This window comes from Pseudomonas sp. Au-Pse12 (assembly GCF_021341665.1).
Lineage (GTDB): Bacteria > Pseudomonadota > Gammaproteobacteria > Pseudomonadales > Pseudomonadaceae > Aquipseudomonas.
This window is the reverse complement of record NZ_JAJTTH010000011.1, coordinates 1-54,638: the sequence shown is the minus strand read 5'-3', so window position 1 is coordinate 54,638 and position 54,638 is coordinate 1. Positions and strand designations below refer to the sequence as shown.

54 protein-coding genes, 1 tRNA gene and 4 pseudogenes (1 of these 59 running past the window's edge) are annotated in these 54,638 nt (G+C 64.3%); 38 read left to right on the top strand and 21 right to left on the bottom strand.

What is annotated here, in order from left to right; translation table 11 throughout:
- Window positions 1-224, bottom strand: partial view of a TonB-dependent receptor domain-containing protein gene (locus LXM55_RS26220; RefSeq protein WP_233323065.1) — the 5' portion only. It extends 1,831 nt beyond the left edge of the window; 224 of the gene's 2,055 nt are visible here — the first part of the coding sequence; the start codon lies at window positions 222-224; its stop codon lies off the left edge, out of view.
- A gap of 202 nt (window positions 225-426) precedes the next feature.
- Window positions 427-1,614, bottom strand: a complete 1,188-nt coding sequence (gene pobA / locus LXM55_RS26215; RefSeq protein ID WP_233323064.1) for a 4-hydroxybenzoate 3-monooxygenase — start codon at window positions 1,612-1,614, stop codon at window positions 427-429.
- Between the two features lie 191 nt (window positions 1,615-1,805).
- On the opposite strand from pobA, the gene LXM55_RS26210 reads away from it, so the two are divergent.
- Both LXM55_RS26210 and LXM55_RS26205 read left to right on the top strand, forming a co-directional pair.
- The gene (locus LXM55_RS26210; protein WP_233323063.1) at window positions 1,806-2,696 is read left to right on the top strand and encodes a helix-turn-helix domain-containing protein; all 891 of its coding nucleotides are present in this window, start codon (window positions 1,806-1,808) and stop codon (window positions 2,694-2,696) included.
- Window positions 2,697-2,915: 219 nt separating this feature from the next.
- Complete coding sequence (locus LXM55_RS26205) at window positions 2,916-3,851, top strand: SphA family protein (protein WP_233323062.1); 936 nt, start codon at window positions 2,916-2,918, stop codon at window positions 3,849-3,851.
- Window positions 3,852-3,930: 79 nt separating this feature from the next.
- Here the strand turns inward: LXM55_RS26205 and LXM55_RS26200 are convergent, their stop codons facing one another.
- Window positions 3,931-5,766, bottom strand: coding sequence for a sigma-54-dependent Fis family transcriptional regulator (locus LXM55_RS26200; protein WP_233323061.1), 1,836 nt, complete (start codon window positions 5,764-5,766; stop codon window positions 3,931-3,933).
- Window positions 5,767-6,278: 512 nt separating this feature from the next.
- On the opposite strand from LXM55_RS26200, the gene LXM55_RS26195 reads away from it, so the two are divergent.
- The 5 genes from LXM55_RS26195 to LXM55_RS26175 are packed head-to-tail and all read left to right on the top strand — an operon-like array spanning window position 6,279 to window position 10,851.
- Window positions 6,279-7,754: an aldehyde dehydrogenase family protein gene (locus tag LXM55_RS26195; protein WP_233323060.1), complete on the top strand. Its 1,476-nt coding sequence runs from the start codon at window positions 6,279-6,281 to the stop codon at window positions 7,752-7,754.
- 48 nt (window positions 7,755-7,802) lie between these two features.
- Window positions 7,803-8,138: a c-type cytochrome gene (locus LXM55_RS26190; RefSeq protein WP_233323059.1), complete on the top strand. Its 336-nt coding sequence runs from the start codon at window positions 7,803-7,805 to the stop codon at window positions 8,136-8,138.
- Between the two features lie 10 nt (window positions 8,139-8,148).
- Window positions 8,149-8,838, top strand: coding sequence for a hypothetical protein (locus LXM55_RS26185; RefSeq protein WP_233323058.1), 690 nt, complete (start codon window positions 8,149-8,151; stop codon window positions 8,836-8,838).
- Between the two features lie 13 nt (window positions 8,839-8,851).
- Window positions 8,852-10,420, top strand: coding sequence for an FAD-binding oxidoreductase (locus LXM55_RS26180; RefSeq protein WP_233323057.1), 1,569 nt, complete (start codon window positions 8,852-8,854; stop codon window positions 10,418-10,420).
- Between the two features lie 59 nt (window positions 10,421-10,479).
- On the top strand, window positions 10,480-10,851 hold the full coding sequence (locus LXM55_RS26175) for a c-type cytochrome (protein WP_233323056.1): 372 nt from the start codon (window positions 10,480-10,482) through the stop codon (window positions 10,849-10,851).
- Between the two features lie 96 nt (window positions 10,852-10,947).
- Here the strand turns inward: LXM55_RS26175 and LXM55_RS26170 are convergent, their stop codons facing one another.
- Window positions 10,948-12,165 carry an MFS transporter gene (locus LXM55_RS26170; RefSeq protein ID WP_233323055.1) on the bottom strand — a complete coding sequence of 406 codons (1,218 nt, stop codon included), beginning with the start codon at window positions 12,163-12,165 and terminating at the stop codon, window positions 10,948-10,950.
- Between the two features lie 87 nt (window positions 12,166-12,252).
- Window positions 12,253-13,161, bottom strand: a complete 909-nt coding sequence (locus tag LXM55_RS26165; RefSeq protein ID WP_233323054.1) for a LysR substrate-binding domain-containing protein — start codon at window positions 13,159-13,161, stop codon at window positions 12,253-12,255.
- A gap of 226 nt (window positions 13,162-13,387) precedes the next feature.
- On the opposite strand from LXM55_RS26165, the gene LXM55_RS26160 reads away from it, so the two are divergent.
- The 7 genes from LXM55_RS26160 to LXM55_RS26130 all read left to right on the top strand — a co-directional run bounded on the left by LXM55_RS26160 (window position 13,388) and on the right by LXM55_RS26130 (window position 20,018).
- Window positions 13,388-14,506, top strand: a complete 1,119-nt coding sequence (locus LXM55_RS26160; RefSeq protein ID WP_233323053.1) for an ABC transporter ATP-binding protein — start codon at window positions 13,388-13,390, stop codon at window positions 14,504-14,506.
- A gap of 15 nt (window positions 14,507-14,521) precedes the next feature.
- On the top strand, window positions 14,522-15,442 hold the full coding sequence (locus LXM55_RS26155; protein ID WP_233323052.1) for an ABC transporter permease: 921 nt from the start codon (window positions 14,522-14,524) through the stop codon (window positions 15,440-15,442).
- Window positions 15,442-16,248, top strand: a complete 807-nt coding sequence (locus LXM55_RS26150; protein WP_442799789.1) for an ABC transporter permease — start codon at window positions 15,442-15,444, stop codon at window positions 16,246-16,248. Before LXM55_RS26155 ends, LXM55_RS26150 begins: the two co-directional genes overlap by 1 nt.
- Before the next feature lie 27 nt (window positions 16,249-16,275).
- Window positions 16,276-17,310: an ABC transporter substrate-binding protein gene (locus LXM55_RS26145; RefSeq protein ID WP_233323050.1), complete on the top strand. Its 1,035-nt coding sequence runs from the start codon at window positions 16,276-16,278 to the stop codon at window positions 17,308-17,310.
- A 70-nt stretch (window positions 17,311-17,380) separates the two neighbouring features.
- Window positions 17,381-18,844 carry an amidase gene (locus tag LXM55_RS26140; RefSeq protein WP_233323049.1) on the top strand — a complete coding sequence of 488 codons (1,464 nt, stop codon included), beginning with the start codon at window positions 17,381-17,383 and terminating at the stop codon, window positions 18,842-18,844.
- A 77-nt stretch (window positions 18,845-18,921) separates the two neighbouring features.
- A tRNA-Met gene (locus LXM55_RS26135) sits at window positions 18,922-18,998 on the top strand.
- A 180-nt stretch (window positions 18,999-19,178) separates the two neighbouring features.
- Window positions 19,179-20,018, top strand: a complete 840-nt coding sequence (locus LXM55_RS26130; protein ID WP_233323048.1) for a 5'-nucleotidase, lipoprotein e(P4) family — start codon at window positions 19,179-19,181, stop codon at window positions 20,016-20,018.
- 60 nt (window positions 20,019-20,078) lie between these two features.
- Here LXM55_RS26130 and LXM55_RS26125 read toward each other — a convergent pair whose 3' ends face one another.
- The 4 genes from LXM55_RS26125 to LXM55_RS26110 all read right to left on the bottom strand — a co-directional run bounded on the left by LXM55_RS26125 (window position 20,079) and on the right by LXM55_RS26110 (window position 25,272).
- The gene (locus LXM55_RS26125) at window positions 20,079-22,559 is read right to left on the bottom strand and encodes a TonB-dependent siderophore receptor (RefSeq protein WP_233323047.1); all 2,481 of its coding nucleotides are present in this window, start codon (window positions 22,557-22,559) and stop codon (window positions 20,079-20,081) included.
- A gap of 119 nt (window positions 22,560-22,678) precedes the next feature.
- Window positions 22,679-23,620 carry a FecR domain-containing protein gene (locus LXM55_RS26120; RefSeq protein WP_233323046.1) on the bottom strand — a complete coding sequence of 314 codons (942 nt, stop codon included), beginning with the start codon at window positions 23,618-23,620 and terminating at the stop codon, window positions 22,679-22,681.
- 2 nt (window positions 23,621-23,622) lie between these two features.
- Window positions 23,623-24,135: a sigma-70 family RNA polymerase sigma factor gene (locus LXM55_RS26115; RefSeq protein ID WP_233323045.1), complete on the bottom strand. Its 513-nt coding sequence runs from the start codon at window positions 24,133-24,135 to the stop codon at window positions 23,623-23,625.
- A gap of 144 nt (window positions 24,136-24,279) precedes the next feature.
- Entirely contained in the window at window positions 24,280-25,272 is a 993-nt protein-coding gene (locus tag LXM55_RS26110; protein WP_233323044.1) for a cytochrome-c peroxidase, read from the bottom strand.
- Between the two features lie 212 nt (window positions 25,273-25,484).
- Between LXM55_RS26110 and ggt the strand changes: the two genes are divergently transcribed.
- The 10 genes from ggt to LXM55_RS26060 all read left to right on the top strand — a co-directional run bounded on the left by ggt (window position 25,485) and on the right by LXM55_RS26060 (window position 32,747).
- Complete coding sequence (gene ggt / locus LXM55_RS26105) at window positions 25,485-27,320, top strand: gamma-glutamyltransferase (RefSeq protein WP_233323043.1); 1,836 nt, start codon at window positions 25,485-25,487, stop codon at window positions 27,318-27,320.
- Window positions 27,321-27,474: 154 nt separating this feature from the next.
- Complete coding sequence (locus tag LXM55_RS26100) at window positions 27,475-27,969, top strand: GNAT family N-acetyltransferase (RefSeq protein WP_233323042.1); 495 nt, start codon at window positions 27,475-27,477, stop codon at window positions 27,967-27,969.
- A gap of 228 nt (window positions 27,970-28,197) precedes the next feature.
- A complete protein-coding gene (locus LXM55_RS26095; protein ID WP_177435205.1) occupies window positions 28,198-28,518 on the top strand; it encodes a transcriptional regulator in 321 nt (106 codons plus the stop codon).
- Window positions 28,505-28,822 (top strand): helix-turn-helix domain-containing protein, encoded by a 318-nt coding sequence (locus LXM55_RS26090; RefSeq protein WP_233323041.1) that lies wholly within the window; start codon window positions 28,505-28,507, stop codon window positions 28,820-28,822. The genes LXM55_RS26095 and LXM55_RS26090 overlap by 14 nt, the downstream gene beginning before the upstream one ends.
- A 465-nt stretch (window positions 28,823-29,287) precedes the next feature.
- A complete protein-coding gene (locus LXM55_RS26085; RefSeq protein WP_233323040.1) occupies window positions 29,288-29,554 on the top strand; it encodes a DUF3077 domain-containing protein in 267 nt (88 codons plus the stop codon).
- Between the two features lie 115 nt (window positions 29,555-29,669).
- Window positions 29,670-29,972, top strand: coding sequence for a type II toxin-antitoxin system HigB family toxin (locus tag LXM55_RS26080; protein WP_233323039.1), 303 nt, complete (start codon window positions 29,670-29,672; stop codon window positions 29,970-29,972).
- A gap of 5 nt (window positions 29,973-29,977) precedes the next feature.
- Window positions 29,978-30,349, top strand: a complete 372-nt coding sequence (locus LXM55_RS26075; RefSeq protein WP_233323038.1) for a helix-turn-helix domain-containing protein — start codon at window positions 29,978-29,980, stop codon at window positions 30,347-30,349.
- Window positions 30,350-30,427: 78 nt separating this feature from the next.
- A complete protein-coding gene (locus tag LXM55_RS26070; RefSeq protein ID WP_233323037.1) occupies window positions 30,428-31,240 on the top strand; it encodes a MerR family transcriptional regulator in 813 nt (270 codons plus the stop codon).
- A gap of 133 nt (window positions 31,241-31,373) precedes the next feature.
- The gene (locus tag LXM55_RS26065; RefSeq protein WP_233323036.1) at window positions 31,374-32,099 is read left to right on the top strand and encodes a polyphenol oxidase family protein; all 726 of its coding nucleotides are present in this window, start codon (window positions 31,374-31,376) and stop codon (window positions 32,097-32,099) included.
- A 66-nt stretch (window positions 32,100-32,165) separates the two neighbouring features.
- Complete coding sequence (locus tag LXM55_RS26060; protein ID WP_233323035.1) at window positions 32,166-32,747, top strand: hypothetical protein; 582 nt, start codon at window positions 32,166-32,168, stop codon at window positions 32,745-32,747.
- Between the two features lie 9 nt (window positions 32,748-32,756).
- Here LXM55_RS26060 and LXM55_RS26055 read toward each other — a convergent pair whose 3' ends face one another.
- From LXM55_RS26055 to LXM55_RS26045, 3 genes are read right to left on the bottom strand one after another with little or no spacing between them, the layout of a single operon-like run.
- The gene (locus LXM55_RS26055; protein ID WP_233323034.1) at window positions 32,757-33,110 is read right to left on the bottom strand and encodes a gamma-glutamylcyclotransferase family protein; all 354 of its coding nucleotides are present in this window, start codon (window positions 33,108-33,110) and stop codon (window positions 32,757-32,759) included.
- A gap of 30 nt (window positions 33,111-33,140) precedes the next feature.
- On the bottom strand, window positions 33,141-34,235 hold the full coding sequence (gene ddlA, locus LXM55_RS26050) for a D-alanine--D-alanine ligase (RefSeq protein ID WP_233323033.1): 1,095 nt from the start codon (window positions 34,233-34,235) through the stop codon (window positions 33,141-33,143).
- 39 nt (window positions 34,236-34,274) lie between these two features.
- A complete protein-coding gene (locus tag LXM55_RS26045) occupies window positions 34,275-34,754 on the bottom strand; it encodes a GNAT family N-acetyltransferase (protein ID WP_233323032.1) in 480 nt (159 codons plus the stop codon).
- Window positions 34,755-35,000: 246 nt separating this feature from the next.
- Here LXM55_RS26045 and LXM55_RS26040 point away from each other — a divergent pair, with 246 nt between their 5' ends.
- The 5 genes from LXM55_RS26040 (at window position 35,001) to LXM55_RS26020 (ending at window position 39,799) form a co-directional block, all read left to right on the top strand.
- Window positions 35,001-35,339: a DUF190 domain-containing protein gene (locus LXM55_RS26040; RefSeq protein WP_233323031.1), complete on the top strand. Its 339-nt coding sequence runs from the start codon at window positions 35,001-35,003 to the stop codon at window positions 35,337-35,339.
- A gap of 73 nt (window positions 35,340-35,412) precedes the next feature.
- Entirely contained in the window at window positions 35,413-36,222 is an 810-nt protein-coding gene (locus tag LXM55_RS26035; RefSeq protein WP_233323030.1) for an AraC family transcriptional regulator, read from the top strand.
- 80 nt (window positions 36,223-36,302) lie between these two features.
- Complete coding sequence (locus tag LXM55_RS26030; RefSeq protein WP_233323029.1) at window positions 36,303-36,689, top strand: cupin domain-containing protein; 387 nt, start codon at window positions 36,303-36,305, stop codon at window positions 36,687-36,689.
- A 258-nt stretch (window positions 36,690-36,947) separates the two neighbouring features.
- A complete protein-coding gene (locus LXM55_RS26025; RefSeq protein ID WP_233323028.1) occupies window positions 36,948-37,562 on the top strand; it encodes a biliverdin-producing heme oxygenase in 615 nt (204 codons plus the stop codon).
- The gene (locus tag LXM55_RS26020) at window positions 37,559-39,799 is read left to right on the top strand and encodes an ATP-binding protein (RefSeq protein WP_233323027.1); all 2,241 of its coding nucleotides are present in this window, start codon (window positions 37,559-37,561) and stop codon (window positions 39,797-39,799) included. The genes LXM55_RS26025 and LXM55_RS26020 overlap by 4 nt, the downstream gene beginning before the upstream one ends.
- A gap of 34 nt (window positions 39,800-39,833) precedes the next feature.
- Here the strand turns inward: LXM55_RS26020 and LXM55_RS26015 are convergent, their stop codons facing one another.
- Complete coding sequence (locus LXM55_RS26015) at window positions 39,834-40,733, bottom strand: LysR substrate-binding domain-containing protein (RefSeq protein WP_233323026.1); 900 nt, start codon at window positions 40,731-40,733, stop codon at window positions 39,834-39,836.
- 102 nt (window positions 40,734-40,835) lie between these two features.
- Between LXM55_RS26015 and LXM55_RS26010 the strand changes: the two genes are divergently transcribed.
- Window positions 40,836-41,765, top strand: coding sequence for a DMT family transporter (locus LXM55_RS26010; protein WP_233323025.1), 930 nt, complete (start codon window positions 40,836-40,838; stop codon window positions 41,763-41,765).
- A 7-nt stretch (window positions 41,766-41,772) separates the two neighbouring features.
- On the opposite strand, the gene LXM55_RS26005 is transcribed toward LXM55_RS26010, so the two are convergent.
- Window positions 41,773-43,176 (bottom strand): MFS transporter, encoded by a 1,404-nt coding sequence (locus LXM55_RS26005; RefSeq protein ID WP_233323024.1) that lies wholly within the window; start codon window positions 43,174-43,176, stop codon window positions 41,773-41,775.
- 97 nt (window positions 43,177-43,273) lie between these two features.
- Between LXM55_RS26005 and LXM55_RS26000 the strand changes: the two genes are divergently transcribed.
- Window positions 43,274-44,158: a LysR family transcriptional regulator gene (locus LXM55_RS26000; protein WP_233323023.1), complete on the top strand. Its 885-nt coding sequence runs from the start codon at window positions 43,274-43,276 to the stop codon at window positions 44,156-44,158.
- A gap of 6 nt (window positions 44,159-44,164) precedes the next feature.
- Here the strand turns inward: LXM55_RS26000 and LXM55_RS25995 are convergent, their stop codons facing one another.
- A complete protein-coding gene (locus LXM55_RS25995) occupies window positions 44,165-44,671 on the bottom strand; it encodes a YbaK/prolyl-tRNA synthetase associated domain-containing protein (protein ID WP_233323022.1) in 507 nt (168 codons plus the stop codon).
- Window positions 44,672-44,705: 34 nt separating this feature from the next.
- Window positions 44,706-45,311 carry a flavin reductase family protein gene (locus tag LXM55_RS25990; protein ID WP_233323021.1) on the bottom strand — a complete coding sequence of 202 codons (606 nt, stop codon included), beginning with the start codon at window positions 45,309-45,311 and terminating at the stop codon, window positions 44,706-44,708.
- A 164-nt stretch (window positions 45,312-45,475) separates the two neighbouring features.
- Here LXM55_RS25990 and LXM55_RS25985 point away from each other — a divergent pair, with 164 nt between their 5' ends.
- From LXM55_RS25985 to LXM55_RS25975, 3 genes are all read left to right on the top strand, one after another.
- Complete coding sequence (locus LXM55_RS25985) at window positions 45,476-46,249, top strand: SDR family oxidoreductase (protein ID WP_233323020.1); 774 nt, start codon at window positions 45,476-45,478, stop codon at window positions 46,247-46,249.
- A gap of 110 nt (window positions 46,250-46,359) precedes the next feature.
- On the top strand, window positions 46,360-47,268 hold the full coding sequence (locus LXM55_RS25980; RefSeq protein ID WP_233323019.1) for a LysR family transcriptional regulator: 909 nt from the start codon (window positions 46,360-46,362) through the stop codon (window positions 47,266-47,268).
- 53 nt (window positions 47,269-47,321) lie between these two features.
- Complete coding sequence (locus tag LXM55_RS25975) at window positions 47,322-47,849, top strand: GNAT family N-acetyltransferase (RefSeq protein WP_233323018.1); 528 nt, start codon at window positions 47,322-47,324, stop codon at window positions 47,847-47,849.
- 25 nt (window positions 47,850-47,874) lie between these two features.
- On the opposite strand, the pseudogene LXM55_RS32805 reads toward LXM55_RS25975, so the two are convergent.
- From LXM55_RS32805 to LXM55_RS32790, 4 pseudogenes are all read right to left on the bottom strand, one after another.
- Window positions 47,875-48,309: pseudogene (locus LXM55_RS32805) on the bottom strand (methyl-accepting chemotaxis protein); the annotation flags it as partial.
- 108 nt (window positions 48,310-48,417) lie between these two features.
- Window positions 48,418-49,155: pseudogene (locus LXM55_RS32800) on the bottom strand (PAS domain-containing protein); the annotation flags it as partial.
- A 227-nt stretch (window positions 49,156-49,382) separates the two neighbouring features.
- A pseudogene (locus tag LXM55_RS32795) lies at window positions 49,383-49,817 on the bottom strand (methyl-accepting chemotaxis protein); the annotation flags it as partial.
- A gap of 111 nt (window positions 49,818-49,928) precedes the next feature.
- Window positions 49,929-50,699: pseudogene (locus LXM55_RS32790) on the bottom strand (PAS domain-containing protein); the annotation flags it as partial.
- A 215-nt stretch (window positions 50,700-50,914) separates the two neighbouring features.
- On the opposite strand from LXM55_RS32790, the gene LXM55_RS25960 reads away from it, so the two are divergent.
- On the top strand, window positions 50,915-51,409 hold the full coding sequence (locus LXM55_RS25960) for a RidA family protein (protein ID WP_233323015.1): 495 nt from the start codon (window positions 50,915-50,917) through the stop codon (window positions 51,407-51,409).
- A gap of 34 nt (window positions 51,410-51,443) precedes the next feature.
- On the opposite strand, the gene LXM55_RS25955 is transcribed toward LXM55_RS25960, so the two are convergent.
- The gene (locus tag LXM55_RS25955; RefSeq protein WP_233323014.1) at window positions 51,444-51,776 is read right to left on the bottom strand and encodes a DUF2790 domain-containing protein; all 333 of its coding nucleotides are present in this window, start codon (window positions 51,774-51,776) and stop codon (window positions 51,444-51,446) included.
- Between the two features lie 321 nt (window positions 51,777-52,097).
- Between LXM55_RS25955 and LXM55_RS25950 the strand changes: the two genes are divergently transcribed.
- The 3 genes from LXM55_RS25950 to LXM55_RS25940 all read left to right on the top strand — a co-directional run bounded on the left by LXM55_RS25950 (window position 52,098) and on the right by LXM55_RS25940 (window position 54,612).
- A complete protein-coding gene (locus LXM55_RS25950) occupies window positions 52,098-53,426 on the top strand; it encodes an OprD family porin (protein WP_233323013.1) in 1,329 nt (442 codons plus the stop codon).
- 178 nt (window positions 53,427-53,604) lie between these two features.
- Complete coding sequence (locus tag LXM55_RS25945) at window positions 53,605-53,826, top strand: hypothetical protein (RefSeq protein ID WP_233323012.1); 222 nt, start codon at window positions 53,605-53,607, stop codon at window positions 53,824-53,826.
- Window positions 53,827-54,168: 342 nt separating this feature from the next.
- A complete protein-coding gene (locus LXM55_RS25940) occupies window positions 54,169-54,612 on the top strand; it encodes an REP-associated tyrosine transposase (protein ID WP_233323011.1) in 444 nt (147 codons plus the stop codon).
- The last annotated feature ends 26 nt before the right edge of the window (window positions 54,613-54,638 follow it).

Genomic DNA, 54,638 nt, shown 5'->3' with positions numbered 1-54,638 from the left:
TAGACCGGCTGGCGCTCGATTTCCTCACGGGTAATGACGCTGACGCTGGCCGGGGCATCCTTGAGATCCGTAGCGCCACCGGAGGCGGTAACGAAGGCTGTGTCCAGTGCCAGCGGCGCCGACGTGGCCTCTTCAGCAGTCTCGCCAGCCTGCGCCAGCGGAGCCAACAGACCGACACCGGCGCTGAGCAGAAGCGAATTGAACAGGCAGGAGCTGACTTTCATGACAAACGATCCTTGTCGATTCAATGCACCTTGGTGGTGCATCAAGGGAGAGGGGATCGAAGTGTAATGCTAATAAATATCATTTAGAAATAGGAATGTTTCTCGACCGATACATTTCGGCCCGTGCCCATGTGCAAACACGGCCCCGCCACCACCCCCGTTCGCGAGCGGTTCCAAGGCCGATGCTGACAACGCCGAAGGCTCAGCAGACGTCTTCGTAAGGCAGGCCCACATAGTTCTCGGCAATGTTCACCAGGCCCGCGTGGGAATTGAGGAAATACTCACGATCGGCCTGCTGCATCTTGTGGTCCCAGGCGTCCTGGTGCTCGCCGAAATCGTGCAGCAGGTTGGTCATGAACCAGCTGAAACGCTCGCCCTTCCAGACCCGACGCAAGGCCAGCTCGGAGTACTTGTCCAGCAGTTCGGTACGCCCCTCGCGGTACACCTTGACCAGGATCCGGTACAGGTAGCACACGTCGGAAGCCGCCAGGTTCAGGCCCTTGGCGCCAGTGGGCGGGACGATGTGCGCAGCGTCGCCGACCAGGAACAGCTTGCCGTACTGCATCGGCTCCACCACGTAGCTGCGCAGCGGCGCGATGCTTTTCTCCAGTGCTGGCCCGGTCACCAGATCCGCCGCCACGTCCGCCGGCAGACGGGCCTTGAGCTCATTCCAGAAGCGCTCGTCGGACCAGTCTTCGACCTGGTCGCTCAGTGGCACTTGCAGGTAGTAGCGGCTGCGAGTCAGGGAGCGCTGGCTGCACAGCACAAAGCCGCGCTCATGCTGGCCATAGATCAGCTCATGGTTGACCGGCGGGGTATCGGACAACAGCCCCAGCCAGCCGAAGGGGTACTCGCGCTCGTAGTGAGTCAGCACCTGCTCCGGAATGCTCTTGCGTGCCACGCCATGAAAACCGTCGCAGCCGGCGATGTAGTCGCAGTCGATGCGGTGTTGCTGGCCGTCCTTTTCATAGGTGAGGTAGGGCTGTGCGCCCTTCATATCGTGGGGCTGCACCTTGTCCGCCGAGTAGATGATCGGCGCCCCGCTGGCCGCGCGGGCCTCCATCAGGTCACGGGTGACTTCGGTCTGGCCGTAGACCATCACCGTCTTGCCACCGGTCAGGGCCTTGAGGTCGATGCGCACGCGCTTGCCGCCCATCAACAGTTCCACCCCTTCGTGAACCAGGCCTTCGGCGTCCATGCGCTGGGCCACACCGGCCTCGCGCAGCATGTCCACGGTGCCCTGTTCGAGCACCCCGGCGCGGATGCGGCCGAGCACGTAATCCGGGGTCTGGCGCTCGACAATCACCGTGTCGATGCCGGCCTTGTGCAGCAGTTGGCCCAGCAGAAGGCCGGAAGGTCCGGCGCCGATAATCGCAACCTGAGTTTTCATTGTTGTCGTCTCATAAGGGCATTCCAGTCACCGTGCAGGCGAAATCCGGAATTTATGGTTATTGTTGTACCCCTGCATTTTTGCCGACAAAAACCGCAATAAATGGTGATTAACCGTCATAAAAATGCACTTTTGAAAACAGCGTTCGATTATCGAGCGCTCCAGCCAACCACTGCCCAAGGTCGCCTCCGATGAAAGCCAGCCGCTCCAGCATCCCGGTGTTCAAGCTCTATGGAGAGAACCAGGCCTGGCCGACCCCGGACCTGCTGCACTGCGAATCCATCCCCAAGCGCAGCAGCCTGCACCATTGGGAGATCAAGCCGCACCGTCACGCCGATCTCTACCAGTTGCTCTATGTGCAGCGCGGCCAGGCCCTGGTGGAAGTCGAAGGACGGCGCCAGGACGTGCGCGAAGCATCGATCCAGGTGGTGCCGCCGCTGATGGTCCACGGCTTTCAGTTCTCGGAAAACATCCAGGGGTACGTGCTGACCCTAGGCGCGCCTCTAGTGGCCCAGTTGGAAGCGCAACTGGGGGCGCCCCTGTCCGTGCTCGCGTCTTGCGCCTGCTACCCGGTGGGCCGTGACCGCCACAGCCTCAACACCCTGTTCAAGGCGCTGATGGATGAATACGAAGGCAGCGCCGCGGCCCGCGATCTGTTGCTGCATTCGCTGGTCAACGTGCTGGTGGTGTGGATCAGTCGGCGTGGCCAGCAGAACACCCCGCCGAGCAACCGCGGCGAGCGCAATCAGCACCTGCTGGGGCACTTCATCAAGCTGGTGGAGCGGCACTATCAGGAACACCCCACGGTGGAATCCCTGGCCCATCGCATCGGCCTGTCCAGCGTCCACCTCAATACCCTGTGCCGGCAACTGGCCGGGCAGAGCGCGCTGCAGATCCTCCACCAGCGCCTGATGCTGGAAGCCAAGCGCGGGCTGATCTACACCAACATCAGCATCAGCCAGCTGTCGGATAACCTGGGGTTCAGTGACCCGACCTACTTCTCACGCTTCTTCAAGCGCCTCAGCGGGCAGACGCCCAATGCCTTCCGCCAGAGTGCAGGGCAAGACCCCAGCGGTCGCTGAGCCGGCGCGAGTTTTGTGCAGCTCGCCGATTTCTCTTAACAAATCTCGCCACACGCCGCCGATGGCGGTCGCCAACCCTGTCGCAAAAACAACTTATCTTATTGATTTAAAACGATAAATTAAAAAACAACGGATTGGCACGCTAGTTGAGACGCTCTGTCGGCGCGTCAGGAGCCCTCCTCCTGCCAGCGCTCCCATAACAATAAGGCAGACCTTCTCATGCATCAGACCTCCTCGCGCCTGCGCGCCCTTGCACTCACCTCCAGCCTGCTGTTTGGCGCCCACACTTCATGGGTGCAAGCCAGCGAAGGCGGCGTGTCCTCCTGGCCCATGGGCATCGAACTCTACGGCATGGGCATCCTGCCGCCGCCCGGCACCTATGCCCAGGTCTTCGTCGGCAACTACCTGGCCGACAGCCTGCGGGACAACGCGGGCCACCGCGCGGCCAGCATCGACTTGCGCGTCACCAGCGTGGTGCCACGTTTTGTCTGGGTCACCGAGCAAGAGGTGCTGGGGGGCAATCTCGGTTTCCACGCCCTGCTGCCCCTCAACGACATGCGCCTGAACATCAAGAACGGCCCCCACGATCACAAGCGCGGGATAGGCGACGCCCACCTCGGCCCGGTGCTGGGCTTTCATCACAGCGACAAGTTCCACAGTGCCCTGGGGGTCGATTTCGTGCTGCCCAGCGGGGGCGAATACGACAAGGACGACCTGATCAATCTGGGCAACCACTACTACACCGTGCAAGCGGTGTATGCCATGACCTACACCGACCCGCAGGGCTTCAACGCCGATGTGCGCCTGATGCACGACTACAACTTCGAAAACCGCGCCACCCACTATCAGTCCGGACGCGAGCTGCACGCCGACTACAGCCTCGGCTGGGGGCTGGGCAATGGCTGGGTGATCGGCGTCGGCGGGCACGCCTATCAGCAGATCAGCGACGACAAGTGCAGCGTCGCCGATTGCGCCGCCGCGGCCCAGGTGCAAGCCAGTGATGGCAATCGCGGACGCTCGTTCTCCATCGGCCCGGCGGTGCAATTTCAGAGCAAGAGCGGCTGGTCGCTGAGCGCCAAATGGCAGGACGAATCGGCGGTACGCAACCGCGCCGAGGGCCAGACCTACTGGCTGAAATTCACCACCGCGCTCTGAGTCAACACCCTCTGAATCAGCGCACCCTGAACCGCCGAACGCCGCGCCCCCTGCTGCCGAAACGCAGCAGAGGGCCGGTTCAACGGCCCTTGAGGCGATAGCTGACCTGAGCCCGGCTCATGCCAAGCATCTGCGCCGCCGCGGTGATGTTGCCCCCGGAGCGCTCCAGGGCCAGATGCACCAGGCGCAATTCGATCTCTTCCAGCGACGTGCTCAAGGCCGGCGCCCGGCCGGAAAGAAACGCCTGCAGGCTGGCCAGCTCCGGCTCCTCGAGCGGCGCCTCAGCGGCCCTGGCCGCCGCTGAAGAGGGCGCAGGCTCACGCACCGTCGGTGGCGCCAGGCGCCCGTCGGCATTCAAGCCAATGGCAACGCCCGCCAGGGGCGTCCCCGCCTCGCTCAGGTGCACCACATCGATGATTTCACCGTCGCCGGCGGCAATCACGCCCCGCTCGATGAGGTTCTGCAACTCGCGGATATTGCCGGGGAAGCGGTAAGTCAGCAGCGCATTCACCAAGCGCGTGCTGCAGCCCGCCAGCTGACGCCCGTGGCGCTGGCTGAAGCGGTGCAGGAAGTAGCTCATCAGCAGGGGAATGTCTTCGCGGCGCTCGCGCAGAGGCGGCAGATGAATGGGAAACACGTTCAGGCGGTAGAACAGGTCCTCACGAAAGCGCCCGGCCTCCACTTCGCGCCGCAGGTCGAGGTTGGTCGCCGCGATCACTCGCACATCCACCCGCAGCGGTTCGGTGCCCCCCACCCGCTCGATCTCGCCTTCCTGCAAGGCCCGCAGGATCTTGCTCTGGGCCGAAAGGCTGAGGGTGGCGATCTCATCGAGAAACAAGGTGCCGCCATGAGCCCGCTCGAAGCGCCCCGGCCGCGAACGGTCGGCGCCGGTAAAGGCCCCCCGCTCCACGCCGAACAACTCGGCCTCCACCAGGTTTTCCGGCAGGGTCGCGCAGTTCAGCGCCACCAGGGGCTGCTGCCGACGGCTGCTGGCCTGATGCAGATTGCGCGCGAACAACTCCTTGCCCACCCCCGATTCCCCGGTCAGCAGCACCGTGGCCTGGGTCGGCGCCACCCGCTGCAACAGCTGGCTGGCGGCCACAAAGGCCGCCGAGATGCCGACCAATTGCTGTTCGCCGGGCGATACCGGTAGCTCGGCGACCTGCGTCTGCACCCCCGAGGCATAGGCGCTGCGGCTGAGAAAATCCCCCGGGTCGAGGTACATCAGGTCGACATCGATGTCTTCCCACAGCTGCGCCGGCTTGCCGACAATCCGACAGGCCGGCTGCCCCATCGAGCGGCATTCCAACTCGCGAAACACCACCAGCCGCCCCAGCAGCGACGAGGCGTAGCCGCTGGCATAGCCGATCTCCATCCAGCACGCCGGCTCGCCGCCCAGGCCATAGGCGGCGATGTGCTCGTCGTCTTCCAAGGAGTTGTGCCAGCGAAACTCCGAATAGAAATGGCCGATGCTGGAGTCGATCTCGAAGCGCACCACCTCAACATTGACCATGCCTTCGAGCATGTGCAGGCGCGGCCCGGCGCTGTAGAGGCTGGCGTGATCGCCGTCCGGCCACTGCTCGCTGACCTGGGCCGCGTCCCGGGCCCCGGCCTGCCAGCCGATGCGCGTGATCAGGCCACGGGCCTTGTCGAAGCCCAGGGCCTCGATCAATTCACGACGGATGGAGCCGAACGCCGAACCCTGCATCAGCATCATCCGCTGCCCGCACAGCCAGATGCTGCCGTCCTGGGGGGCAAAGGCCACGGTCTCGGCCAGTTGCTCGGCCGAAGGCAGGCCGCTGGCCTCGAAATGACTGGTGCGATCGACGATCAAGCGCTTTTGCCGCCCCAGCATCTGCTTGAGGAAGTCTTCATCCGCAGGACGGCCGGGCTGGCTGGAAGGAGAACGAGTCATGGGCAATCAACAGGCAGCTCAGGGGCCTTGCAGTATGCCCCGGCGCTTTGCCGGGTCAATCGCCGTCCCTCCTGGCCGCAGGCGATGCGCAGATTCTGGCCGGTAACCGCACAGTTTTCACAAACGCCCCGGGAGTGCCGAGCTTTCGACGCCCTTGCGACTTCTCTGCATAAATTTCCGCAATGCGCCCCGCACGACGAGGTTTATGGAAAACAGGAAGTTCAATTAACGCATTGATTTAAAAGATAATTTTTACAAAAAACGACCGTGGCACGATAGTTGTTATGCACAGGCAGACGCTCATCCATAACAAGACAACAGGTGACCTTGCCATGCTTTCTGCCTTCCTTGCGCCTCCCCCGCCCTGCCCCTCACGCCTGCGCCACGGCCCATTGCGCAACACAGCCCCTCTCGGCTGAAACGCCACCGTACCGGGCACCCATCCCTACCCTCACGCGCCATCGGCTTGATTGCTGACAGCCGAGCCATGGCCACGAACAAGAGAGCATCCCATGACTGCGACTCGACCTGCCTATCAACACCTGGAACTGCAGCCCATCGCCGGACAATGGCGCGCCGGCAGCAGCGGCCAACCGCTGGCCGTCCTCGACCCGTTCACCGAGCAATGCCTGCTGCAGATCAGCCTGGCCAACCGCCAGGACCTCGACCAGGCCTACGCCAAGGCCCGCCAGACCCAGGCCCCATGGGCCGCCAGCGCGCCAGCGCAACGCAGCCAAGTGCTGCTCAACGCCGCGCGGATCTTCGATGAGCGCCGCGAGGAAATCATCGGCTGGCTGGTCCGCGAGTCCGGCAGTACCCGGATCAAGGCGCAGATCGAATGGGGCGCGGCCCGCGCCATCATCGTCGAAGCGGCCAGCCTGCCCAGCCGGGTCCACGGGCGGATCGTCGCCTCCAACGTCCCGGGCAAGGAAAGCCGCGTCTACCGCAAGCCCCTGGGGGTGATCGGGGTGATCAGCCCCTGGAACTTCCCCCTGCACCTGAGCGCCCGCTCCCTGGCGCCGGCCCTGGCCCTGGGCAACGCGGTGGTGATCAAGCCCGCCAGCGACACCCCGGTGACCGGCGGCCTGCTGCTGGCGCGGATCTTCGAGGAAGCCGGCCTGCCCGCCGGGGTGCTCAGCGTGGTGGTCGGCACCGGGGCGGAAATCGGCGATGCCTTTGTCGAGCACCCGGTGCCGGCGTTCATTTCCTTCACCGGCTCGACTCAGGTCGGCCGCAACATCGGGCGCATCGCCAGCGGCGGCGAGCACCTCAAGCACGTGGCTCTGGAACTGGGGGGCAACAGCCCGTTCGTGGTCCTGGCCGATGCCGACCTGGAACAGGCGGTGAACGCCGCGGTGGTCGGCAAGTTCCTGCACCAGGGGCAGATCTGCATGGCGATCAACCGCATCATCGTCGAGCAGCCGGTGCTGCAAGCCTTTACCCAACGCTTTGTCGAACGGGTCAAGGCCCTGCCCTACGGCGACCCGAATCTGCCGGCCACGGTGGTCGGCCCGGTGATCAACCACAAACAGCTGGCCGGCCTGCAAGACAAGATCAGCCTGGCCCTGAGCGAGGGCGCGACCTTGCTGGTGGGCGCCCCGGCCACGGGCAACGTGCTGCCACCTCACGTGTTCGGCGACGTCCGCGCCGACATGGAGATTGCCCGCGAAGAAATCTTCGGCCCCTTGGTCGGTATCCAGAGCGCACGGGATGCCGAGCACGCCCTGGAACTGGCCAATGCCAGCGAGTACGGGCTGTCCAGCGCCGTGTTCAGCGCCAGCCCGGAGCGCGGCGTGCAGTTCGCCCAACGCCTGCACGCGGGCATGAGCCACGTCAACGACATGCCGGTCAACGACGAGCCCAACGCGCCCTTTGGCGGTGAAAAGAACTCGGGCCTGGGCCGCTTCAACGGCGACTGGGCAATCGATGAATTCACCACCGACCACTGGATCACCCTGCAACACACGCCGCGCCCCTATCCGTTCTGAGCAGGGCGCTTGTCCACCGAATCACCCCATAACAATACGGAGTACGCAATGTCCTCGCTCCTCGACAGCCCAGCTGTGAAACGAAGCCTTGCCCTGTGCCTGAGCCTGCCCCTGGCGGTGCTGGCCACAACGGCCGCCGCCGATGGCGACGGCGTCTGGAAAAGCGGTGAAAACGTCTACGCCAAGGTCTGCGGCCACTGCCACGAAAAGAACGTCGGCCCGCAGATCAAGGGGCGCCAACTGCCAACGCCCTACATCACCGCAGTGGTGCGCAACGGCTTTCGCGCGATGCCGGCATTCCCGGCGTCGTTCATCGACGACAACGCCTTGCAGCAGGTCGCCGACTACATCTCCAAAGCCCCGGCCACGGCCGCCCAACCCTGAGGAGACGCCCATGAACATTGAACGTCGCTCGTTGCTCAAGGGCATGGCCCTGGGCGGTCTGGCCAGCGTCGCGGTGACCGGCCCGGGCCTGAGCCTGGCCAACGGCGTGCTGGGCCCGTCCGCGGGCAAGCGGCTGCCCACCCTGGCCCTGGTCAGCGCCGCCGTCGCCGACTCGGCTTTCGTCCAGGGAATCAACGCCAGCTCGGTGGCGCGCCAGGTCAGCGTGCAACGCTGGGAGGCCAGCCTGGCGTCGATCCAGGCGCTGCAACAACGCCTGGGCAGTGGCCAGCCGCAACGCATCATCGGCCTGCTGGACGATGCCAGCGCCGCGCTGGTGCTCGACCAGGCCCGCAGCGCCGGAGCCCGAGTGCAATGGCTCGGCCAGCACCACAGCGATGCGCGGACCTCGCGCCACCAACTGCTGGGCACCACGGCCGCCCATGGCTGCGCCTTGCAACTGGGCCTGCAACTGAACGCCTGTGGCGCCGGTTTCAGCCTCAGCGAGCAGCGCCTGCTGGCACAGCCGGCGTTCCAGGCCGGCGCCCGCGCTCGCGACCCACGCAGCGCCGAACAATGGGCCGCCACCCTGGGCTACAGCCTGGCCGAACTGGCCAGCGGCCGTCTCGGCCAGGCGCCGTTGGCCAGCCCCCGGGCCGTGCCATTGAGCGGCCATTTCGTTTCGTTCTCGATTGAGGCTTGAAGGAGCTGATCCAATGACTGAGCAAACCCAGAAGCCACTGTTGCCCCGGGGCGTGAATGCAGCCCACTTCAACCAGGCCATCGCCCAGTTCCGTGCCCTGCTGGGGGACGAGAACGTGCTGGTCAAGGACGACCAGCTGGTGCCCTACACCAAGATCATGATGGCGGTGGACACCGCCGAGCACATGCCCTCGGCCGCCATCACCGCCACCAGCGTCGAGCAGGTGCAAGGGGTGGTGAAGATCTGCAACGAGCACAAGATTCCGGTCTGGACCATCTCCACCGGCCGCAACTTCGGCTACGGCTCGGCAGCGCCTGGCCAGCGCGGTCAGGTGATTCTCGACCTGAAGAAGATGAACAAGATCCTCCACGTCGACCCGGAGCTGTGCACCGCGCTGGTGGAGCCCGGGGTCACCTACCAGCAGCTCTACGACTACATCCAGGAACACAACCTGCCGCTGATGCTGTCCTTCTCGGCGCCCTCGGCCATCGCCGGCCCCCTGGGCAACACCATGGACCGTGGCGTCGGCTACACCCCTTACGGCGAACACTTCCTCATGCAGTGCGGCATGGAGGTGGTGCTGGCCAACGGCGACGTCTATCGCACCGGCATGGGCGGGGTCAAAGGCGACAACGCCTGGCAGGTGTTCAAGTGGGGCTACGGCCCGACCCTGGACGGCATGTTCACCCAGGCCAACTACGGCATCTGCACCAAGATGGGCTTCTGGCTGATGCCCAAGCCGCCGGTGTTCAAGCCGTTCGAGATCAAGTTCGAGAACGAGTCGGACATTGCCGAGATCGTCGAATTCATCCGCCCGCTGCGCATCGCCCAGGTGATTCCCAACTCGGTGGTGATCGCCGGCGTGCTGTGGGAGGCCGCCACCTGCAACACCCGCCGCGCCGACTACACCCAAGAGCCGGGCGCCACCTCCGAGGCGATCCTCAAGCAGATCCAGAAGGACAAGAACCTCGGCGCCTGGAACGTCTACGCCGCCCTGTACGGCACCCAGGAGCAGGTGGACGTCAACTGGAAGATCGTCAATCAGGCCCTCAAGGCCCTGGGCAAGGGACGCATCGTCACCCAGGAGGAAGCCGGCACGACCCAACCCTTCCTGTACCGCTCGCAACTGATGTCCGGGGTGCCCAACCTGCAGGAATTCGGCCTGTACAACTGGCGCGGCGGCGGTGGCTCGATGTGGTTCGCGCCGGTGAGCCAGGCGCGCGGCAGCGAGTGCAACAAGCAGCAGGCCCTGGCCAAGCGGATCCTCAACAAGCACGGCCTGGACTACGTGGGCGAATTCATCGTCGGCTGGCGCGACATGCACCACGTGATCGACGTGCTGTACGACCGCAGCAACCCGGAGGAAACCCGCCGCGCCAACGCCTGCTTCGCTGAACTGCTGGATGCGTTCGAACAGCAAGGCTATGCCGTGTACCGGGTCAACACCGCCTTCCAGGAGCGGGTGGCGCAGAGCTACGGCCCGGTCAAGCGCAAGGTCGAGCACGCCATCAAGCGCGCCCTGGACCCGAACAACATCCTTGCCCCGGGCAAGTCCGGGATCGACCTGGCCAACCCATTCTAAGCCGCGCACACGCCCCGTCGGCAGCACGCCACGGGGCCCCTTGAACCACAGGAACATCCATGAAGTACACCCCACTGCTCGCAGCCCAAGCGCTGCTGCTGGCCGCGCCGCTGGCCCTGGCCGACGGCGACGCGGTCCTCGGCAAGGCCCTGTTCAGTGCCCAATGCGGCTTTTGCCACAGTACCGAGAACGGCAAACACCTGATGGGCCCCAGCCTGCACCGCGTCTTCGGCCGGGCCAGCGGCCAGGCCCAGGGCTTCAGCTATTCCAGCGCCCTGCAAGGCGCCGGCCTGCAATGGAACGACGCCAGCCTGGAACGCTGGCTGAGCAACCCGGCGACCCTGGTGCCGGGCAACAACATGATGTTTCCCGGCCAGCCCGACCCACAGAGCCGGCAGCACCTGATTGCCTACCTGAAAAGCCTGCATTGAAGGCACAAGCCACGCCGGCGCAGCTGCGCCAACGCTGAAACGACAACGCCCGGAGCCTGGCCCCGGGCGTTTTTTTACCCGCCCAACAGCAGCGCGTCAGGCTTTGCGGGTGCGCGGCAGGAAGATCGCCAGCACCCCGAACAGCGGCAGGAACGAGCACAGGTAGTACACGTACTCGATGCCATGGATGTCCGCCAGGTGCCCCAGCAGCGCCGCGCCGATCCCGCCAAAACCGAACATCAGGCCGAAGAACACCCCGGCGATCATGCCGACGTTGCCCGGCACCAGTTCCTGGGCGTAGACCACGATGGCGGAGAACGCCGAGGCCAGGATGAAGCCGATCACCACGCTGAGGACGCTGGTCCAGAACAGGTCGACATGGGGCAGCAACAGGGTGAACGGCGCCACCCCGAGGATCGAGAACCAGATCACCGCCTTGCGCCCGATCTTGTCGCCGATCGGCCCGCCGAAGAAGGTCCCCGCCGCTACCGCGCCGAGGAACAGGAACAGGTGCAGTTGCGAGCTGGCCACCGACAGGTCGAATTTCTCGATCAGGTAGAAGGTGAAGTAACTGGTGAAGCTGGCCATGTAGAAATACTTGGAGAACACCAGCAGCCCGAGGACCACCAGCGCACTGATCACCCGATTCCTCGACAGGCCATGCGTCGCCGCCTGGCCCTGCTTGAGCGTGTGCAGGCGCAGGTGGTTGGCGTACCAGCGGCTGATGCCGTAGAGCACCACCAGGGCAAGCAGCGCGAACAGGCCGAACCAGGCCACGTTGCCCTGGCCGTAGGGAATGATGATGGCCGCGGCCAGCAAGGGGCCGAACGCGGTGCCGGCGTTGCCGCCGACCTGGAAGCTCGACTGCGCCAGGCCATAGCGCCCGCCGGACGCCAGCCGGGCGACCCGCGAGGCTTCCGGGTGGAAGGTCGAGGAGCCGATACCGATCAGGGCCGCGGCCAGCAGGATCAGGGCAAAGCTGCCGACCTGGGACATCATCAGGATGCCGATCAGGGTGCAGACCATGCCCGCCGGCAGCAGGAACGGCTGGGGCCGCCGATCGGTGTAGTAGCCCACCCAGGGCTGCAACAGCGAGGCGGTGAGCTGAAAGGTCAGGGTAATCAGGCCGACCTGGGTGAAGGTCAGGCCGTAGTTGCTCTTGAGCATCGGGTAGATCGCCGGCAGCACCGCCTGGATCAGGTCGTTGATCAGGTGGGCCAGGGCCACCGCACCAATGATGCGCAGGACCAGAGGGCTGCTTTGCGAAGCAGGAGAAGCCGTCGCGGCGACGCTCGGGGAGTTGCTGCTAGCCATAGGATTTTCCGGACAACGGGTGGGTGCACGGGGGCAGGTGCGTCAATGTGCCATTTTTCAGTGCACCCGCGCCATCCCATTAGCTTGCTAACGACCGGCGATCCGCGCTTCGGGGAAATCCGCTTCCAGCTCGGCCTTGAGCCACTGGATAAACCATTCCACGTCCGCCGACCACTGGCTGGCCGGGGTCAGCACCCGGTAGCTTTCCAGCTTCACCTGATCCTCCAGCACCCGCACCAGGGTCCCGGCCTTGAGTTCCTCGCGCACCAGCACTTCATTGGCCAGGGCAATCCCGCCGCCGCTTTCGGCCACCGACAGGGCGTGGTCGTTGTTCACGTAGATCAGGTCGGACGTGAGGTGGATATCCAGGCCATTGGCGGCGAACCACAGGTTCCACCACTCGCCGTCATCGAAGTGAATCAGCTCGTGGCGGGCCAGGTCCGCCGGCTCGCGAATCGCCTCGATACTCGCCAGGTAGGCCGGGGTGCAGATGGGAAATACCCGGGGGCAGATCAGGCTGACCCGCGACTCGGGGTATTGCCCGTCCAGGCCATAGGCGATGCCCAGGTCGCAGGTCTTGGCGTCCACTTCGGTAAAGGTCGAGTTCGGCTCGATGGCGAACTTCAGGCCCGGACGCACATGGCGCAGCGCTTCCAGGCGCGGGGTCAGCCAGCGCTTGGCAAACCCCGGCACCACCATGATCCGCAGCCAGCGTTCGGCCGCCCTGGGCTGGGCTTCGCGCCCGGCCTCGATGATCAGTTGCAGGGCGGCGGCGATCTTGCGGTGGTACTTCTCCCCCGCCGGGGTCAGGGTCACCCCACGGGAAGTGCGCTCGAACAGCTGCACCCCGAGCCAGTCCTCCAGCAGCTTCACATGACGGCCGATGGCCGGCTGGGTGACATGCAGCGACCTGGAGGCTTCGACATAGCTGCCCAAGCGGGCCGCGGCATCAAAAGCCCGCACCGCGTTCAACGGTGGCAAACGCTGTTCGGCCATGCTTTCACCCGCCCTTGCTATTAAATTATTTAACAGCTGGTATGTTAAAATTGATGTTTCGCCCCCGCAACCCCTCACTGATAATCAGCCCCAGCAGAACAATAAAAACCCGCGAAAAGCCGGTAAAAGCGGGCTTTCCACACACCTGAACACATCTCGATCCTGCCCTAAGAAAAACAAAATCCATGGCCTGCACGACAGCTCATGGGGGAATCGGAGGTAAGGCATGAATGCCCTGCATGCGCTGCAAACGCTGGCGGTGTCCATCCGCTCGGTGCGCAAGGTCTACGGCGATCCACACAGCGGCCCGGTGGCCCTGAAACACATCGACCTGGACATCCGCGACAACGAATTCTTCACCCTCCTGGGGCCCTCCGGCTGCGGCAAGACCACCTTGTTGCGGATGATCGCCGGCTTCGAATTCCCGACCCAGGGCGAGATCCTCCTCTACGGCGAGAACATCGCCGAGCGGCCGCCGTTCGAGCGCCCGGTGAACACCGTGTTCCAGCACTACGCGCTGTTCCCCCACATGACCCTGGCCGAAAACCTGGCCTTTGGCCTGGAATCGCGGCCCATGGGCCAGGTGCTGAGCAAGGCGCAGATCGCCGAGCGGGTGCGCGAGATGCTGGCCCTGGTGCAGATGGAACGCTTCGCCGGGCGCAAGCCCAACCAGCTGTCCGGCGGCCAGCAGCAACGCATCGCCCTGGCCCGGGCCCTGGCGCCCCATCCCAAGGTGCTGTTGCTGGACGAACCGCTGTCGGCCCTGGACCTCAAGCTGCGCCAGGCCATGCGCGAAGAACTCAAGGCCATTCAGGCCAAGACCGGCATCACCTTCATCTTCGTCACCCATGACCAGGAAGAAGCCCTGACCCTGTCCGACCGCATCGCCGTACTCTCCGAAGGCGAAGTGCAGCAAGTGGGCCGCCCGGAAGAAATCTACGAGCAGCCGCGCAACCGCTTCGTCGCCGACTTCATCGGTGAAACCAACTTCATCCAGGCCAGCGTCAGCCGCGTCGAAGCCGGCCTGGCCTGGTTCAGCGGGCCGGCCGGGCAGGCACTGCCGGCGCAACCGTGCAAGGCGGTCAAGGTCGGCCAGCAGGTCACCCTGTCGCTACGTCCGGAGCGCCTGCACCTACGCAGCGAAGCCGTGGAAGGCGCCCTGGCGTGCCGCATCGAGGCGCTGATCTACCTGGGCACCGACCTGCAGTACCAGGTCAGCCTCGGCGACGGCACGCGCCTCACCGTGCGCACGCCCAACAGCGTTGAGCACAACCAGCGCCTGGCCGTGGGCAGCAGTGCCGGGCTGGTGTTCGAACGCGGCAGCGCCAGCGTCCTGCTCGATTGACCACGAGGATTCGCCATGCACGCCTCATCGATTTCCCAGCACTTGGAACGGCGCAAGGCCCTGCGCAGCGTTCTCGGGGTCAGCCCGGCGCTGATTGCCATCGGCCTGTTCCTGATCGTGCCGATCCTCATTGTCATCGGCTATTCGCTGATGGAAGCCAACCCCTACGGCGGGGTGAACAAGGTCTTTAGTAGCGACGCCTACACCGCCCTGCTGTTCGAGCGGCAACTGGACGACAGCCTGGCCTTCACCGACTCCTACCTGCTGATTGCCCTGCGCTCGATCGGCATCGCCGGGCTGACCACCCTGATCACCCTGCTGATCGGCTTTCCGGTGGCGGTGTGGCTGGCCATGCAACCGGTGCAGCGTCGCGGCCTGCTGATCTTCCTGATCACCGTGCCGTTCTGGGCCAACCTGCTGATCCGCACCTACGCCTGGATCCTGCTGCTGCGCAACACCGGGGTGATCAACAACAGCCTGATGGAGCTGGGGCTGATCCACGAACCGCTGCAACTGCTGTACACCGACGGCGCGGTGCTGCTGGGGCTGGTCTACACCTACGCGCCCTTCGTCGTGCTGCCGATCTACGCCACCCTGGAGAAGATGGACATCCGCCTGCTGGAAGCCGCCCAGGACCTCTACGCCGGGCGCTGGCGCACCTTGCGCAAGGTGGTGCTGCCGATCGCCAAGCCGGGGATTTTCGCCGGGGCGATCCTGACCTTCGTGCCCTGCCTGGGGGCGATGATCGCCCCGGAACTGCTGGGCGGCGGCACCCGGATGATGCTCGGCAACCTGATCTTCCGGCAGTTCAGCGACGCCCGTAACTGGCCCTTCGGTGCCGCCTTGTCGCTGGTGCTGATGGCCGCGGTGATGCTGGTACTGACCGTCTACGCCCTGCGCGCCCAGCGCCAGCGCACGCTTCAGGAAGGTGCATGATGATCAGCCTGTTCAAACGCAACGGCCTCGGCGTCCAGGACTTTCCCGGCTTCGGCGGTTTCAGTTTCCTGTTCTACCTGTACCTCTACGCGCCGATCCTGGTGCTGGTGGTGTTCTCCTTCAACGCCAACCAGTCGGCCACGGTGTGGAGCGGCTTCAGCCTCGACTGGTACCGCGCCGCGTTCGCCAACCAGGCCCTGCGCCAGGCGGCGGGCAACAGCCTGCTGATCGCCGTGTGCGCCAGCATGGCGGCCACGGCGATCGCCACCCTGGCGGCCCTGGGCACTTCGCGAGGGGCGAAATTCAAGGGCCTGCAACTGTCCATGGGCGCCATCATGCTGCCCCTGGTGCTGCCGGAAATCGTCGTCGGCGTGGCCACCCTGGCGCTGTTCTCCACCCTGGGGCTGTCCCTGGGCTACGGCAACCTGATCATCGCCCACACGGTGTTCTGCATCCCCTTCGCCTATCTGCCGATCCGCGCCCGCCTCAACGACATGGACCTGTCCCTGGAGCATGCGGCGTCAGACCTGTATGCCGGCCCCTGGCGAACCTTTCGCAAGGTGACCCTGCCGCTGCTGATGCCGGGGATCGTCTCCGGGCTGATGCTGGCCTTCATCGTCTCCCTGGATAACTTCGTGATCTCGATGATGGTGTCCCAAGCCGGCACCACCACCCTGCCGATCTTCATCTTCGGCCTGTTGCGCATGGGCGTGACACCCGACGTCAACGCTGTGTCGACGCTGATCCTCGGCGTCTCGGTGCTGTTCGTCAGCCTCTCTTACCTGCTGAGCAAGAAACACGCTTGAACCGTCCACTGACCCTGGGGAAATGCCATGAGCAAGTTGATCGCAAGTCTGGGTACCTCGCTGCTGCTGAGCCTGCCACTGGCGGTGCAGGCGGCGGAAAAACTCAACGTCGTGAGCTGGAGCGGCTATTTTTCGTCGGAGATCCTCGCCAAGTTCCAGAAGCAGACCGGCATCGAGGTCACGGTGGATTCCTACGACTCCAACGAAACCCTGCTGGCCAAGCTGAAGCAGGGCGGCACCGGTTATGACGTGGCGATCCCGTCCCACCAGTTCATCCCGATCCTGATCCAGGAGCAGTTGCTGGAACGCTTCGATCCGGCCAAAGAGCCCTACTACGCCAGCGTGGTGGACAACCTGAAGCAGCCGACCTGGGACCCGCAAGGCGCCTACTCGGTGCCCTTCATCTGGGGCACCACCAGCGTGGTGCTCGACGGCGAACGCTACAAAGGTCCGAGCGACAGCTACAAGGTGCTCTACGAGCCGCCGGCAGAGCTGCAGGGGCGGATCAACATGTTCGACTCGGTGAGCGAAGTGATCGACATGGCCAGCCTGTACCTGAACATTCCGCTGTGCAGCGAAGACCCCAAGCAGATGCAGCAGATTCTTGGCCTGCTCAAGGCGCAGAAGCCCTACGTCAAGACCTACAGCTCCAAGGCCGGGGCGATTCGCGAGAACCTCGCGGCCGGGGAAATCGACATGTCGATGTTCTGGGGCGGTTCGTCGATGCGCGCCCGGGAGATGAAGCCCAGCCTGAAATACCTCTACCCGAAAGAAGGCGTGCTGGCCTGGGTGGACAACATGGTCATCCCCAAGGGCAGCAAGCACCCGGCGAACGCCAAGGCCTTCATCGCCTTCCTCAGCCAGCCTGAGAACGCCGCCATGACCCAGAACTTCCTCAAGCACCAGAGCCCGATCAAGGGCGTCGAACCCTTCCTCGATGCCGGGTTGAAGGATGCCCCCGAGTTGCACATCCCCGAAGGCACCAAGGTGGTCTTCAGCCAGACCTGCGGCGAAGGCGCGATCCGCCTCGCCGACCGTTTGTGGACCAACCTGATGCGCTGAGCTGCGTTGACTTCTGCCGCCCCGGCCTGGATGCCGGGGCGTTTCTAAAGCCGTTTGAAAGGCCCCTGCCATGATCGCCAATCCCCCCAGCGAACTGGTCCTGCTCCAGGCCCATGAACTCGCCGAGCGTATCCGCCTGCGTCAGGTTTCCTGCCGGGAAGTGATGCAGACCTACCTTGCCCACATCGAGCGCTACAACCCTCTGGTCAATGCCCTGGTCAGCCTGCAACCGGCCGACAGCCTGCTGGCCCAGGCCGACCAGCGCGACGCCGAACTGGCCCGTGGCGAGTACCGTGGCTGGATGCACGGCCTGCCCCACGCGATCAAGGACCTGTCGCTGACCCAGGGCATCCGCACCACCCTGGGCTCGCCGCTGTATCAAGATTTCATCCCGCAGCGCGACGGCATCATGGTGGAACGGATCAAGGCCGCCGGGGCCATCCTCATCGGCAAGAGCAACACCCCGGAATTCGGCCTCGGTTCGCAGACCTACAACCCGCTGTTCGGCGCCACCGGCTGCGCCTATGACCCAAGCAAGACCGCCGGTGGCAGCAGTGGCGGCGCCGCCGCGGCGCTGGCCCTGCACCTGGTGCCGGTGGCCGACGGCAGCGACATGATGGGCTCGCTGCGCAACCCGGCGGCCTTCAACAACATCTTCGGTTTCCGCCCGTCCCAGGGCCGGGTGCCCTTCGACGACAGCAGCGACCTGTTCATCGACCAGCTCGGCTACGAAGGCCCCATGGCCCGCAGCGTGCGCGACGCAGCGCTGCTGCTGTCGGTGCAGGCCGGCGGCGATGCGCGGGCACCGCTGTCCATCGCCGAATCCGGCCAGGGCTTCAGCGCGCCACTGGAGCGCGACTTCAAGGGCACGCGCCTGGGCTGGCTGGGGGACTTCAACGGCTACCTGCCGATGGAAAAAGGTGTGCTGGAACTCTGTGAGAACGCCTTCGGCGATTTCCGCAGCCTGGGCTGCAGCGTAGAACCGGCCAGCCCGGACTTCGCCCCCGAGCGCCTGTGGAGCAGCTGGCGCACCTTGCGCCACTGGATGGTCGCCGGCTCGCTGGGCAACGCCTATGCCGACCCGCACAAGCGCGCGCAACTCAAGACGGAAGCCATCTGGGAAGTGGAGAACGGCCTCAAGCTGTCCGCCAGCCAGGTCTTCGACGCCTCGGTGATCCGCAGCGACTGGTACCGCGCCCTGTCAAAACTGTTCGAACGCTTCGACTACCTGCTGCTGCCCAGCGCCCAGGTGTTCCCCTTCGACAAGAACACCCCCTGGCCGCGCAACATCGAAGGCGTGGCCATGGACACCTATCACCGCTGGATGGAGGTGGTGATTCCCGGCACCTTGTCCGGCTGCCCGGTGGCCAGCGTGCAGGCTGGCTTCAACGCCGACGGCCTGCCCATGGGCCTGCAGATCATCGGCCGGCACCAGGCCGACTTCGCCGTCCTGCAATTGGCGCACGCCTACGAACAGGCCAGCCGCTGGTTCCAGCGCTGCCCATCGCCACTGATTTCGGGGGGGAAGGGATAAACGGTTGATAGCGTAGATAATTTTTTTATAAAAACGCTTGACGCATCGTCGTTCCGAGCGAATAATGCGCGCCACTTGGCTACATAGCTCAGTTGGTTAGAGCATAGCATTCATAATGCTGGGGTCCGGGGTTCAAGTCCCTGTGTAGCCACCAAGTACTAAAAACGGCTTACCGCAAGGTAAGCCGTTTTTTTATGCCCGCGAAAAAGTACCGGGGATTACGCCGCATTGATCCACAAACGCGACACCCGCATTGAGCACCGCCACTGGCTGGGATAGAACACTCCGGCAGTGTGTGTGAGAGCTGCGCCATCCTCACTTCAAGGGCTCGATAATGACAATAAAAAACCACGCAACTTCAGTCGCCCCCTGGCTGTTCTCGCTTCTGGCAATCGCCTGTACTCCAGCCTTCGCCGAACAGGCACCTACCCCGCCCTCCAACCTGTTGACCGCCGCCGTGGCCTGGAAGCAGACCGCCGCCGAATTCGAGGCGCTGTACTACCAGGGCTTCAACATCGCCCGCCTGCAACTGGACCGTGCCCTGCAGGAGCACAAGGCCGGCGACCGGCCGCTGGCGATCATCAGCGACGTCGACGACACCGTGCTCAGCAGCAATAGCTACTGGGGCTACATGATCAATTCGGGAAAAGAGTTCTTCGATGACGAGGCCTGGGACAAATGGGTCGCGGACAATGGCCCGGTGGCCACTCCGGGCGCCGTGGAATTCCTCAAGTACGCCCAGTCCAAAGGCGTCGAGGTGTTCTACGTCACCAGCCGTGACCAGGGCGAAAAGACTTACCAATACGCCCTGGCCAACCTGCGCAAGAACCAGTTGCCCTACGCCGATGAACAGCACCTGACGGTGTACCGCGACAGCTCCAACAAGGAGCCGCGGCAGCAGGAAATCGCCAAGGACCACAACGTGGTACTGATGCTGGGCGACAACCTCAACGACTTCAAACGCAAGTACTACGTGGCCGACGTCAAGCAGCGCAGCAGCCTGATGACCGAGGACAAGGAACAGTTCGGGCGCAAGTTCATCCTCTTCCCCAACCCCACCGACGGCCATTGGCTGAAGGCGATCTTAGGTGATTCCGAACCGCCGGCCACCGCGGAAAATCGGGCCAAGTTCAAGGCGGCGGCCGGAGCTAACGCCTGGCAGGTGAAAGACTAACCACGCAACACCACAGTCCCCGCACAGGGGCGGTCATGGCTCCCTTCGAGCCATGACTCGCTACAGCGACCATCGCACCGTCACCATGGCATTGCGCGGTTCACCATAGATGTCATTGCCGTAGTAGGTATTGGTGCTGATGCTCTGGTAGTACTTCTTGTCGAAGACGTTGTTCAGGTTAAGCCGAAACTCAAGATGTTCGGACGCCCGATAGCGAGTCATCAGGTCCACCAAGGCATAGCCTTTCTGTTCGACGTACATCGGCGTGCCCGAGTCGTAGAAATTCACATCCTTGTTGTAGATCCGGTTCTGGCTATAGAGCCCCCCACCCACACTCCAGCGATGCAGATCTCCCGGGAGCTGGTAGGTGGTAAAGGCCTTGAACACGTGACGTGGAATATCGGTGTCGAACAGGCGGCCGACATTGTCCTCGTTGCTGTCCTTGCGATACTTGGCCTGGGCATAGGTGTAGCCCGCCCCCAACTCCCAGCCCGGCGCCAGCTTACCGTTGACCTCAAGCTCGATACCTTCGCTGCGCACCTCGCCGCTGGCTTCGTAGCACTGCAGGCTGGAGCACTGAGCGCTGACCACCTGCTTGGCGCGATTGACCTGGTCGATCCTGAACACCGCAGCGCTGGCGGTCAGGGCCCCCTCGAAGTATTCGCCCTTGATGCCCGTCTCGTAGTTCTTGCCGACTACGGGCTTGATCAAGCCACCGGAGCTGTCCACTTCCGCTTGTGGGCTAAAGACATCGGTGTAGCTGACATACACCGAGTGATGGGCGTCAAGGTCGTAGACCATGCCGGCATAGCGGGTGAGGTTGCGGGTGACCTTGTAGTCGGTGCTGGAGGCGGTGCGCACCCCGGCAAAGCGCGTATCCACATCGTAGTCGTACCAGTCCAGGCGCCCGCCCAGAATCAGGGTCAGGGGCTCGGCGAGGCTAAAACGTGAGGTGAGGTAGAAGCTTTTCAGCTCGGAGTTGCGCTCCTGGCGCCAGTAATCCAGGTCCATCTGCGGCTTGGGCACGCTATGGGGATCGGGACGGTAGATGTTGGTCCGCGTCTCGTTGTCCTGGAAATTGCCCTTGCCGCGAAAGGCCAACTCACGCTGACTGCCCCCCACCACCAGCTCATGCTCACGCCCGAACAGGGCAAACGGCCCGGAAGCGAAGAGGTCGTAGCTGTCTTGATGGTCCTTGTAGTGGTACTGACCGACGTACTGGCCGAACTCGTCGAAATCGGCGCCGAAACGCTCGGTCATCGAACCGAGCATCTGCAAGTCGGACCAGGACTTGCTGGCCGACAGCAACAATTTCCAGGCGTTGTCGAAGCGGTACTCCAGGCGACCAAAGGCCGTGACGTTGTTCTGGTCCCAGTACTCCCAGTCACTGCCCAGGTAGGCCGAGCGCGACAGGGGCAGGTGCCGGCCATCAATCGCCGCAGGCAGCCCGCCCCAGGTCGTGGTGTTGTGCGACGCCTGATTGGTAGCGCCCACGGTCAGCGTGGTGTTGTCATTCAAGTCGGCCTCGACAATGCCGTAGAACACCGAACGCTCGGCATCGGCCACGTCCTGGAAACTGTTCTTGCTCTGGTAGGCGGTCACCAGGCGCCCGCGCAACGTGCCACTGTCATTGAGGGCACTGGAGGCATCGATTTCGCTGCGGTAATTGTCCCAACTGCCGGCACTGGCAGTGATGCTCAGACGCGGAGCGGCAGTGGGCCGCTTGCGCACCATGTTGATCGCCGCCGAGGGGCTGCCCGTCCCCTGCATCAGGCCGGCGGCGCCACGCATGACTTCGACCCGATCAAAGATCGCAGTGTCGGCCGCAGTGCTCATGTCCCGGCTCAGGTAATGCGACATGTCGTTGGCCAGGCCATCGACCATGAGGTTCTGTACTTCAAAACCCCGCGAATAGAAAATCGGCCGCTGGGGTCCGTCCTTGGTGATGGAAATGCCCGGGGTGCTCTTGAGCACATCCTCCAGGCTTTGCATGTTCTGATCGTCCATGCGCTGGCGGGTGACCACGGTCACCGACTGTGGAGTCTCGCGAATCGACAGGGCCAGCTTGGTGGCCGTCTGCATGGCGCCGGTGGTGTAGGAGCCGGTGTCTTCGGTGGTGGTGCCCAAAGACGCGCCGGTGATCTGGGTCGGCCCCAGATGCAGCGCCGCCCCCGTCGGCAACTTGACCAGGGTATAGCGCGCCGGGCCTTCCTGGCGCAGCTGCAAGCCACTGCCGGCCAGCAACTGCGCCACGCCCTGACTGAAGGAATAATGGCCCTTGAGCCCCTGGGTAACGAGACCCTGGGTCTGGCTGGAGCCAAAGGACAGGGTAACCCCGCTGGCCGCGGCAAACTCGCTGAGCGCAGTACCCAGTGCCCCTGGCGCAATGTTGAATTCCTGCGCTTCGCCCACCGCCTCCCGGGCCAGGGCCAACGGCGCAACACCGGTGGCCGCCAGCAGCGTGCCAAGGGTGATGCTCAACGCCGTGCGATTGAAACTGCGCCGCAAGGCGGCCTGGGTGAAACGACTCCGGTGGCTCATGTACGCGTCCTATGCCATAGCAGTAAAGGCGGCTGATTGACCGCTCTACTGATGAGCCGAACGCCAGGCGGAATCGGCAAGGCGCATTGACGATTTTTCTTCATGCGAGCATTTGCCCGTCACGCTTGCACACGCACCCAGTATCTGGAAAACCGGCGCACCCTCACCGGCAACGACAATGGCAAGTTGGCCAGCACCCCATCGATATCATCCAGGCGAAAGGCGCCGCTGATCCGCAGTTGCGCAACTTCATCCGCACACCCCAGGTAGCCCGGGCGGTAACGGCCCAGCTCACGGATGAAATCCGCCAGTCGCCAGTCAAGCGCCACCATCTGGCCCCGGACCCAGGCACTCTCGGCATTGTCCGCCACCCGCAGGGCACCCATCTGCCCGGAGCCGAAGGTCAGCGCCTGGCCTTCGGCGACCCTCTGGGCATGTTGCGGATCATCGTTCAGGCGCACCTCCACCGCATGTTGCTGAACCGAGACTCGGCTGAAGGCCGGCTCCAGGCGCACATCGAAACGGGTGCCCAGGGCCCGGATGCGGCCATGGGCAGTTACCACCAGCAAAGGGCGCGCCGGGGCCCGGTCTACGGCCGTGGTGACCTGGATCTCTCCCTGACGCAGGAAGATCAGTCTTTCTTCATGGCTGTAAGCAATGTCGACCCGGGTATCGGTATTGAGGTACAGCCGCGTGCCGTCGGCCAGCCGTTCTTCCCGGCGCTGGCCGGTGCGCGTGGCGAAGTCGGCGCTGTAGGGAGACAGCCGATAGCCGCCCAGCAACGCCGAGCCGCCAGCCATCAGCAGCAGCACCTTGAGGCCCTGGCGGCGCTGGATGCCCATTTCCGACAAGACCGGCAAGGCAATATCCTGCGGGACCCCACGCAGCTGCTGTTGCAGCCTTTGCACCCGGGCCCAGGCTCGCGCATGTTGTGCATCGGCGCCAAGCCACTGCTGCCAGGCCTGTTGCTGCGCCGCGCTGACCTGTTGATCGTTGAGGACCAGGTACCAGTCCACCGCTGCCTGCAGGTGGGCCTTGTCCAAGGGAGGAGGCGACGGCACGTTCAATCGTCCATCAGTTGTATGCATTGCAGCAGTGCCTTGCTCAGATGATTCTTAACGGTGGTCACCGACACCCCCAACTGCCGCCCGACCTGCACATAGCTCAGGCCGTCCAGCTGCACCATGAGGAAAATCTGCCGGGTGCGCGTGCCCAGTCCATCGAGCAAGGCATCGATGGCCAGCAATGACTCGATGATCAGATGATGGGTTTCAGGAGAAATGTCCTGGGGCTCAGGACGTGCCGCCAAAGCCTCCAGATAGGCCTGTTCCAGAACTCTGCGGCGCGCCTTGTCGATCAGCAGGCCGCGGGCGATGGTCGCCAGGTAATGACGGGGCTCTCGCAGTGCCGGCAACTGGCGCAGCGACAGCATCCGCACGAAGGTGTCCTGGGCCAGGTCTGCGGCATCGGCACAGTTGCCGGTGCGGCTGCGCAACCAGCCCTTCAACCAGCCGTGGTGGGCGCCATACAGATCTTCGATCTCCAGCGATATTGAAGCCTTGACCCCTGCGTCCATGATTGACCGTCGCTAATGATAATATCTCTCATTATTATCCAGTCGTTTTTTCATGACAACAGAGCGCCCTTCCCGGCAGACCTGAATGCCGCATGCCTGGCCTTTCCGGAAAAACCGCAGCACGCTGCGGTTTTTCCACCCAGGTCAGTTGAAGGGTTGCGGACGCGGGGTCTGCGCCGAGGACGGCGGCAGGATCGGCAGCTTGAAGTCCGGTTGATCGCCGGTCAGGGTTTCAAGGAAGGCCACGATCTGGCCGACCTCCTCGGTGCCCAGCTTGCGCCCCAGTTGCAGCCGGGCCATCACGTCCACCGCCTCTTCCAGCTTCCAGTAGGCGCCGTCGTGGAAGTAGGGATAGGTCAGCGCCACGTTGCGCAGGGTCGGCACCTTGAACAGCATGCGGTCGGCGTCCTTGCCGGTCAGCCCGGCCACGCCCTGGGCCGGGTTCTGGGTGACGTAGGGCTCGATCATGCCCATTTTCTGGAACGAGCCACCGCCCACCGCTTCGCCGTTGTGGCACGCCACGCAGCCGATGGACTTGAACAGTTGGTAGCCCTTGAGCGCGGTCGGGCTGATGGCCGCCTTGTCGCCCTTGAGCCAGCGGTCGAACGGCGCATTGGGCGTCACCAGGGTGGCTTCGAAGGCGGCAATGGCGTTGGTGGCGTCGTCGAACTTGATCTCATCGTTGCCATACACGCGCTTGAACGATGCCCGGTACTGGGGAATGGAACGCAGCACCTCCACCGCCAGTTCATGGGTAAAGCCCATCTCCCCCGGGTTGGTGATCGGGCCGCTGGCCTGTTCCTGGAGCGTGGCCGCGCGGCCATCCCAGTACTGGGCAAAGCTCAGGCCGGAGTTGAGCACCGTGGGCGAGTTGATCGGCCCCTGGTGCCAGTTGTGGCCGATGGAGGTGGGCAGGTTGTCGCTGCCGCCCATGCTCAGGTTGTGGCAGGAGTTGCAGGAAATGAAACCGGATTTGGACAGGCGCGGGTCGAAGAACAACTGCTTGCCCAACTCCACCTTGGCCACATCGGTGATCTTCGCCGGCTGTACCGGCAGAATCGGCTCGCTCGGCGTCTCGCCCCGTACCTCGCCCCCCAACAGCAATCCGAACACAAGTAACCACTTACAACGGTGCATGGCGTCCTCTCATCAGGCTTATGGTTTGCTTCACCATGTGCCCTATGGGCGCCGGGTACCCTGACTCAGGTCAAGCGACAGCCGGCAGATTCGTGGGTTGCGACGTTGTCGCGCACCCATTCAACAATCCCCACGGCCCAACGGCCTGCCCCACTGCTGTACATTCCCCTCCACGGACGACACCTCATTTCCCAGTGAACGGAGCTCAACGCGTGTTCTCGATCTTCCCTCCCCGTCACCGCCACCTGGCCCGCCTCAGCCTGCTGGCCGCCGCCCTCAGCCTGAGTGCCTGCAACAACCCGTCCCCTTCCTCGACCCTGCCAGCCGCTCCGGAAATCGCTTCGGGCTACCGCACCGACATGCAGACCCGGCACGCCGACAAACACATGGCGGCCGCCGCCAACCCGCTGGCCGCCGAAGCCGGGCGCGAGACGCTACGCAAAGGCGGCTCGGCCATCGACGCGGCGATTGCCATGCAAGCGGTGCTGACCCTGGTGGAACCGCAGTCCTCGGGGATTGGCGGCGGTGCGATGATCGTGCTTTGGGACGGCAAGGCCGTGCGCACCTATGACGGCCGGGAAACCGCACCCGCCGGCGCCACCGAGCAGCTCTTCCTACAGGCGGACGGCAAGCCGATGCCCTTCCCCCAGGCGCAGATCGGCGGCCGTTCGGTGGGCACCCCAGGCGTGCTGCGCGCCCTGGAGATGGCCCACCAGAAACACGGGCGCCTGCCCTGGGCGCAGCTGTTCGAGCCGGCGATTCGCCTGGCCGAGCAAGGCTTCGCTATCTCGCCACGGCTGCACACCATGATCAGCGCCGACCCGTTCCTGGCACGCTCGCCGGACATGGCCGCGTACTTTCTGAATGCCGACGGCACGCCGAAAGCCGTGGGCACCTTGCTGAAAAATCCACAGCTGGCCGCGGTGCTCAAGCGCATTGCCCAGGAAGGCCCGGACGCCCTCTACAAAGGCCCGGTGGCCGCGGAAATCGTCGCCAAGGTCCAGGGCCACGCCAACCCCGGCAGCCTGTCGCTCAATGACCTGCAAGGCTACCGCGCCAAGGAGCGCGCGCCGCTGTGCAGCGACTACAAGCGCTGGCAGGTGTGTGGCATGCCGCCGCCCTCTTCCGGCGGCGTGGCGGTGGCGCAGATCCTCGGCACCCTGCAGGCCCTGGAACAGCGCGACCCGCGTTACACCCTGGCCAACCTCAAGCCGCAGCAAACCAACCTGCCGGCCGGCCTTGAGCCTGCGCCGCAAGCGGTGCACCTGATCGCCGAAGCCGAGCGCCTGGCTTACGCCGACCGCGGCCTGTACGTGGCCGACAGCGACTTTGTGCCCGTGCCGGTGGCCGGCCTGATCGCCCCGAACTACCTGGCCCAGCGCGCCGCGCTGATCGGCGAACACAGCATGGGCAAGGCCGAGCCGGGCCAGCCCCGGGGCATCCAGGTGGCCTACGCCCCGGACCGTTCGCCCATGCGCATTTCCACCTCGCAAGTGGTGGCGGTGGATGACTTAGGAGGCGCGGTGTCCATGACCACCACGGTGGAAGCGGCCTTTGGTTCACACCTGATGGTCCAGGGCTTCATGCTCAACAACCAGCTGACCGATTTCTCCTTCATCCCCGAGGAAAACGGCCAGAAGGTGGCCAACCGCGTCGAACCGGGCAAGCGCCCGCGCTCGTCCATGGCGCCGACCCTGGTCTTCGACCGCGCCAGCGGCGAACTGCTGGCCAGCGTCGGCTCCCCGGGCGGCTCGCAGATCATCGAGTACGTGGCCAAGTCCCTGGTGGGCATGCTCGACTGGAACCTCGACCCGCAAGCCGCCGTCGGCCTGCCCAACTTCGGCAGCCGCAACGGCCCCACCGAACTGGAAAAAGGCCAGTTCAGCCCGGCCCTGAAGCAGGCACTGCAGGCTCAGGGGCATGAGGTCAACGAGATCGACATGACCAGCGGCACCCAAGCCATCGTTCGCGTGCGTGATGCACAAGGCAAGGCCTCCTGGGCCGGCGGCGCCGATCCACGGCGCGAAGGGGAAGCGCTGGGGGATTGAAGGCCCTGCGCTGAACCCGAGGGCTGGCCGTGAGGCTGGCCCTTTTTTGTGGGCAGAGGCCCAGGGCACTGTATGCAAAATTTCGCGGCGGTCTGTGTCTGACCCGGCCCGGGGATCTGCCCTAGCATCGTCCCTGTCCAGCGAGGAACCGACGATGAACGAAATTGCCGCCAACCTTGATCTCCCGGGCCTGAGCCCACGACCCCTGATACCCCAGGACCTTGAACTGATCTGCCGCCATCGCCAGGCCATGTTTCTCGATGCCGGCAAGGACCTCAGCACCTTGCAGGTGATGACCGAGCACTTTCGCCCCTGGTTGCACGAACGCCTGGAGAATGGCCGCTACTACGGCTTCGCCCTGATGGACGCCGAGCAGAGCGTGGCCAGCATCGGCCTGATGAGCATCGACTGGCCGCCCCACCCTTCCCATCCAACCCAGGATCAGCGCGGCTACGTGCTCAACGTCTACGTCGAACCGGCCTACCGTCGCCGCGGCCTGGCGTCGGCGCTGATGAAACTGGCGGAGGCCGAGTTCAGCCAGCGCGGGCTGGGCTTTGCCGTGCTGCATGCGACCGAGGCCGGCAAACCGCTGTATCAGGGGCTGGGTTGGGCGGCGACCAGCGAGATGGCGAAAGTGTTGGAGGGTTGAGTGAGCGGCTCCGGATCATGGAGCCACCCTGAGCAGAGTTGCCCGGGTTTCAGGTCATGCAAAAAGTGACATCGGGGGCATGGATCACACACAAGAAAACGAATGAGCTGACTGGAAATCAGGACTCCGCTCATTGGCGTTGCAACTCCACGCTCTTAATCTTTCAGGAGTCATCTCCTAACACCCACCATTGCCGCCAGGTACGTCAAAGACGTAGAATCCTCCCGCATGCTGACGATCATAGAATCTCCGCTGTTTTCCAAACTCTGGCCCGATTACTGGTCCGAAGAAGAGCGTGGAGAATTCATGACTTTTCTTGCCAACGACCCAGAGTCCGGCGTTGTGATTCCGGGTTCTGGCGGTTGCAGGAAAATCAGGTGGAGCGTTGAAGGACGTGGAAAAAGTGGCTCGGTGCGGGTCATCTATACCACTCAGCTTGCATGCGGAGCCCTGGTTGCGTTGGTGATCTATGGCAAAGGCGCTACCGAAAACATTCCAGCACCTGTTCTGCGCAGAATTGCGAAGGAGATGAATCATGCCCCTTACTGAAAAAGAACTATTGGAGCGCGATGCCAAGCGCAATATCGGCCAGGAGCTTCTGGAAGCGATCATCGATGTCAAAGCCGGCCGTCATGGCCACACCCATAGCATTCCGATCACCAAGGCTGCCGAAGCGCGCGGTAAAACCGGGTTGTCGCAACCCAAATTTGCCCAACTGCTTGGCGTCTCGGTGAGAACCCTTCAGGAGTGGGAGCAAGGTCGGCGCTCGCCTTCCGGAGCAGCCCGTTCATTGCTGCATATCGCGATGCTCAGGCCCGATGTATTTCGTGAGGTGCTGGCACAACCTCTGTAGCCGCTGCCGCAGGCTGCGACAAGGCCCGAAGGGCCTTCGGCGCCCGGGAGATCGCTGCGACCGTTCCGGTCGTTCGCAGCCTGCGGCAGCGGCTACAGGGATGGTTCACAAAATGTCGCAGTAATGCCGTTGCGACTCCCCCTACTCCAACCTATGGTTCGACCGTCGCTGCAAAATCAGCGATCAGGCTTGGCGGCCTGATAGAATCGAGGCGCAACAGCGCCCCCACCCATCATGCAGGCGCTTTTTTTGCGCCCGCATACCTGCGTTATGGCGGGTTGCGTGGGAGAACCTTCGGGTTCGCCGGTTCCTTGATTCCCGGTCCGCCAATCCTGCGCAATCCGCCACCCTGATATGCTTGGCGGCAGACGGTGACGGTCCTTCGAATCAAGGAGTCGTGACCATGAACTGCTTCTGCAATCTGTTTCCCCCACACCTCCCGTCACACAAAACCGGAGGTGCCCGATGACTACTCAATCGCCACTGACCACCCTCGGTGAAGTCCGCTTTTCCCAGTGCGGCGAGCACCTGCATCCGCTGTTTCGCGTCAATGCCGATGTGCCGATCAGCGATGCCCTGGAGCACGCCTCGACCCTGTTGCATCTGGCAAAGCAATTCACCCTGGAGGCGGCCATGGAGCCGCGGTGCGACCGCTATGCTTGGGCGGCACACTACCTGGCAGAGATGGGCAAGGCACTGATGGACGACGTGCACGCCACGCTCTCTGCATGACCTGATCGTCCCTGAGCCGACGTCGCCTGCGCGGGCAGATCCAGCGATCTGCCCGTACGTCGCCTGACGCACTCAGTGACTTGTTTAAGTCCCAGCACGGGACTAGGATCGCGCCATGAGAATTATTGCAGTCAGTCAGTTGAAGGCCTTCTGGGAGAAGTACCCGGATGCAGAGCAGCCTTTACTGGCTTGGGTCGATGAAGCGAGGAATGCCGAGTGGTCCAACCCTGCGCAGATCAAGGACCAGTATCGCAACGCAAGCATTCTCAAAAGCCGCAGGGTGGTCTTCAACATCAAGGGCAACGAGTATCGACTGGTCGTTGCCGTGGCCTATCGTTTCGGCGCGCTGTACATCAAGTTCATAGGCACCCACCGGCAGTACGACGCCATTGATGCCGACAGCGCAGACATGGAGTAACCCAGATGAACATCCGCCCTATCCACACCGACCAGGACTACCGCGCCGCACTGCAAAGCGTCTCGCCCCTGTTCGACAACGAACCGCAGCCCGGGACGCCTGAAGGCGATTACTTCGACGTGATGATCACCCTGATCGAGGCGTACGAAGCCAGGCAGTTTCCCCTGGACCTGCCCAACCCGATCGAGGCGATCAAGTTCCGCATGGAGCAGTCCGGCTTGTCCGCCGCCGACCTGGCGCCGGCCATCGGCCGCACCAACCGCGTCTACGAGGTGCTCAACGGCAAGCGCGCGCTGACCCTGCCGATGATCTGGAAACTGCACCAACTGTTCGGCATCCCGGCCGAAAGCCTGATCAAGCCGAGCAAGTCGTCCTGAGCCACGCTGCCGGGCTTGAGCTTGCCCTTGGGTAAAGGCCCAACCTGCCTGGCAACCCAACACCACCAAGGACGCTCCATGCTCACCATCGGACAAATGGCCCGCTGCCACGGCCTCACCACCAAGACCCTGCGCCATTACGACAGCATCGGCCTGTTTACCCCGGCCCTCACTGGCCGCGACAACGGCTACCGCTACTACAGCCCGGACCAGATCGTGACCCTGGGCCGTATCGTCTGGCTGCGGCAGTTGGGCATGTCCCTGGAAGACATCCGCACGCTGGCGGACCAGGGCGGCCTGGACAGCGTGCTGCACATGCAGCAGTCGTTGCAGGAGCATGCCCGGCAGCTGGAAAGCGAGATTGCCCGCAGCCAGAAAGTGCTCGGCCACCTGCAACGCTACCTGGCCCAGCCACAGCGCCAGATCCCTGCCCCGCAGACACCGCAGAAGGTGTTCCTGGCCCGGCAACGGATCATCGGCATGTCCTGGCAGCAGGACGACCCGGGCTCCATCGCCGAGCTCTGGCAACGCTTCGAACCCCGGGAGCAGGAAATCCAGCGCCTGGCCGAGCCGGTGGGCACCTACGGCATCTGCCAGCCCCTGGAAGACGGCCAGTGGCGCTACGTGGCCGGCTTGCCGGTGGCCGCCGACGCGCCCCTGGTGCCGGGCATGGTCGAGCTGGACATCCCCGCCCGCCACTACGCCCGGGTCGAGCATCACGGCACCGTGGCCACCCTGCCGGAAACCTTTCGCGCCGCCTACAGCGAATGGCTGCCCGCCGCCGGGCTGATGCCGATCGAAGCGGTGGAATTCGAATACACCGGTGAGCGTTTCCTGGGGCCCATGCACCCGGACAGCGTGGTGGAGCTGTACATCCCGCTCAAGGCCTGAAACATCCGCAAGGCAGGCCGCCCCGCAGGCAACCGCTGGTCTGGCGCTGCCTTTGCAGCGCGGCCGGTCAGCAAAAGTGCCTCGGATACCGCTATGCTCTGCAGCCATTCCCAGGTTACCGAGCGAAGGCCCGATGAGTTTCCAGGCAGGTGTGTTGAACCAGATACCCGGCATCCGTCATGAGTTTTCGACCCTGGGCGCTGCCCTGCCGGCCAACCTGTTCTTCTGCTCGCAGGTCCACAGTGGCGAGGTGGTGCACGCCAGCACCACCCTGCCCAGCGGGATCATTCGCGGCGATGCGGTCCTCACCCATTCCAGCCGGCCCATCGCGGTGGTCACCGCCGACTGCCTGCCGTTGCTGATCAGCAGCGACGACGGTTCCTGGGTGGCGGCGGTGCATGGTGGCTGGAAAGGCCTGCACGGCGGGATCATCGCCAATGTGCTGCAACACTTCGCCAGCAAGGGCATCGCCCCACGGCAATTGCGAGTGGCCATCGGCCCGTCGATCAAACCCTGCTGTTATGAAGTCAGCGCCGATTTCATCGACACCCTGTCCGCCACTCAGGATCCGCTGTGGCCCGCTGCGCAAGCGCCCTGGAGTCGCCAGCAGCCGGCCCCGCGGCTGCCCCCGCAAATTCCCCCGCCACAGCCGACCCAGGCCGACTCCCTATGGTTCGACCTGAGCCGCTATGCCGTGTACCTGCTGCAGGCCGCCGGCATCGAGGATGAGCAGATCGAAATCAGCGAGCTGTGCACCTACTGCTCGACCCCGACCCTGGCCAGCTATCGCCGACGCGTGCATCGGGGTGAAGCCAAGGCCTTCCAGTACTCCTGGATCGGCCGGAAAGCCACCTCATGATCAACAGCGCCACCCGACTGCGGTAGGCTTGCCCCCTTCCCCTCAGACCCAACCCAAGGAGTGCCCGTGTCTGACAACCTCTACGCCCCGCCCCAGGCGGATCTGGTCGCCCCTTCGGCGCACACGGCGCCACAACCGTTCTATGTGGTGTCCAAGGCCAAGTTCCTGACCCTGTACGTCCTCACCTTCGGTATCTACCAGCTGTATTGGGCCTACAAGAACTGGCATCAATTCAAGTACGCCAGCGGCCAGGAGTTGTGGCCGGTGGCCCGGGCGTTCTTCGCGATTTTCTTTACCCATGCGCTGTACCGCGAAGCCGATGCACAGCTCAAGCGCGACGGCCGCAGCCATGACTGGCGCCCCGGTGAACTGGCGACCCTGTTTGTGGTGGGGCTGATCATCAACAACGTGGTGGATGCGCTGTCACGCAAGAACATCGGCTACCCGGTAACCGACATCGCCAGCCTGGCGCTGCTGCCGGTGCTGGCGTGGGTCACCTGGCTGGGCCAGCGCGGCCTGAATGCCGCCGCCGGGGACCCCGAAGGCCGCAGCAACGCCCGTTTCACCCCGCTGAACTATGTGTTCATCGTGCTCGGGGCGGTGCTGCTGGCCCTGGCGTGCATCGGGGTGATGCTGCCGCCGGAGTGAGTCAGGAACTCAGGCGCTGACGTAGACCCAGGCCTGGATCCCCGAGGCCAGGGTCACGCTGACCCGCTTGTAGTCGGCGACTTCATAGCGGTCGGCTGCCGCCAGTTCCTCGGGGGTAATCTGAAACACCGTGCCGGCAATCGGCGCGCTGTCCGCCGCCCCCGGGCGCAGGATCGGGTGATGGGTCTTGCCACTGGCGGCCAATACCTCGGGATCGGTGATTTCCACCCAGCTCTGCTCGTAGCCGAGCATCGCATCCTTGCTGCCACTCAACTCACGGCCAAAGTTAGCCAGCTGTACCGCCTTGTCTTGCAGGGTGCCGTAGGAAAACAGGTAGACCGAGGCTTCTGTTGCCGAACTCATTCGTCACGTCCTTAAACACGATGATCCGCTTCAGCGGTTGATTTTCAGGCCTTGCCGCTCGGCATGGCGCTCCAGCGCCAGCTCGATCAGGCGGCTCACCAGCTCGCTGTAGCGCATGCCGGCGGCCTGCCATAGCTTGGGGTACATGCTGATGCGGGTGAACCCGGGCAACGAGTTGATTTCATTGATCAGCACTTCACCGTCGTCGGTGAGAAACACATCGACCCGGGCCAACCCGGAGCAGCCCAGTACCTGGAACGCCTCGATGGCCAGGGCGCGGATGCGTTCGCTGTGCTCGACGCTGATGTCTGCCGGCACCAGCACCTGGGCCGCGTCTGCGTCGATGTACTTGCTGTCGTAGGAATAGAAACCGTTGCCGACCACGATCTCGCCGCAGCCACTGGCGACCGGCTGGTCATTGCCCAGCACCGCGCATTCGATTTCCCGCCCGCGCACCGCCGATTCCACCAGCACCTTGTGATCGAACCCCAGGGCCAGCGCCACCGCGGCATCGTAGTCGGCCTCGTTGTCGACCTTGCTCACGCCCACCGAGGAGCCCTGGTTCGCCGGTTTGACGAACAGCGGCAGGCCGAGCGCTTCCCGCGCCTGGGCAAAACCGTAGCGGCTGCGGGTGGCCCGGGTCAGGGTGATGAACGGGGTCACGGCCAGCCCGGCGTCGCGCAGCAGGCGCTTGCTGATGTCCTTGTCCATGCACACCGCCGAGCCCAGCACGTCGGAGCCGACAAAAGGCAGGTCGGCCATGCGCAGCAGGCCCTGCAGGCAACCGTCTTCACCCAGGGTGCCGTGGACGATCGGGAAGATCACATCCACGTGCCCCAGCAACTCCTGGCTGCTGGTTTCCACCAACTGCTGGCTGGCCTTGCCCGGCACCACCGCCAGCTCGCGGTTGGACTGGTTGAGGGCGATCAGCGCCGGGTTTTCCTGGTTGATCAAAAAGTTCGAGGTGTCGTTGAGGTGCCAGTGCCCCTGCTTGTCGATGCCGATCAGCACCGGCTCGAAGCGCGTGCGATCCAGGGCATCGACGATATTGCGCGCCGACTGCAGCGACACTTCGTGTTCGGCCGAACGGCCACCAAATATAATCCCGACCCGCAACTTGCTCATGACTGGTTCCTGTTGAACGTTCTCTGATGGCCCATGGTTTCAGCTCGGGCTGTAGCGCAGGTGGATCAGCGCCACCCGCTCCTGTTCCTTGTTCTTGCGCTCTTCGATGGCGAACGGCACAAACCCCAGCTTCGGATAGAACAGCAACCCCGCCACATTGCTGTTGAAGCAGGAGAGCGTCACCTCGCTGGCCTGGTGCTTGCTGCGGGCGATATAGATCATCTGCCCGATCAACTGTGCGCCCAGGCCGGCGCCGCGCACTTCGGGGTCGACGATCACGTTGCCGATGGTGCAGGTGCCGCCGTTGCCCCAGCGGTAGAAATTGGCAAAACCCACCACCTGGCCATCACGCTCGATCACCGTCGAGTCGCTGCGCTGGGCGATGGAGTCGCGCAACTGGTCGTGGGTCAGCGGCCAGGTGGCAGCAGGAAAGAAGAAAAACAGCTCCTGGGGATTGCCCACAAAACTGCAGATACGTGGAATGTCGGCATCAGCCACCGGGCGAAAAGTAACGGCCATGTTCAGTCTCCTGATGTGGGGACGGATCGTCCTTGTTGAGATTCAGAGCGTAGCAAGCGCACCAGGCCGGGCGCTCAACGCAGGTCCAGCGATAGCAGAGAAGCAGCGCAGCGCGCATGAATGCAAGTGGCCGTGAAGAGGGGCTGGGGGTGCTGACGCTACTCCACTCGTGCCTGCCCAGGCAACCGTCGAATAAGCCGGCAACTATGCTCAAGGAACCCACTGCCACGCTGCAGGAACGCAATCATGAAAGGCTATCTGGTGATCTTCTTTACCCAGCAGAACCGTCGCTACCACGGCAAGATGCTCGGCGACTGGGTGGTCGACCTGGCGCAGCAGATGGGCTTGCGCGGCGCCACGCTGTCGACCGCCATCGAGGGCTTCGGGCACTCCCGGCACCTGCATTCGGCGCACTTCTTCGAGCTGGCCGACCAGCCCCTGGAAATTCGCCTGGCCATCAGCGAAGCCGAAGCGCAACGGCTGTTCGAGCGCCTGCAGGCCGAGGACTTTTCGCTGTTCTACACCAAGACGCCCATCGAGTTCGGCCACCTTGGCAAACAGGCCCCCGCCCCTGATACGGCTTGAACCGAGGGGCAAGACAGCCCGCGCGCCCTTGGGTTAACGTAGCGCCCTCGGTTTTATCCATCAGGACTGTTCCATGGCCAGACCCACTGCTGTCACCGACTGGGTTCACCGCGCGCCACCCGCCCGGGGCCTGGAGCGCATCGAGGCGTATTTCGCCGGCCATGGCTATGACATGCACCGCCACGATACCTACGCCATCGGCCGGACCCTGCGCGGGGTGCAGAGCTTCCAGTACCGCGGCGGCTGGCGCCACAGCCTGCCCGGCGCAACCATGGTCCTGCACCCCGACGAAGCCCACGACGGCGAGGCCGGCACCCACGACGGCTTCCACTACCGCATGCTGTATGTCGAGCCGGCGCTGATCCAGCAGATCCTCGGCGGCCAGCCGCTGCCCTTCATTGCCGGCGGCCTGTCCAACGACCCGCGGCTGTTCGCCGCCACCGAGGTCTTGCTGCGCGGCGTCGACAGCCCGCTGGACCCACTGGAACAGGAAGACGCCCTGTTCGACCTGGCCCAGGCCCTGAACAGTGTGTCCGGCGTCGCCCGGTCGCGGCAGCGTTTCGACTACGTGGCGGCCGAGCGAGCCCGGGAATACATTCACGGCGCCCTGGACCGTACCCTGACCCTCGACGAACTGGAGGCCCACAGCGGGCGCGACCGCTGGAGCCTGTCCCGGGACTTTCGCCTGCTGTTCGGCACCAGCCCCTACCGCTACCTGAGCATGCGCCGCCTGGACCTGGTGCGTGCGCTGCTGGTACAGGGCCAGTCCCTGGCCAACGCCGCGCTGATTGCCGGCTTCACCGACCAGAGCCACATGACCCGGCAGTTCCGCCAGGCCTACGGCCTGCCTCCGGCACGCTGGCTGAAGATGCTCGGCCGCTGAGCCACTCACGATCGTTCAAGAAAACGATGCCGCCGGCTGTTTACCCTCAGTGCTCATTCATCACTGATGTGGACCGCAACATGCCAACCCCCACCGCGCAAAACGCCTACCAGAGCATCAATTTCAAGCACAAGCTCGGCCTGTTCAGCGAACACTGGACACCCAAGGTGATCGCCGAGATGAACGACTACCAGTTCAAGATCTCCAAGTTGCAGGGCGAGTTCGTCTGGCACTGCCACGCCGACACCGACGAAACCTTCATCGTCCTCGATGGCCAGCTGTACATCGACTTTCGTGACGGCCGGGTGTCCATCGGCAGCGGCGAGATGTTCGTGGTGCCCAAGGGCGTCGAGCACAAACCCTGGGCTGAACAGGAGGTCAAGCTGCTGCTGATCGAGCCCAAGGGCGTGCTCAACACCGGCGACCAGGGCGGCGAACGCACCGCCCAGAACGACGTCTGGATCTGACCGGCAAACCTGAACCTGCGAGACGGAAAAAGGAATTTCTGCCTCCCCTGCGGGGTCAGACACTGCAACACGTCATCGAACGACGAGCCTTGGCCGACCGGCGGTACCCGAAAAACGCTACGTCGGGGCAGCATGCACAGGTAGAGTAACGCGCTCATTTTTCTGTGCGATGGCTCTATTGCAGGGACTACAGCCTGGTCCCGGCGTTCGATGACGCCCATGGCGCGTCCATTACCTGTTGCGACCCTTGACCCCTGAATGCCCAAACCGCACCAAGACCCTGGCGCCCCCGCGCTGCTACAAGACCTGCGCGCCGGCACCGCGACCCTGCACGTGGCGCTGGAAAAACGCCTGCCGTTCTTCTCCGAACAGCTCGACGCTGCCTGGTACCGGCGCCTGATCCAGGCCTATTACGGCTTCTATCAGCCGCTGGAAGCGGCCCTGCAGGCCAGTGGCCTGATCCCTCCCGGCTACGACCCTGCGCAGCGCCGCAAGACTCCGGCCCTGGCCGGCGACCTGCAGGCCCTGGGCCTGGACCCGACGAGCATCGACGCCCTGCCCCGCTGCGAACAGCTGCCAGCGCTGAGCCACCCCGGCGCGTGCCTGGGAACCCTCTACGTGCTCGAAGGCGCCACGCTGGGCGGGCAGATCCTGCGCCGCGAAATGGCCCAGCGCCTGGACCTGAACGAAGACAACGGCGGGGCCTTTCTCGACGTCTACGGCGCCGCCACCGGCCGACGCTGGAAAGACTTTCTCGATTACCTGGGGCGCATGCCCGAGGACGCGAGCGCGCGACAACAAGTGGTCAGCGCCGCGCAATCCACATTTGCCTGTTTCGAGCGCTGGCTCGACAGCCGCGAGGTGCTGCTATGACCCCACAAGACGCCCAAGCCTTTGAACAGTTGCTGGCCAACTGCGCCGACGAGCCGATCCACTCCCCCGGGGCGATCCAGCCCCACGGCGTGCTGCTGACCCTGTCCGAACCGCAGCTGCGCATCCTGCAGGTCAGCGCCAACGTCGAAACCCTGCTGGGCCAGGACGCGACTCAGGTCCTCGGCCAGCCCCTGGAGCACCTGCTGGGCGACGCTCACAGCCAGCGCATCCGCGACGTGCTGCAACTGCCACGGCTGTCCGATGCGCCGCCGCTGTACCTGGACCTCAATGGCGCGCACTTCGAAGGTGTGCTGCACCGCCATCAAGGGGTGCTGATGCTGGAGCTGGAAATCCAGCTTGAACACCTGCAACCGCAGCACTTGAAGCAGCAGACCGAGAACCTCGGGCGCCTGCTGCGGCGCTTGCAGACGGCCAAGACCCTGAATGAGCTGTACGCCATCAGCGTCAGCGAGATCCAGGCCATGACCGGCTACGACCGGGTGCTGATCTACCGCTTCGAGGAGGAAGGCCACGGCCAGGTCATCGCCGAGGCCACCCGGCCCACCATGGAGGTGTTCAACGGCCTGTTCTTCCCGGCCTCGGACATTCCCCAGCAGGCCCGCGAGCTGTACCGCAGCAACTGGCTGCGGATCATCCCCAACGCCGACTATCAGCCCGTGCCGCTGCTGCCGACCCTGCGCCCGGACACCCAGCAGCCCCTGGACCTGAGCTTCGCCACCCTGCGCAGCGTGTCGCCGATCCATTGCCAGTACATGAAGAACATGGGCGTGCTGTCCTCCATGAGCATTTCCCTGCTCAAGGGCGACCAGCTCTGGGGCCTGATCAGCTGCGGCAACCGCCAGCCGCTGCTGGTGCCCCACGAGCTGCGCATTGCCTGCCAGACCATCGGCCAGGTGCTGTCGTTGCAGATCAGCGCCATGGAAGCCCTGGACCTGAGCCAGCAGCGAGAAGAGAAGGTCGCCGCCCTGGCCAGCCTCGACCAGGCCATGCGCGACGCCCCCGGCAGTGTCTTCGACGGCCTGGCCCAGGCGCCACAGCAGCTGCTGGAGCTGACCCAGGCCGGCGGCGTGGCGATCATCGAGGACAAGCAACTGCACTGCTTCGGTAACTGCCCGCCCCAGGACGACATCCGCGCCCTGCACCGCTGGCTGCAAGGCACCGGGCAGGCGGTGTTCGCCAGCCATCACCTGGCCAGCGTGTACCCGCCGGCGGCGAGTTATCAACAGGTGGCCAGCGGCGTCCTGGCCATGAGCCTGCCCAAGCCTGTGGATAACGGCGTGCTGTGGTTCCGCCCGGAGGTGAAGGAAAACATCCACTGGAGCGGCAACCCGGAAAAGCCCCTGGACCTGGAAAATTCCGACGCCGGCCTGCGCCTGCGGCCGCGCACTTCGTTCGAGATCTGGAAGGTGGAAATGGCCGGGATCTCCACCAAGTGGAGCCATGGTGACCGCTTCGCCGCCAACGACCTGCGCCGCTCGGCCCTGGAGCACGACCTGGCGCGCCAGGTGCTGCGCGAGCAACAGGCCGTGCGCGCCCGGGACGAACTGGTGGCGGTGGTATCCCACGACCTGCGCAACCCGATGACGGTGATCTCCATGCTCTGCGGCATGATGCAGAAGGCCTTCAGCTCCGACGGCCCGCACACTTCACGGCGCATTTCCTCGGCCATCGACACCATGCAACAGGCCGCCAGCCGCATGAACAACCTGCTGGAAGACCTGCTGGACACCTCGAAGATCGAAGCCGGGCGCTACAGCATCGCGCCACAGCCGCTGGAGGTCAGCCAGATCTTCGAAGAGGCCTATTCGCTGCTGGCGCCCCTGGCCCTGGACAAGGCCATCGACATCAGCTTCCACAGCGAACCGGACTTGAAGATCAACGCCGACCCCGAGCGGTTGTTCCAGGTGCTGTCGAACCTGGTGGGCAACGCCATCAAGTTCACCCCCAAGCAAGGCAAGGTCGGGGTGGTGGCGATGTCCGACGGCGAGCAGATCGTCTTCAGCGTGCGCGACTCCGGGGAAGGCATTCCCAGCGAGCAACTGCCGTTCATCTTCGACCGCTACTGGACCATGAAGGAAGGCAACCCCAACGGCACGGGGCTGGGGCTGTACATCACCCAGGGCATCATCCAGGCGCATGGCGGCCATATCGAAGCGCACAGCGAAGTGGGCAAGGGCAGCGAGTTCCGCTTCAGCGTGCCCCGCGCCAACCTCTGAACCGTGCCCCGGGGCTGCCCGCAGCCCCGGCCCCTCATTCGCTCGCCTGCGCCACCAGCCAGTCGCGAAACAATTGCCCGCTGACGGACAAGCGCTTGTGCCGTGGGTGCACCAGAAAATCCGCCTGCCCAGTGCGGAACGCCCACTCGCCGACGCGCAGCAACTCGCCCTGGGCCACCAATTGGCTGGCCATGAAATCCCAGCCCAGGCCCACCCCCATGCCCTGCTGCACCGCACTGAACATCAGGGTCAGTTGGTTGAAGCCCATGGCGCCCGGCGGCGCGCTGTAGTCCAGGCCGAAATGGCGGAACCAGTCGCGCCAGTCAATGCAGTTCCAGGCCGAGGCATCCAGCTGGATCAAGGGCAACTCGGCCAGTTGCGCCAGCTCGCCAACCCCAGGCAATTCCAGGCGCCGGCTGACGATGGGGTAGACGATTTCATCGAACAGCGAGACCGCCGCCAGCGACGACCAGTGCCCGGCGCCATAGAGAATGCCGAAGTCATGCTCGGCCACGCTGGATTCATCCATGTCGTTGTTGGCATGGATGCTCACGGTGATCTCCGGGTGCTGCTTGTTGAATGCCAGCAGGCGTGGGAACAGCCAGAACTGCGCCACCGCGTGGGTGCATTGCACGGTGATGGTGTTGGCATCGCGACCGGCTCGCAGGCGGCTGACGCTGCGCAGCAAGGCCTCCAGCTGCGTGCTGACCTCGGCGAACAGCGAGGCGCCGCTGCTGGTGAGCTTCACCCCCCGGGCCTGGCGCTCGAACAACTCGGTCTTCAGCGACAGCTCCAGGGCGCGGATCTGCTTGCTGACCGCGCTCTGGGTCAGGCACAGCTCGGTGGCGGCGCGGGTAAAGCTGGCGTTGCGACCCACCGCCTCGAAGGTCACCAGGGTTTCCAGCGGCGGCAGATGACGGGCGAAGCGGCTCATCAGGCATTCCCCAGGAGAATAGGTAGGTGCCTATATATCCTTTGTCCATCCGGTCAGCAATGGCTAGCCTGCGCAGCTTGATGAATCGCTGCGAGTGTGTGCATGAAACGCGGAGTTGCTTATGCCGCCCTGGCCGGTGCGGTCTGGGGCCTGGCCATTGTGGTGCCCAGCCTGTTGCCGGAGTTCAGCCCGCTGCTGCTCAGCTGTGCGCGCTTCACTCTGTACGGCGCATTCTCCCTGCTCCTGGCTGCGCCCCAGGCCCGGGAACTGCTGCAACGCCTGACCTGGGGCGATGCGGCGTTGCTGGTGAAACTGGCGCTGACCGGCAACCTGATCTATTTCATGCTGCTGGCCAGCGCTATTCAGTGGGCCGGGGTGGCCAGCACCGCGTTGATCGTCGGCCTGTTGCCGCTGACCATCACCCTGGCCGGGCGCGGCGATGCCGATGCCGTGCCCTTGCGCCGGCTGCGCTGGCCCTTGCTGCTGGTGTTCGCCGGCATCTGCTGCATCAACCTCGACACCCTGCTGACCGCGCAAAGCGGTTCGCTGGAACTGGGCCAGCGCGCCCTGGGCCTGCTCTGCGCCTTCGGCGCTCTGCTGTGCTGGACCTGGTTCGCCACCGACAACGCCCGCTACCTCAAGGGCAGCCGCTTCAACAGCAGCCAGTGGTCGACCCTGTGGGGCATCACCACCGGGCTGATGAGCGCCCTGGTCTGGCTGCTGGCGGACGGGTTTTCCCTGCCCGGCACCCAGGTCGAGGCCAGCGAGCAGCGCTGGCTGCTGTTCTGGGGCCTGAGCCTGTCCAGTGCGGTGCTCGGTTCCTGGTTCGGTAATCGCATGTGGAATGCCTCGACCCGGCGCCTGCCGCTGACCCTGAGCGGCCAGTTGATCGTGTTCGAGACCCTGTTCGCCCTGCTCTATGGCTTCATCTGCCTGCAACACCTGCCCAACCTGCTGCAAGGCAGCGCCGCCCTGTTGTTGCTGGCCGGCGTGCTCTGGGCGGTGCGCCGCCACCTGCCCCGGCCCCACTGAACGCGCCTCAGCCCTGGGCCACCGAACCGGCCGGCAAGGCCACCACCCGAGGCAAGCGCAGCGCCAGCAAGGCCCCGAGCAAGGCCAGCAAGGCACTGGCGGCGGTGGCTGCTTCAATGCCATGGGCCTGATTGCCGGTCGGGCTCAAGGTGTTGGCCAGCGACACCAGCAGCGCCAACCCCAGGGCCCCGCCAATCTGCTGGCTGGTGGAGGCCACGCCCGCCGCCACCCCTTGCTCGGCAGCGGCGATGCCCTGCCCGGCCGAGACCCACATTGAAGTCCAGGTCATGCCCTGGCCGACGCTCATCACCACGATGCCCGGCAGCAGGCCGACAAAACCGTGGCTGCCGGGCAAAGCCAGGTAGATCATGCCGATGCCCACGGCCCCCGCCAGCAGGCCAGTGACCAGGGTCGCCCGCAGGCCCATGCGCAGCAGCGCCCGTTCCGCGACCCAGATGCCCAGCGTGCACAGCAGGGTCGAGGGCAGGAACGCCAACCCGCTCTGCAGCACGCTGAACTGATAGACCTGCTGGAAATACAGGCTGAGAAAGTAGTACTGCACGCCGAAACTGCTCATGAACAGCGCGGTTATCAGCATGGCCATGCGCAGCTGTGGATAACCCAGCAGGCGAAGCGGCATCAGCGGGTCGCGGCTGCGTTGTTCCAGGCGCACGAACAGCCCGAGCAAGGCCAGGGACAACACCAGGCACCCCAGGGTCCCCGGCGCACTCCAGCCCCACTCCGGGCCCTGGACGATGGAAAACACCAGCAGGGTGCCGCCCAGGGTCACGGTCAGGGCGCCGCGCAGGTCGAACTGGCGGTTGCGCTGGCGTGGCGGGTCGGCGGGAATCCAGCGCCGGGCCAGCAACGCGCAGGCACCGGCCAGGGGCACGTTGACCAGGAACACCGCTTCCCAGCCCCAGTACTGGGTCAGCACCCCACCAAGCAAGGCACCGAGGGCCAACCCCGCCGCCGAGGCCGCGCTCCACACCGCGAAGGCCCGGTTACGCGCCGGCCCTTCGGCGTACCAGGTATTGATCAGGGCCAGGGTCGCGGGGAACAGCATCGCCCCGCCGACGCCCTGTACCGCCCGCGACAGCACCAGCAACAGCGCGCTGCCACCCAGGCCGCCGGCCAGGGATGCCAGGGCATACAGCGACTGCCCGACGATGTAGAAACGCCGCTTGCCCAGCAGGTCCGCCGCGCGCCCGCCCAGCAGCAGGAAACCACCAAACGCCACGCTGTAGGCACTGACCACCCATTGCAGTTGCTGGGCGGAGAACCCCAGGCGAAGGCCTATTTCCGGCAACGCCACGAAGACGATGGTGGCGTCCAGGGCAATGATCAACTGCGCGGTGGCCAGCAGTGACAGCATCCAACCCGACGGCTTGGCTAACGGGGTCGCGGACATCGCGAGAATCCTTGTGTGGAAATAGGCGGCGGCCAGTGTCATCGATGCGCTTTAAATGATAAATACGGCCTTCACTCTTTCAGTAATGACTTTAATCATGGATCTGAACGCCCTTCGGCTGTTGGTCCGGGTCGCCGAAACCCGCAGTTTTACCCGCGCCGCCGGTGACCTGGGGCTGACCCAGTCCGGCCTGTCCCGCGCCATTTCGCGCCTGGAGCAACAGCTCGGCGTGCGCCTGCTGCAACGCAACACCCGCAGTGTCAGCCTGACCCCGGATGGCTTGGTGCTGGTGGAACGCGCAGCACCGTTGCTGGCGGAACTGGCCCATACCGAACACCTGCTGCTGGACCGGCGCGACTCGCCCAGCGGGATGTTGAAGATCAGTACCCCGTCGCTGTTCGGGCGCAAGGTGGTGATGCCGGTGATTGGCAAGCTGACGGCCCAGCATCCCGAGCTGAGCATCGAGGCGGTCATGACCGACCGAGTGGTGGACATCATCGACGAAGGGTTCGACGCGGTGCTGCGCACCGGAGTGATCCACGACCAGCGCCTGATCGCCCGGCCCCTGGCGCCCCTGCGCTGGGTCACCGTGGCGGCACCGGCCTACCTGGAACGCCACGGCACGCCGCGGCAACTGGCGGACCTGCAGCAACACAACTGCCTGACAGTGCGCAACCTGCGCAGCGGCCGGCTGGTGGAGTGGCAGTTCATGGACCAGGGCAAGCCCCTGGACCTGGCGGTTCAGGGGCGGCTGATCTTCGACATCGGCGATGCCCTGGTGGATGCGGTGCTCGGCGGCTTCGGCATTGCCCAGTTGATGGAGTTCGCGGTGCGCGAGGCCCTGGATAGCGGCCTGCTGGTGCCGATCCTCGAACAACATGCCGGGCGCAGCCGGGAGCTGTCGCTGGTGTACCCACCGTCGCGCCAGTGTTCGCCGAAACTCACCGCCTTGGCCGACGCCCTGGTTCAGTTGAACGGGTAGAACGCCTCAAGCGGGCGGGGCGCTGGCGCTTTCCGGGGCCTGGGTCACGCTCGCCAGCAGCGGCTGGGCGATCCTCAGGTAGTCCTGGGTATCGAGCACCATGGAGGCATCCAGGCGCCCGGCATTGAAGGCGATCTCGGTGTAGCGGGAGGTCAGTTGCGGGTCGACGATCAGCGTGATGCGCGGATCGAAACTCAGCGGTGGAATGGCGCCGATCACGCAACCGGTCAGTTCCCTGGCCAGCTCCGGCGACACCAGCTGGGCCTTCTTGCCGCCCAGGAGCGCGCCGACTTTCTTCATGTCGAGTTTCTGATCGCCGCTGAGAATCACCAGCCCATAGGCTTCATGGGCGCCCTTGAGGCTGCACAGCATGGCCTTGGCCCCCTGCCCCGGCTCGGTGCCGCGGATTTCGGCGACCCGCGCCGACTGCCCTTCGGCCGGATGCAAGATCACTCGATAGCGGGCCTGGTGACTGTCCAGCAGGCTCACCAGACGCTGAAAGACTTGGTGCATGCTCATTCCTTGAAAACGTGGGTCGGAGGCCGGCTCAAGCCTCTCCGGCCAGGGGCAACTGACGACCGTCAACGGCGCCACCAATGCTCAGGAAATGCCCGCCCGCCACATGGTGCAGGGTGCGCAGCGGGTCCTGCCCGTCGAAATGCCAGCGGCCCTCGCTGAACACCCGCGTGTCGGCCTGGGCGGCCATCACTTCACCGAGGAACAGGTCATATTGCTGCTGGTTGTGGGGCTCGGGCAGCAGCCGGCATTCCAGCCAGGCCACGCAACCTTCCAGCAAGGGTGCCTGGCCTTGCTCACCGGTAAAGGTCGACAGGCCGTAGGCAGCGAACTTGTCGCTGCCGCCCTGGCTCAGCTCCAGTCCGGAGCTGTTGCCCAGGCTCTGCACGATATCCACCTGGGCCAGGCAAGGCACGTTGAGCACGAAGGTACCCGAGGCTTCCAGCAGTTGCCGGGTCCAGGTGGACTTGTCGAGCACCACGGCGACTTTCGGCGGCTGGAAATCCAGAGGCATGGCCCAGGCGGCCGCCATGATGTTGCGCTGCCCGCCGTGGGCGGCGCTGACCAGCACGGTAGGGCCGTGATTGAGCAGGCGGTAAGCCTTGTCCAGTGGCACCGGACGACGAAAATCGGACATGACTGGCTCCTGAAAAAAACAGCGATTGTAGCCCCATCCCGAGCCCTGGCCGGCACGCTGATTGGATGGATTTTCTGGATAATCCGTCCAGCCCTCGGTGGCTTATCAACGCAGGCGCAGGCACTAGACTCAGCCTTCACCTCAATCGTTGAAGGACCCGCGCCATGACCGATCACTCCCTGAACAACAAAGTCGTGCTGATCGCTGGCGGGGTGAAGAACCTCGGCGGTCTGATCGCCCGCGACCTGGCCCGCCACGGCGCCCGGGCCGTGGCCGTGCATTACAACAGCAACGCCAGCCAGGCCGACGCCGAGGCCACGGTGGCCGCACTCAAGGCCCTGGGCGTGGAGGCCCAGGCGTGGCAGGCCGACCTGACCCGGGCCGGCGCCGTGGAGCGCCTGTTCAGCGAGGCCAAGGCGCGCTTCGGCAAGATCGACATCGCCATCAACACCGTGGGCAAGGTGCTGAAGAAACCCATCATCGAGATCAGCGAAGACGAGTACGACCAGATGTTCGCGGTCAACGCCAAGAGCGCCTTCTTCTTCATCAAGGAGGCCGGCAAGCACCTCGAAGACAACGGCAAGCTGGTGACCCTGGTGACTTCGCTGCTGGGCGCCTTCACCCCGTTCTATGCCGCCTACGGCGGTTCCAAGGCACCGGTGGAACACTTCACCCGGGCCGCGGCCAAGGAGTTCGGCGCCCGCGGCATTTCGGTCACCGCCGTCGGCCCCGGGCCCATGGACACACCGTTCTTCTACCCGGCCGAGGGCGCCGACGCCGTGGCGTATCACAAGAGCGCGGCGGCCCTGTCGCCTTCGAGCAAGACCGGGCTCACCGATATCGAGGACGTGGTGCCCTTCATTCGCCACCTGGTGACCGAAGGCTGGTGGATCACTGGCCAGACCTTACTGATCAACGGCGGCTACACCACCAAGTAATCCTGGCGCCCAAGGGGTAAATTGGCCTGCCGAGCCGCTGCATCGACCGCCTCGGTCGATGTGGCGATGCGCAGCCGTCAGGCGTCCCCCGGACCAGGATCGTGCGAACGATGGATAAGCTTGAGCAATACCGCGTGTTCATTCAGGTGGCCGACATGGGCAGTTTCATCAAGGCCGCCCATGCCCTGGAGCTGCCACGGGCGACCGTCTCTTCCGCCGTGCAGCAACTGGAAACCGGCCTTGGCACCCGGCTGCTGCACCGCACCACACGGCAGGTGCAACTGACGGCCGATGGCGCCATTTTGCTGGAGCGGGCAAGGCGCCTGCTGGCCGATGCCGCGGAACTCAACCAGTTGTTCCACCACCGCCAGGTGGATGTCAGCGGGCGGTTGAACATTGACGTTCCCAGCCGCATCGCCCGACGCCTGATCGTCCCGGCCCTGCCCCAGTGGCTGGCGCAGTACCCCGGCCTGCAGCTGGCCCTGGGCGCCAGCGACCGCAGCATCGACCTGGTCCAGGAAGGCATCGACTGCGCGATCCGCGTCGGCAGCCTGGCCGACAGCAGCCTGGTCGCCCGGCCCCTGGGGCAACTGGCGCTGATCAACTGCGCGAGCCCGGCCTACCTCGCCGAACAGGGCGAACCCCACACCCCCCAGGATTTGCAGAACGGCCAGTGGATGATCGGTTACGCCTCCCCGGACACGGGTCGCGAACAGCCCTGGGAATACCTGCAAGAAGGTCGCGAGCACCTGCTCCGGCTGCCCAGCCGGGTGATCGTCAACAACGTCGAGAACTACATTGCCTGCTGCCGCCAGGGGCTGGGGCTGATCCAGGTGCCACGCTTCGACGTGCAGCACCTGCTGGACCGTGGCGAGCTGGTGCAGGTGCTCCACGAACTGCCGGTGGCGCCCATGGATATCTGCGCGCTGTACCCCGACCGGCGCCATCGCTCGCGCCGCCTCAACGTGTTTATCGAATGGTTCGCCGCGCTGATCAAACCGCACCTGGAGGCTTGCTGAACCGCGGCGGATCATGAGAAGAAAGCGCCTTCACGGATTGAGGCCCTGGCACCATGACCCACCTGCAAATCAGCGCTGTGCAACTTGACGACCTGGATGACCTGCTGGCCTTCGAAGAGCAGAACCGGGCTTTTTTCGAAGCCTCGATCAATGCCCGTCCCGGCACCTACTACTGCCGCGAAGGCGTCGCCGAAGCCATCGTCCAGGCCCGGCAGGACGCCGAAGCGGATCGCGGCTATCAGTTCCTGATCCGTGACAACCGGGAACTGGTGGGGCGGGTCAACCTGCATCGGGTGCAGCGCGCCTACTTCAACTGCGCCGAGCTGGGCTACCGGGTCGGTGCCCGCTTCAATGGGCGGGGCATTGCCCGGGCCGCGGTGGCGCAGGTCCTGCAGCGCGCCTTCGGCGAGCTGCAACTGAGCCGCATCGAAGCCAATGCTCGGCCGCAGAACACCGGTTCGGTGCGTGTGCTCGAGGCATCCGGGTTCTCCTGCTACGGCCACTCGCGCCGCAGCTTCCTGTTGCACGGCGAGTGGTTCGACCGCCTGCATTACGAATGCCACGGGCCGCTGCAGCGCTAGGCGCACGGACGCCGCGCCACCTGCCTCAGGAAGACAGTTGATTGGCGAACTGGCCGACCGCGCTGACCACTTTCTGCGCGCCGTCCTGGATCTCGACAATCACTGAGCCGGCTTCCGCTGCCAGCGTCAGGCCCTGTTCGGCCTGCTGCCGGCCTTCAGCCATCAGTTCCACCGCCGAGCGGGCCATGTCCTGGTTGTGCCGGACCACCCCGACGATCTCGTCGGTGGCGTTACTGGTGCGCGAGGCCAGTTGCCGGACTTCGTCGGCGACCACGGCGAAGCCACGCCCCTGCTCGCCGGCCCGCGCCGCCTCGATGGCCGCGTTGAGGGCCAGCAGGTTGGTCTGCTCGGCAATCCCGCTGATGGTCTTGACGATGCTGCCAATCACCAGCGACTGCTCGTTCAGGGCTTCGATTCCATCGCCGGCTTCCTGCATGCACTTGGCCAGGTCGCGCATCACATCCAGGGTCTCGGTGACCACCGCCGAACCGCGCTGGGCGCTGGTGTCGGTTTGCCGGGAAATGCTGTAGGCGATATCGGCGGCCTCGGCCACCGAGCGCTCCTGATTCACCTGATCGGTGATCAGGGTGGCGAACTTCACCACCTTGTAGAGCTGGCCATTGGCATCCAGCACCGGGTTGTAGGAGGCGTCGAGCCACACCACACGGCCCTGGCTGTCGATACGCTTGAAGCGGTCGGCGACATACTCGCCCGCGTTCAAGCGCGCCCAGAACTCTTGGTACGACGGCCCTTCATATTCCTGGGCTTCACAGAAAATCCGGTGGTTCTGGCCCTGCACTTCATCGAGGCGGTAGCCCATGCACGCCAGAAAGCGCGGGTTGGCGGTCAACACCCGGCCTTGCAGGTCGAACTCGATCACCGCGGTGGAACGGAGCAATGCCGCCATCAGGTTTTCATGCTCGCAGGCGCTTTCCACCGACGCCGTCTGGTCGGTGCAGATCAGGGAGAAGTGGTCGAGGTGACCGGTACTGTCGTGGATCGGCTGCACGCATGCATGCAACCAGGCATCGCGGCCATCGCCGCGCTGCAGGCGCAACTGGCCGATGTAGCCTTCGTTGCGCCCCAGGGCCGACTGGAAAGAACGATACAACTGCGCCGCCTGAGCATGGCGCGACACGATCTGCTCCAGGGGCTGGCCACAGAGCTGTGGGCCATCGAGGCCCAAGGTGCGTGTGAAGTTCTGGTTGACCCGACGGATCACCCCCGCGCCGTCCAGTTCGATGCTGAGCACCTGGGTTTCCAGACAGGCCTTGAACTGCTGCAGAGCGTTCAGCTCGTCGCTCATGGAGGCAAGCTGCTGTTTCAAACGTTTGTTGAACATGGATACACCGACAGACTGAGAGTGGATACAGCGATCCCCCAAGCCATCGGCGCCCCGTGACCTTTCTCCAAGCCGTCTCCGGCATTTCAGAATTTTCTTAGGGCCCCTTCGGAAATATCCTCAAAACCCTCGTGGCGGGCGAACGCCCACCGGGAACGTTGAGCGCTGCCCCGCCAGCGGGGCAGTCACCCTCAGCTCGACAGCTGGTTGGCGAACTGGCCGACCGCGCTGACCACCTTCTGCGCGCCATCCTGGATCTCGACGATCACCGTACCGGCTTCCGCCGCCAGGGCCAGGCCCTGTTCGGCCTGCAGCTTGCCTTCGGCCATCAGCTCCACGGCTTCACGGGCCATGTCCTGGTTCTGGCGCACCACCCCGACGATTTCCTCGGTGGCCTTGCTGGTGCGCGAAGCCAGTTGCCGCACTTCATCGGCCACCACGGCGAAGCCGCGCCCCTGCTCGCCGGCCCGCGCCGCCTCGATGGCTGCGTTGAGGGCCAGCAGGTTGGTCTGCTCGGCAATCCCGCTGATGGTCTTGACGATGCTGCCGATTACCAGCGACTGCTCGTTGAGAGCGCCGATGCCTTCGCCGGCCTCCTGCATGTGCTTGGCCAGATCGCGCATCACGTTCACCGCCTCGGTGACCACCGTGGTGCCGCGCTGGGCACTGTTGTCGGTCTGCAGCGAGGTGTTGTAGGCGATGTTGGCCGCTTCGGCCACGGCCAGCTCCTGGTTCACCTGGTCGGTGATCACGGTGGCGAACTTCACCACTTTGTAGAGCCTGTTATTGGCGTCCAGTACCGGGTTGTAGGACGCCTCGAGCCAGACCACCCGGCCATGGGCATCGATGCGCTTGAAGCGATCGGCAATGAATTCCCCGGCGTTCAGACGCTTCCAGAACGCCTGGTAGGCGGCGCTGTTGTACTCCTCCGGCTCGCAGAACATGCGGTGATGCTTGCCCTGAATCTGCGCCAGGCTGTAGCCCATGCTGGACAGGAAACGCTCATTGGCCGTCAGCACGTTGCCGCTGAGGTCGAACTCGATCAGCGCGGTGGAACGCACCAGCGCGCCGATCAGGTTCTCGTGCTCGCGCGAAGCCTCGATGGTGCGGGTCAGGTCGCTGGAGAAAATCGCGAAGTACTTGATCCGTCCCTCGGAATCGCGAACCGGCTGCGAGATGGAACGCAGCCAGGCTTCCTGGCCGTTGCCGCGTAACAGCCGCACCGCCCCGGCGAAGTGCTCGCCCCGGGTCAGGGTCGCCTTGAAGCGCTGGTGAAATTCGTCGTGCTTGACGTGCTCCGGAACGATGTCCTCCAGGGCCCGCCCCACCAGATCATCCGTCTTGTAGAGCATTTCCTGGGCGAAATTCCGGTTGACCGACTGAATCCGTCCATCGGCACCTAGGTTGATGACGAGCATCTCGCTTTCAAGACTCTCCTTCACTTGCTGAAGGCTCGAAAGTTCTTCGCGAAGAGTCGACAACTCCTGCTTCAAGCGTTTATTGAACATGGGGATGCACCGCGGAGGCTGAAAAAGTGGACTGCTCTGCGCCTAACATCGGCCCTGAAAGACTTTTCTTAATAGCCATTAGGACTTGTCTGACAAAAATAATTCAGCAGCCAGCAATGCCCCGGGATTCGGGGGCCCGGCCGGGTATTTCGCCCACCACGGGAGCGCGTATAGTCGGCAACGGGAAATTCCACGGCGATCGACGGAGTTGGACTATGGATGCATCACGCAAGGCGCTTTTCCGGCAGGCAGCAGCACGGGTTGGGCACAGCTTCGAGGGCGAAATGCGCATCGGCGGCAACTATGTGCCGGCGGTGCGCAATGGCGATGAGGTGTATGTCAGCGGGCAGATCCCGCGGATCGATAATACGGTGAGGGTGGTCGGCCGGGTCGGCGCCGAAACCTCGCTGGAGCAGGCCCGGCACGGGGCGCAGATCTGCACCCTGCGGGCCCTGGCGATCCTTGAGCAGATGCTTGGCGATCTGCAGCGGATCAAGCGCATTCTGCGGATCAATGTCTATGTCCAGAGCGCGGCGGACTTCACCCAGCAGAGCGAAGTGGCGGACGGCGCCTCCGAAGTCCTCTATTCGATCTTTGCCGATGCCGGCGTGCATACCCGGACCTCGGTGGGGGTCTATCAATTGCCCAAGAACGCGTCGGTGGAGGTCGACATGATCGTCGCCCTGCACCCTGGCGCGGGCAACGACTGAGCGGCACCGCGCCAGGGGATCGCCAGCCCACCCGTCAGCTGCCGTTGTTACGGCACTGGCCCATGACCTGATATTCGATGGTCTTGAGCTGGCCGGCAGAATCCTCGTAGGTCATGCGCGAAGGCACCACCTCGCAGGACTTGATCGGCGGGGTGACGTTGACCACCCGGGCGATATCCAGCTCCATGCCATAGCGGTACGCCTGCACCACCGGCGCCGGCTTGCCCTGGTTCGCCGCATACCGCTCCATGGCCTTCTGGTTCTCCACCATGGCCCGGGCGAATGTGCGGTCGCCACCGCCCTCGGCCAGCGCCAGGGAGGCAAAGCCCAGCAGCAATGCGGCAAGACTCGAATTGATCATGTTCATCAGAGTGTCCTCGTCCAGTTGTTACCAACGAGGATAAGCAGCCGACCCTGTCAGGATGATCGCCGGCAGATTACTTATCTGTAATGCGCACCTCAGCTCCCCTCTCATCCCTTGCCAAACGCCCGGCCCACTGGCCTTTCAGCGCAAACCCGAAACCGTTTTCTTGCACAATTGTAATGCTCGGGTCACCCCGCCGTTATCTGCCGTTTGCAACTATCGACAGCGACTTTCCAGGCGTTGCGACGCCTGCCGGTCGAACCCATAAGAACGCCTCTGGCGATATAAAAGTTGATAGCTGCCAACACTCAGGAGCGACCCCCAATGCGTATCAATCCCCCCTTGTCCCTGTCCGTGCTCGCTGCGGTACTGGGGCTCAGCCCAATGGCGGCGGTGGCCGCCGAGGAACGGCCCGAAGGCTTTGTCGAAGGCAGCCGCCTCGACCTGCTGCTGCGCAACTTCTACTTCAACCGCGACGATCGCAAGGGCCAGTCCAGCCCCACCGGCAACGGCTATTCCGAAGCCTGGGCCCAGGGCCTGATCGGCAAGTTCGAATCCGGTTTCACCCAGGGCACGGTCGGCTTCGGCATCGACGCCTTTGCCATGTACGGCCTCAAACTCGACTCCGGCACCGGGCGCAGCGGCGGCGGTGGCTCCTTCGGCGTGCTGCCGGTGAACCACGACAACCAGCCCGCCGACGGCTACGGCAAGGCCGGAGGCGCGGTGAAACTGCGGGCCCTGGATACCGTGCTGAAAGTCGGCGACGTGTTCCCCAAGACCCCGGTGGTGCACTACGGCGACTCGCGCCTGCTGCCGGAAAGCTTTCGCGGGGTGACCCTGGAGAACACCAGCATCGAGGGCCTGAACCTGCAAGGCGGGCGCTTGCACGCCATGAGCCAGCCCGACAGCAGCGGCATGCGCGATGGCTTCGCCACTTTCTACGCAGGCAAGGTGAATTCGCCCTGGGTCGGCTACTTCGGTGGCGACTACACGCTCAACCCCAACCTCAGCTTCAGCCTCTACAGCAGCCGCCTGAAGGACGCCTGGGATCAGTACTACTTCGGCACCGCGGTGAACTACCCGGTGTCCGACGACCTGACCCTGTTCAGCGGCTTCAACTATTACAAGGCGGTGGATGAAGGCAAGAAACTGCTCGGCGAACTCGACAACAACATCTGGAGCGCCAAGGTCGGCGCCACCTACGGCGCCCACACCCTGGCCCTGTCGCACCAGCGCAACAACGGCAACAACGACTTCGACTACCTGCGCCAGTCGGACTCGATCTTCCTCGATAACTCGATCCAGTACAGCGACTTCAACTCGCCCAAGGAACGTTCGTGGATGGTCCGCTACGACCTCGACATGCAGGCTTTCGGCATTCCCGGCCTGTCGTTCATGACCCGCTACGCGCGCGGCAGCGGCGCCGACTACAGCCACGCCAACTCGGTGTACATGCGCCGCGACGCGGCCGGTGACCCGCTGACCGATCAGCGCCGCTGGGAGCGGGATGTCGAAGCCAAGTACGTGTTCCAGGGGGGCAGCCTCAAGGACCTGTCCTTGCGCATCCGCCAGGCGACCATCCGTTCCAGCCAGTTCGAATCCGACCTGGAAGAGTTCCGCCTGATCGTCGAGTACCCGCTGGCCCTGCTCTAGCGGGCCATTCCGGGCAGGCGCCAGGCCTGCCCGGTGTTAAAACTTCTTCACAGACTCGCGCCTTTCAGAACTGTAATATCGGCCTCACCTTCTCGTTAGGTTGGCCTCCCTATACTCCCGGACACACTTGTAGCCACGGTGTTTTTTTCACGGTTACCCAGCGTGTCAGGAGAAGCTCATGCGCCCAACCCAACTGTTATTGATCGGCCTACTGGCCACTACCAGCTCCGCCACCTGGGCCGCTGATGGCAGCGAACGCCCGCAGCAGGTCCGCGAAGCCTTTCTGGCCAGCCAGGAGCAGATCCACGGCGACGCCAACCAGGAAACAGCCAGCACCGACGGCACCGGCAACGCCCCCCGTGATGCGTCACCGTCCAACGCGGCCGCGCAAGACATCTGAGCGCCGTTGCCCACAGAGCACATTCATCTCTTGAAGCGTTTTTTCTGATGCTCCTTTGGAAAGAGATGAATTTTTAGCGTCCCGCATGGGGCGCTTTTTTTTGCCCGAAAATTGCCGCGGGACTGGCACCTGTAGCCGATGCCGCAGGCTGCGAACGAGCGCGAAGCGGGCGCTGTTTCTGAGGATCGCTGAAGGTCCTGCGGACCTTTACGCAGCTTCGCCTTGGCTCAGCAGCGGCTACAGGGATGCAGGAGAGACATAAGTGTTAACGGGATACATCTGTTAACAGGCCGAGCCGGGACTAGCGTGAAGGGATCATTCCAGCACAGGGAGAGCCGGGTAATGCAATTTCGATCCAACGGTTACCGCCTGTTCAAGGGGCGGCGCTCGGAGATCGGCAGGATCTACAGCGTGACCGCCGTGACCGAACAACGGTGCCAGGTGTTCAGCAACTTTCGCCTGGGGCGGCTGGTGGTCGACCAACTGAGGGAACAGCACGAAACGGGCCTCACCCATTCACTGGCCTGGGTGGTCATGCCTGATCACATTCACTGGCTGTTCCAACTGCAGAAATGCTCGCTGGAAGAGGCCCTGTGCCGGCTCAAATCCCGTAGCGGACGCACCATCAACCAGCGCCTGAACCGACGCGGTCGGCTGTGGCAAAAAGGGATCCGTCGCGAAGCAGACCTCAAGGCGCTTGCCCGCTACATCATCTACAACCCGGTTCGCGCAGGGTTGGTCGAGCGCGTAGGCGACTACCCCCTGTGGGACGCCGCCTGGCTTTAACCGCCGTTCTTAACCACAACGATCCA

What these genes read in the sequence shown, in the direction of transcription:
- pobA (WP_233323064.1), bottom strand. Translation starts at nt 1,614, where the DNA reads ATGAAAACTCAGGTTGCGATTATCGGCGCCGGACCTTCCGGCCTTCTG.
- LXM55_RS26210 (WP_233323063.1), top strand. Translation starts at nt 1,806, where the DNA reads ATGAAAGCCAGCCGCTCCAGCATCCCGGTGTTCAAGCTCTATGGAGAG.
- LXM55_RS26205 (WP_233323062.1), top strand. Translation starts at nt 2,916, where the DNA reads ATGCATCAGACCTCCTCGCGCCTGCGCGCCCTTGCACTCACCTCCAGC.
- LXM55_RS26200 (WP_233323061.1), bottom strand. Translation starts at nt 5,766, where the DNA reads ATGACTCGTTCTCCTTCCAGCCAGCCCGGCCGTCCTGCGGATGAAGAC.
- LXM55_RS26195 (WP_233323060.1), top strand. Translation starts at nt 6,279, where the DNA reads ATGACTGCGACTCGACCTGCCTATCAACACCTGGAACTGCAGCCCATC.
- LXM55_RS26190 (WP_233323059.1), top strand. Translation starts at nt 7,803, where the DNA reads ATGTCCTCGCTCCTCGACAGCCCAGCTGTGAAACGAAGCCTTGCCCTG.
- LXM55_RS26185 (WP_233323058.1), top strand. Translation starts at nt 8,149, where the DNA reads ATGAACATTGAACGTCGCTCGTTGCTCAAGGGCATGGCCCTGGGCGGT.
- LXM55_RS26180 (WP_233323057.1), top strand. Translation starts at nt 8,852, where the DNA reads ATGACTGAGCAAACCCAGAAGCCACTGTTGCCCCGGGGCGTGAATGCA.
- LXM55_RS26175 (WP_233323056.1), top strand. Translation starts at nt 10,480, where the DNA reads ATGAAGTACACCCCACTGCTCGCAGCCCAAGCGCTGCTGCTGGCCGCG.
- LXM55_RS26170 (WP_233323055.1), bottom strand. Translation starts at nt 12,165, where the DNA reads ATGGCTAGCAGCAACTCCCCGAGCGTCGCCGCGACGGCTTCTCCTGCT.
- LXM55_RS26165 (WP_233323054.1), bottom strand. Translation starts at nt 13,161, where the DNA reads ATGGCCGAACAGCGTTTGCCACCGTTGAACGCGGTGCGGGCTTTTGAT.
- LXM55_RS26160 (WP_233323053.1), top strand. Translation starts at nt 13,388, where the DNA reads ATGAATGCCCTGCATGCGCTGCAAACGCTGGCGGTGTCCATCCGCTCG.
- LXM55_RS26155 (WP_233323052.1), top strand. Translation starts at nt 14,522, where the DNA reads ATGCACGCCTCATCGATTTCCCAGCACTTGGAACGGCGCAAGGCCCTG.
- LXM55_RS26150 (WP_442799789.1), top strand. Translation starts at nt 15,442, where the DNA reads ATGATCAGCCTGTTCAAACGCAACGGCCTCGGCGTCCAGGACTTTCCC.
- LXM55_RS26145 (WP_233323050.1), top strand. Translation starts at nt 16,276, where the DNA reads ATGAGCAAGTTGATCGCAAGTCTGGGTACCTCGCTGCTGCTGAGCCTG.
- LXM55_RS26140 (WP_233323049.1), top strand. Translation starts at nt 17,381, where the DNA reads ATGATCGCCAATCCCCCCAGCGAACTGGTCCTGCTCCAGGCCCATGAA.
- LXM55_RS26130 (WP_233323048.1), top strand. Translation starts at nt 19,179, where the DNA reads ATGACAATAAAAAACCACGCAACTTCAGTCGCCCCCTGGCTGTTCTCG.
- LXM55_RS26125 (WP_233323047.1), bottom strand. Translation starts at nt 22,559, where the DNA reads ATGAGCCACCGGAGTCGTTTCACCCAGGCCGCCTTGCGGCGCAGTTTC.
- LXM55_RS26115 (WP_233323045.1), bottom strand. Translation starts at nt 24,135, where the DNA reads ATGGACGCAGGGGTCAAGGCTTCAATATCGCTGGAGATCGAAGATCTG.
- LXM55_RS26110 (WP_233323044.1), bottom strand. Translation starts at nt 25,272, where the DNA reads ATGCACCGTTGTAAGTGGTTACTTGTGTTCGGATTGCTGTTGGGGGGC.
- LXM55_RS26100 (WP_233323042.1), top strand. Translation starts at nt 27,475, where the DNA reads ATGAACGAAATTGCCGCCAACCTTGATCTCCCGGGCCTGAGCCCACGA.
- LXM55_RS26095 (WP_177435205.1), top strand. Translation starts at nt 28,198, where the DNA reads ATGCTGACGATCATAGAATCTCCGCTGTTTTCCAAACTCTGGCCCGAT.
- LXM55_RS26090 (WP_233323041.1), top strand. Translation starts at nt 28,505, where the DNA reads ATGCCCCTTACTGAAAAAGAACTATTGGAGCGCGATGCCAAGCGCAAT.
- LXM55_RS26085 (WP_233323040.1), top strand. Translation starts at nt 29,288, where the DNA reads ATGACTACTCAATCGCCACTGACCACCCTCGGTGAAGTCCGCTTTTCC.
- LXM55_RS26080 (WP_233323039.1), top strand. Translation starts at nt 29,670, where the DNA reads ATGAGAATTATTGCAGTCAGTCAGTTGAAGGCCTTCTGGGAGAAGTAC.
- LXM55_RS26075 (WP_233323038.1), top strand. Translation starts at nt 29,978, where the DNA reads ATGAACATCCGCCCTATCCACACCGACCAGGACTACCGCGCCGCACTG.
- LXM55_RS26070 (WP_233323037.1), top strand. Translation starts at nt 30,428, where the DNA reads ATGCTCACCATCGGACAAATGGCCCGCTGCCACGGCCTCACCACCAAG.
- LXM55_RS26065 (WP_233323036.1), top strand. Translation starts at nt 31,374, where the DNA reads ATGAGTTTCCAGGCAGGTGTGTTGAACCAGATACCCGGCATCCGTCAT.
- LXM55_RS26055 (WP_233323034.1), bottom strand. Translation starts at nt 33,110, where the DNA reads ATGAGTTCGGCAACAGAAGCCTCGGTCTACCTGTTTTCCTACGGCACC.
- ddlA (WP_233323033.1), bottom strand. Translation starts at nt 34,235, where the DNA reads ATGAGCAAGTTGCGGGTCGGGATTATATTTGGTGGCCGTTCGGCCGAA.
- LXM55_RS26045 (WP_233323032.1), bottom strand. Translation starts at nt 34,754, where the DNA reads ATGGCCGTTACTTTTCGCCCGGTGGCTGATGCCGACATTCCACGTATC.
- LXM55_RS26040 (WP_233323031.1), top strand. Translation starts at nt 35,001, where the DNA reads ATGAAAGGCTATCTGGTGATCTTCTTTACCCAGCAGAACCGTCGCTAC.
- LXM55_RS26035 (WP_233323030.1), top strand. Translation starts at nt 35,413, where the DNA reads ATGGCCAGACCCACTGCTGTCACCGACTGGGTTCACCGCGCGCCACCC.
- LXM55_RS26030 (WP_233323029.1), top strand. Translation starts at nt 36,303, where the DNA reads ATGCCAACCCCCACCGCGCAAAACGCCTACCAGAGCATCAATTTCAAG.
- LXM55_RS26025 (WP_233323028.1), top strand. Translation starts at nt 36,948, where the DNA reads ATGCCCAAACCGCACCAAGACCCTGGCGCCCCCGCGCTGCTACAAGAC.
- LXM55_RS26020 (WP_233323027.1), top strand. Translation starts at nt 37,559, where the DNA reads ATGACCCCACAAGACGCCCAAGCCTTTGAACAGTTGCTGGCCAACTGC.
- LXM55_RS26015 (WP_233323026.1), bottom strand. Translation starts at nt 40,733, where the DNA reads ATGAGCCGCTTCGCCCGTCATCTGCCGCCGCTGGAAACCCTGGTGACC.
- LXM55_RS26010 (WP_233323025.1), top strand. Translation starts at nt 40,836, where the DNA reads ATGAAACGCGGAGTTGCTTATGCCGCCCTGGCCGGTGCGGTCTGGGGC.
- LXM55_RS26005 (WP_233323024.1), bottom strand. Translation starts at nt 43,176, where the DNA reads ATGTCCGCGACCCCGTTAGCCAAGCCGTCGGGTTGGATGCTGTCACTG.
- LXM55_RS26000 (WP_233323023.1), top strand. Translation starts at nt 43,274, where the DNA reads ATGGATCTGAACGCCCTTCGGCTGTTGGTCCGGGTCGCCGAAACCCGC.
- LXM55_RS25995 (WP_233323022.1), bottom strand. Translation starts at nt 44,671, where the DNA reads ATGCACCAAGTCTTTCAGCGTCTGGTGAGCCTGCTGGACAGTCACCAG.
- LXM55_RS25990 (WP_233323021.1), bottom strand. Translation starts at nt 45,311, where the DNA reads ATGTCCGATTTTCGTCGTCCGGTGCCACTGGACAAGGCTTACCGCCTG.
- LXM55_RS25985 (WP_233323020.1), top strand. Translation starts at nt 45,476, where the DNA reads ATGACCGATCACTCCCTGAACAACAAAGTCGTGCTGATCGCTGGCGGG.
- LXM55_RS25980 (WP_233323019.1), top strand. Translation starts at nt 46,360, where the DNA reads ATGGATAAGCTTGAGCAATACCGCGTGTTCATTCAGGTGGCCGACATG.
- LXM55_RS25975 (WP_233323018.1), top strand. Translation starts at nt 47,322, where the DNA reads ATGACCCACCTGCAAATCAGCGCTGTGCAACTTGACGACCTGGATGAC.
- LXM55_RS25960 (WP_233323015.1), top strand. Translation starts at nt 50,915, where the DNA reads ATGGATGCATCACGCAAGGCGCTTTTCCGGCAGGCAGCAGCACGGGTT.
- LXM55_RS25955 (WP_233323014.1), bottom strand. Translation starts at nt 51,776, where the DNA reads ATGAACATGATCAATTCGAGTCTTGCCGCATTGCTGCTGGGCTTTGCC.
- LXM55_RS25950 (WP_233323013.1), top strand. Translation starts at nt 52,098, where the DNA reads ATGCGTATCAATCCCCCCTTGTCCCTGTCCGTGCTCGCTGCGGTACTG.
- LXM55_RS25945 (WP_233323012.1), top strand. Translation starts at nt 53,605, where the DNA reads ATGCGCCCAACCCAACTGTTATTGATCGGCCTACTGGCCACTACCAGC.
- LXM55_RS25940 (WP_233323011.1), top strand. Translation starts at nt 54,169, where the DNA reads ATGCAATTTCGATCCAACGGTTACCGCCTGTTCAAGGGGCGGCGCTCG.